Below are 57,671 nucleotides of genomic sequence, written 5' to 3' on the forward strand. Positions count from 1 at the left end.
TGTTCGGGGCACCTTTTTTGGGCCCCCCGGGCTGGCCCTCCCCCCCCCCCCCCCCGGGCCCCCCCCCCCGGGCGCGGGGGGGGGTGTGTTTTTGTGGTGGGCTTCGCCCGCGGCCCCCGGGGCGCCGGCGGCGCCCCCCCCGCCCCCCCCGACTATCCCGCCGGCTGCAGCAGGTCCCAGCCGTTGCCATACAGATCCTCGAACACCGCCACCGTGCCGTAGGCCTCGTGGCGTGGCTCCTCGCGAAAATGCACGCCGGCGGCACGCATGCGCTGCCAGTCGCGCTGGAAATCGTCGGTGTGGAGCAACAGAAAAACGCGGCCGCCGGTCTGGTTGCCGACGCGTGACAGCTGTTCGTCTCCCCTGGCCCTGGCCAGCAGCAGGCGCGTTTCGCTGGAACCAGGCGGCGCCAGCAATACCCAGCGCTTGTCGTTGCCCATCGCGGTGTCTTCGATCAGCTCGAAGCCGAGGATGCGCGTGTACCAGGCGATCGCCTCGTCGTAATCGGCAACCAGCAGTGCCAGTGCACTCAGATACTGCATCATCGCTTGTCCTTCAGTGTCGGCAGCGGGCCGAGTTCGGCCTGCCGTTTTCTCGTCAGCCTGCTGCGCACCGTGGCATAGGCGTCCAGCAGCAGCGCCTGCAGTTCAACCGTGGTGAAGCGCGACGGCTCGGTGACGCAAACCCAGCGCGCCCGCGCAAGATACGCGGCGGGAATGACGCCGGGCTGGTCGGTCAGCTCGAGGAAGCGTTCGTTCGCCACCTTGAAGGCCAGGCGGCCGCCTTCCCGGCCATCCACGTGGGTCATCGCGAACATCTTGTCGGCAACACTGAAGACCAGATTGTCGCCCCACTTGATGTCGCGGGTAACGCCCGGCCAGCCGCCGCAGAGTGCTTCCAGCTGGGTCACCGACATGCCGGTGGGGCGTCTGTTCTTGCTCATGGGATGTTCCCTGGGTGCTGCATTGTGCCGGGCTGGCCGCGTGCCTGTCTTCCCCGCCGGCGGCATTCCGTACCGCAGCACGATTCCAGCGGCATCGCGCCCGCCTCGCCTTGCGCATGCTGAACAGGCCTGCATTCGTCATTGCAAATTCATGTTGCGATGCACACAATACGCAAAAGTATGGAACTGCCATGATCCCTGCCATCGACTTCGCCGCCCCCACCCGCTACGCCGCGTTGCCACCACGCAGCCACGAGCGCTTTGCGCGTCCGTTGCTGGAGCCGTCGTCGCACGGCGAACAGGTGAGCACCCAGGACGGACGGGAGCTGGTGCTGCGCCCGATTGAAGCGGGTGACGTGGCTGCCATGCAGCGCTGCTTCACCCGGCTGTCGCCGGAAGACATCCGGCGCCGCTTCCTGCACGCGATGTCCGAGCTGCCCGCGCCGATGGCGCAGCGGATGTGCCGGATCGACCCCGTGCTCGAAACCGCCTATGTGCTGATGGACGAGTCGACCACACCGGCCGAAATGCGCGGCGTGGGGCGGATCTATGTGGACCAGGCGAGTGACAGCGCGGAGTTCTCGGTGCTGGTGGAACACGACTGGTCCCGCCGCGGCCTGGGTGCGCTGCTGATGCACCGCTTGGTCGACGACTGCCGCCGCCGCGGCCTCGCCGAGCTGTGGGGCTACGTGCTGCTGGAAAACCGCCCGATGCTGCAGCTGTGCCGCGAGCTGGGTTTCAGCCAGCGCATGATGCGGGACGAACCAGGCACGGCGCAGATCACGCTGAAGCTGTAGACCGTCTGCCGCGCACCCTCTGCGCAAATGTCGGTTCCATCAACAGCAAGAGCATCGCGCACTTCGATGCGCTCCTGCGGGCGCCGCCGGCCATCGCGTTACAATTGACGGCTATGTCCAGCCCGATCAAGCACCCGCCCCTGCCCAGCACCCCCAAGCAACGCCGCTACTGGACGCCACCGCACGGCTCCGCGCGGGCGTTGCTGCTTGCCGAAGCGGCACGCTCGCATCAGGGCCTGCTGGTCGCGGTGACCCGCGATACCCAGCGCGCGCAGGCGCTGGAAGCCGAGTTGAGGATCTTCGCCGACGCCTTGCCGGTCCTGCACTTCCCGGACTGGGAGACGTTGCCGTACGACGTGTTCAGCCCGCACCCGGAAATCGTCTCGCAACGCATCGCCACGCTGTACCAGTTGCCGAACATGAAGCGCGGCGTGCTGGTGGTGCCGATGGCGACCCTGATGCAGCGGATCGCACCGCGTTCGCATATCACCGGCTCCGGCCTGATGCTGGCCAGGGGCCAGAAGTTCGACCTGGCCGCCGAGCAGCGCCGGCTGGAAGCGGCGGGCTATCGGCACGTGCCGCAGGTGGCCGAGCCGGGGGATTTCGCGGTGCGCGGCGCCCTGCTCGACGTCTTCCCGATGGGCACGGTCGAGCCGTACCGCATCGAGCTGTTCGACGACGAAGTGGATTCGATCCGCAGCTTCGATCCGGAAACCCAGCGCTCGCAGCAACAGGTCGAAAAGGTCGAGCTGTTGCCGGCACGCGAGTTTCCGCTGACCGAGGAGGCGGCCAGGGATTTCCGCGGCAACCTGCGCGAGCGCTTTCCGATCGACGTGCGCCGCTGCCCGCTGTACCAGGACATGAAGGAAGGGGTGACGCCCGGTGGCATCGAGTATTACCTGCCACTATTTTTCAAACAAACCGCCACCTTGTTCGACTACCTTGCCGACGACGCGCTGTTCGTGCTGGGCGAAGGCTCGGCCGAAGCGGCCGATCAGTTCTGGGCGCAGACTGCCGAACGTTACGACCAGCGCGCGCACGACATCGAACGCCCGGTGCTGCCGCCGGCCGAACTCTACCTGCCGCCGGAACAGCTGCGCGAGCAACTGAACAAGCGGCTGCGCGTGGAGGTGGTCGAGGCCGGCCATGAACACGCCGTCGCCGCCGGCACCCAGCCCGCGCCGGAGCTGCCGCTCAACCGCAAGGGCGAGGAGCCTGGCACGTCGCTCAGGCACTTCCTGTCCAGCTATCCCGGTCGCGTGTTGATTGCCGCGGATTCGGCGGGACGACGCGAGGCACTGATCGAGACGTTGGCTGCGGCAGGATTGAAGCCGCAGGCCATCGAGGGCTGGCAAGCCTTTCTTCCTTCCGCGCAGGCAACCGAAGGCGTCAAGTTCGCCATCACCATTGCCGGTCTCGACCAGGGTTTCGCGCTGACCAAGCCCGCGATCACCGTACTTACCGAGCGCGAGTTGTACGGCGAGCGGGTGCGCAGCGAGCGCGACCGCAAGCGCCGTCGCGGAACCGCGCGCGACCCGGAAAGCATCATCCGCGACCTCACCGAGCTCACCCTCGGCGCCCCGATCGTGCATGTCGATCATGGCGTGGGCCGCTACCAGGGCCTGATCTCCATGGATGTGGGCGGCATGGATGGCGAGTTCCTCACCATCGAATACGCCAAGGGCGACAAGCTGTACGTGCCGGTATCGCAGCTCGGCCTGGTCAGCCGCTATTCCGGCACCGCGCCGGAACTGGCACCACTGCATTCGCTCGGTGGCGACGCCTGGGAACGCGCGCGCAGGAAGGCTGCCGAGAAGGTGCGCGACGTCGCTGCCGAGCTGCTGGCGATCTACGCCCAGCGCGAAGCACGCGGTGGCGAGTCGATGCCGATCGACCGCCAACTGGTGGAGGAATTCGGCAGCAGCTTCCCGTTCGAGGAAACCCCCGACCAGGAGAGCGCGATCGAGGCGGTGCTTGGCGACCTGGCCGCGCCGCGTGCTATGGACCGGGTGATCTGCGGCGACGTCGGCTTCGGCAAGACCGAAGTGGCGTTGCGCGCCGCGTTCGCCACTGCCACCGCCGGCAAGCAGGTCGCCGTGCTGGTGCCGACCACCCTGCTCGCGCAGCAGCACTACCGCAACTTCGCCGACCGCTTCGCCGACTGGCCGGTGCGCGTCGACGTGCTGTCGCGCTTCAAGTCCACCAAGGAAGTGAACGACGCGCTGAAGCGCCTGGCTGACGGCCAGATCGACGTGATCGTGGGTACCCACAAGCTGCTGCAGCCGGACATCAAGTTCAAGAACCTCGGCCTGGTCATCGTCGACGAGGAACAGCGCTTCGGCGTGCGGCAGAAGGAGCAGCTGAAAAAGCTGCGCGCCGAAGTGGATCTGCTGACGATGACCGCCACGCCGATCCCGCGCACGCTGAACATGGCGATGGCCGGCCTGCGCGATCTGTCCTTGATCGCCACGCCGCCGGCGCACCGCAGCGCCGTGCGCACCTTCATCTCGGCGTGGGATCCGGCGACCATCCGCGAAGCGCTGCAACGCGAGTTGTCGCGCGGTGGCCAGGTGTACTTCCTGCACAACGAAGTACAGAGCATCGAACGCACCGTGCGCGAACTCGAAGAGCTGGTACCGGAGGCGCGCATCCGCATCGCGCACGGCCAGATGCCCGAGCGAGAACTGGAAGGCGTGATGGCGGATTTCCATCGCCAGCGCTTCAACGTGCTGGTGTGCACCACGATCATCGAAACCGGCATCGATATTCCGTCGGCGAACACCATCATCATCAACCGCGCCGATCGTTTCGGCCTCGCGCAGCTGCATCAGCTGCGCGGCCGCGTCGGCCGCTCGCATCACCGTGCGTATGCCTATCTCGTGGTGCCCGATCGCAAGTCGATCACCGCCGATGCGCAGAAGCGGCTGGAGGCGCTGGCCTCGCTGGAAGAACTCGGCGCCGGCTTCACCCTGGCCACGCACGACCTGGAAATCCGCGGTGCCGGCGAGCTGCTCGGCGACGAACAGTCCGGCCAGATCCAGGAGATCGGCTTCGGCCTGTACACCGAGCTGCTGGACCGCGCCGTGCGCGCGCTGAAGTCGGGCAAGATCCCCGACTTCGACCTCAGCAGCGAACACGAGACCGAAGTCGAGCTGCACCTGCCCGCGCTGATTCCCGACGACTACCTCGGCGACGTGCATGCGCGCCTGACCCTGTACAAGCGCATCGCCAGTGCACGCAGCGAAGACGACCTGCGCGACCTGCAGGTGGAGATGATCGACAGGTTCGGCCTGCTGCCCGATGCCACCAGGCAATTGTTCGCCGTGGCCGGCCTGAAACTGATGGCCACCCCGCTGGGCATCCGCAAGCTCGACTTCGGCGCCAACGGTGGCCGCATCGTGTTCCGCGAGAAGCCCGAAGTCGATCCGATGGCGATCATCAAGCTGATCCAGCAGCTGCCGCGCGTGTACAAGCTGGATGGCCAGGACAAGCTGAAAGTGATCCTCGACCTGCCCGGCGCCAGCGAGCGCATCCGCAGCGCGCAGGAAGTGCTGATTCTGCTGGGCGCCCGCCGACCAGGCTGAGAGCCGTCACATCGCTGACATCCCGGGTCCGGAGTGGACCCGTTCGATCGAGCGCACGACCGGCCACGCCATCGTTCCGACCGGTCGCAAACCAGGCGCAGCAAGGATCACGCCCGCGCGCCAGCCCACTGGCACGGGCCGTGCTTGACAGAAACTGCAAAGATCGGCAGGTTGGGCCGTTGACCCGCCACCGGGCACGCCAGGCGAACGGCGGTTTGACGCATGCATCTGCGCGCGGCGTGGGGACTGGCTGCCGCCCGTTTGGCCGTGTTCCACGGCGACGGGGGCATCACGCCGCCCGGCGGACTTTGGCAGAGCGGAGAGAGGCAGATGGAGAGGCTGCTCACACTTCTGGCAACGCGGCGCCCGCCGCCGGCATGGCGTGTCTTGTTGTTGTGGTTGCTCTGGCTGGGATTCGGCGTGGCGCATGCGGCGATGCCGCTGAATGGCGCCTGGCGCCAGACGCGCGAAGGTGACACACCGGCCAAGGTCATGGCGGACTATCGCGAAGGCGCACTCAGGAGTTTTGATCCCTCGCTGCTGCAACGATTTCCCCATGACGGCGAAGGCAGCTGGGTAGTCATCGCGCCGCAGCCGCCGTGGGACAACACCGAGCGGGTATTGACCATCTATCCGCCGACCCTGGCCACTGTCACCGTGTTTGCCGAAGACGCTTCACAAGCGCTGGCACTGGACGATTTCAGCGCCACTTTCCACGGTCACGGCCGACTGGCGTGGCAGGTTCCCGCCAGCATGGCGGCGTCCATGCCGATCCTGCTGCGCATCGAGCCCTCGGCGGGCCTGGTCGCCCCGGTGCGCTTCGACATCGAGCCGATGCGCGACTACATGCAGCAGGATGCGCAGTGGCTGGCGTTCGCCAGCGCCTGCTTCGCGGTGATGCTGGCGATGGTGCTGATGGCGATCTGCTTTGCCGGGATGTTGCGTGACGTCACCTATGCCTGGTACGCCGGTTACATCCTCTGCTACTGCCTGATCCAGGGCATCCAGACCGGCTTCGTGTTCCACCCGATGGAGTGGGCGTGGCTGTCCGGCATGGCCGTGCTGGCAGGGTCCGCCGCGGTTGCCTTGTCGGTGGCCTTCGCCTCGCTGTTCATGATGCGCTTTTGCGAACTGCAGCGTTACGCGCCGCTGCTGCGGGTGCCGATCACCGCGCTGGCCGTGGGCATGATCCAGCTGGTACTGATGCGCAGCAGCCAGGTTCCGCTGCTGGTGCACGTCGCGCAGATCCTGCTCAATCCGCTGCTGATGATCGGTGCGGTCCTGCTGCTGATCGCCGCCATCGTCGCGGCCGCACGCGGCTCGCGCCAGGCATGGTTCTTCCTGGCCGGCTGGATACCGCTGCTGTTGCTCACCGCGATGAGCAGTGCCCAGGTCAGCGGCGCCCTGCCCCAGCTCGACTGGCTCAACGACGCCAGCGTGGCCGGTGGCGCATTCGAGGCGGTGGTGTTGTCGCTGGGTCTGGCCGACCGCGCACTGCGGCTGCGTCAGGATCGCGATGTGGTGCGTGTGCTGGCCGACCACGATGCGCTGACCGACGCGCTCAATCGCCGTGCGTGGACCGAGCGCGCGAACGCGCTGTTGGCCAGCGACACGCCACGACCGATCGCCCTGCTGTTCCTGGACCTCGATCATTTCAAGCTGCTGAACGATCACCAGGGCCACAACACCGGCGACCGTGCGCTGGTCGCCGTGGCCAAGGCGCTGAGTGCCGAGTTGCGTCCGGGCGACCTGTTCGGCCGCTACGGCGGCGAGGAATTCGTCGCCTTGCTCGACAACACCCGACCGGAGCAGGCCATGCACGTGGCCACCCGCTTGTGCCGTCGCGTGCACCGACTGGAAATTCCGGTGAGTGCGGAAGCCATGATGGTGCTCAGCATCAGCATCGGCGTCGCCATCCACCAGCACGACGACGATGTGGAATCGCTGGTCGATCGTGCCGATCAGGCGATGTACGACGCCAAGCTCAAGGGTCGCAACCGGGTCTGCATGTACCGCCAGGCTGCGGCCGAGGCGCGGGGCGCCAACGCCGCCTCGACCCGCCGCCTGCATATCGTGGAAAGGCGCGAATCGGACCAGTGAGCCACCCCGCTGCGCCGCGATCAGCGGCGCAGCGAATCAGCTCCGCGCTGCCAACGCCTTCGCCGCCGCGACCACGTCGTGCTCGCCCGGCAAGACCAGCAAGGCCGCACCAGCCAGCGGGGTGAAGGTGTCGGCGCCGACCACGCGATGCAGCGGCGTGGCACCATGGCCACCTTCGACGATGGCAGTGATCACGCCCTCGCCCACGCCGGCGCTCTTGCGCCCTTCGTCCAGCACCAGGATGCGTTTGGCGCTCGATGCCTGGGCCACGATGAAGGCATCGTTGAGCGGCGCCAGCCAGCGCAGATCGATCACGCGCACCTGCCAACCCAGTTCCTGTTCGATCGCGCGTGCCGCACGCAAGGCCATCGGCACGCCGTTGCCGAAGGTGAACACCACCAGGTCATTCGCCGCTTCGTTGTAGACGCGACCATCGCCCAGCGTCATCGCCTGATCGGGCGCCGGATAGTCGAACTGCCACTGGCCGTCACCGGCCTCGTACAGGTCCTTGGTCATGTACAGGGCGATCGGTTCGAGGAAGGCGCACACGCGGCCGTCCACTTTCGCCAGCGCCATCAGCGTGCGCAGCATCATCGCTGCGTCGTCGCCGCGGCTGGGGCAGCCGACGACCAGGCCCGGGATGTCGCGCAGCGCGGTGATCGAGTTGTCGTTGTGGAAATGACCGCCGAAACCCTTCTGGTAGCCCAGCGATGCGACGCGCATCACCATCGGGTTGCGGTATTGATTGTTGGAGAAGAACTGCAGCGAGGCGGCCTCACCGCGGATCTGGTCGCAGGCGTTGTGGAAATACGCCAGATACTGGATCTCCGGCAGCGGCAGCATGCCCATGTTGGCGTAGCCCTGGGCCAGGCCAAGGATCATCGTCTCGTCAAGCAGGGTGTTGAACACGCGGCTGCCCTTGAAGACCTTGTTGAGGCCCTTGGTAACGGTATAGACGCCGCCCTTCTGCGCCACGTCCTCGCCGAACAGCAGCGCCTCGGGATACTTCGCCAGCAGGTCATGCAGGGCCTGGCCGATCTGGATGGCCATGTGCCGCGGCGGCAGGTTCTCCGGCAGCTTTGCCTCGCCGCCGAATACCGCCAGGCGCTTCCCGGCGTAATCGGAACGCGTGGCCTCGGCCTTCACCGCCGCCGGCGTGTATGGCGCCAGCGGCTTCATCACGTCCTCCAGCGAGGTCAGCCGATGGCGCGAATCGGCATCCTCGGCGGCGGCGAAGCAGCGCTTGCGGGTGGCCTCGTACAGGTTCAGCAGCTCGTCCTTCGAATACAGCCCCGACTCCAGCGCGATGCCGGCCGAGCGCAGCAGCGGATCGGAGCACTCGACCGCAAAGAGCTCCTCGATGCTGCGCCACTCGATCTCGAAATCGGTACCGGCATGGCCCATCACGCGGGTGGTCTTCAGATGCAGGAAGGTCGGCCGACGCGTCGTGCGGCAATGCTCCACCGCGCGTTGCACCTGCGCATAGCCTTCGGCCAGATCGAGCCCGTCGGCAAAGAAATAATCGAGGTTGGAACGATGCTGGAAGTTGCTGGCGACCCAGCCGGCCGGCGTCTTCACCGAGATGCCGATGCCGTTGTCCTCGCACACGAACAGCACCGGCGCGGGCAGCTTCTGGTACGCCGTCCATGCCGCGGTGTTGAACGCGGTCTGCGCGCTGGCGTGGTTGCTGGAAGCGTCACCGAACGAGCAGATCGAGATGCTGTCGTCGGGAATCGGCAGCTGGTGCCCGATGCGCCGCGCCTGCTCGATCGCCACCGCGGTGCCCAGCGCCTTGGGCAGGTGCGAGGCGATCGTCGAGGTCTGTGGCAGCACCCACAACGGCTTGCTGCCCCACACCTTGTGGCGGCCGCCGGAAGCCGGGTCGTCCTTGCTGGCGGCAAACGACAGTGCCGAATCCATCACCGGGTCCATCCCGGGAATCTTGCGGAAGCGCTCGGCCATGAAGCCGCCGGAGCGATAGTGCAGGAAGGCCGGGTCGGTGTGCCGGGTCAACCGCGCGACCATCGCGTTGCCTTCATGGCCGGACGAACCGATCGTGTAGAACACCTTGTTCTGCACCCGCAGCACGCGCGCCATCAGGTCAAGGTGGCGCGAGATCAGTTGCGATTCCAGCAGCTCGCGAAAGCCGCGCGCATCCAGCGCGCTACCCGGCAATATCGGCTGATCGTCGCGCGGCGTGGCACGCAGCTGGCCGTTCCACAGCTGCACGAACTCGATGAAGTTCTGGTCGACAACCTCGGCACGGTTGAAACCCTTGTGGCGGGCGCTTATCGCAAACGGAATGGCAGTCATGATGAGTTCGTGTGGGATGGGCAGGCAGCCGCAGTGCGGCCATCAATGGAAAGAGGTGAGCGGCACGCTGAAGGTCGCTGCATTCAATGCGCGCAGCGCGGCAGCCCGGCGCACGTCCTTCTCGCGGCCAAAGCTGTCGCAGAGCCGGATCTGGTCGTGCACGGATGGCACCGGCACGGCCAGGCCATTCATGCCGGCCAGCACCAGTTTTCCCGGCAACACGGCCTGCCAGCGATCATCGGCATGCAGTTCGAGCGCCCCCATGACTTCGACCGGCGCGCCGGAGAAATGAAAACGTGCGAAATGCGAGCGGAATCGGGCGGCGTCTGGCGGAATGAAGGCAGGCTCGCGCCGCGACGCCCAATGGGTCATCAAGGCCTCGGCGTCGGCGCGTGAGGTGAGCACGTCCACATCCGCCGCGCTCACCTCGGCGCCAAGCAGGAGCGCCGCAGCGCTGCCGATCAGACACCATGGATCGGCACAATGCACATGCAGATCGGGCACGATCTCGGCCAGGGTGATGTATAGCGCGGGTGACAGATGGCTCATGCGCGACGCCGGCGCCACTGCTCGCGCGACTGCGCCCATATCTCGGTCGGCGAATCCTCGTAAGGCGCCGGCAGCTTGCCCGGACCGCGGCAAGTCGAGCCGAGCCGCTGCGCCAGCGCCTGCGAGGCGTGGTTGTCCGGATGGATGGAATGGATCATCTCGGCCCAGCCCAGCTGGTCGAAGGTCCAGTCGATCGCCGCGATGCAACCTTCCAGCGCATAACCCTTGCCCCAGGCACTGCGCGCCAGGCCCCAACCGACTTCCGTGCCGGGCCAACCTTCCGGATGCCATGGCCCCAGTCGTCCGATCCAGTCTCCGCTGCTTTTCTCGATCACCGAGAACATCGCGAAACCCTGGATCGACCAGGCGCCTGCCATCGATAGAAAACCACGCCACGCCGCCGCACGCGGCTGTTGCCCACCGATGAAGCGTGCGGCCTCGAGATCGGCCATGTTGGCCGCATAGGCGTCGAAATCCTCCGCCCGGGGCGGGCGCAGGATCAATCGATCGGTTTCGATGCGCAGCGAAGCGGAATCCATGTGCGCGATGCCCCGATTCAGAATGCGTTGATGCCGGTCAGCTCGCGACCGACCACCAGCTCGTGCACGGTCTCGGTGCCTTCATAGGTGATCACCGACTCCAGGTTCAGCGCGTGCCGGATCGCGCCGTGCTCGGTGGTGATGCCGGCGCCGCCGAGAATGTCGCGACACTGGCGCGCGATGTCGATCGCCATGCGGCAGTTGTTCCACTTGGCCAGCGAGACCTGGGTCGGCTGCATCTTGCCGGCGTCCTTCAGGCGACCCAACTGCAGCGACAGCAACTGCGCGGTGGTGATGCGCCGGGCCATGTCAGCCAGCTTCAGCTGCACCGCCTGGTTGGAGGCAAGTGGACGGTTGAACAGGATGCGCTCCCTGGTGTAGTCGAGCACTTCCTTCAGACACGCCTGGGCGGCGCCGATCGGGCCCCAGGTGATGCCGTAGCGCGCCTGGGTGAGGCAGCCCAGCGGACCCTTCAGGCCTTTCACGTTGGGCAGCCGCGCGCTGTCGGGTACGCGCACGTTGTCGAAGAACAGCGCGCTGGTGACCGAGGCGCGCAGGCTCATCTTCTTGTGGATTTCCTGCGCCTTGAAGCCGGCCGTGTCGGTCGGCACCACGAAGCCCTGGATGCCGTCCTCGGTCTGCGCCCACACGATCGCGATATGCGCCAGGTTGCCGTTGGTGATCCACATCTTGGCGCCGTTGATGACCCAGTCGCCGCCATCCTTCTTCGCGTGCGTCTTCATGTTGGCCGGATCGGAGCCGCCGTGCGGTTCGGTCAGGCCGAAGCAGCCGATCACCTCGCCGGCCGACATCCGCGGCAGGTACTGCCGCTTCTGTTCCTCGCTGCCGTAGGCGTAGATCGGGTACATGCACAACGAGCTCTGCACCGAGGCGAAGCTGCGCAGGCCCGAATCGCCGCGCTCCAGTTCCTGGCAGATCAGGCCGTAGCTGACGCCATTCATGCCGGCACCACCGTACTCCTCGGGAATCGTGGCGCCGAGCAGGCCGAGCGCGGCGATTTCCGGGATCAGCTCCTTCGGGAAACGCGCCTGGTCGAAGCAGTCGCCGATGATCGGCAGCACCCGCTCGTCGACGAAGCGGCCGACGGTGTCCTGCACCATGCGCTCTTCGTCGCTGAGCAGCGAGCGGACATCGTAAAGATCAAGCGGGTTCAGACTGACGGCCATGGAAGCTCCGATGATGGGCGCGGAAAACCGCTATTGTAGCCACCCGGAGAGGGCGCTGTGACGCCCTGTCCGCCCCCCGTCCCCGTCGATCATCCGGTAGTCCATGTTCAAAGGCGTCATGCTCGGTTTCGCCGCGTTCGCCGCGTTCGCCCTCAGCGACGCGTTCGTGAAGGCGCTGCATGGTTCGCTGCCGGCCTACGAGGCGGTGTTCTTCGGTGCCACGCTGGGGCTGACCGCGCTGCCGTTCATCAGGAATCCGGATGATCGCTGGCACGAAGTGATACGGGCCCGGCGCCAGGGACTGTGGCTGGTGCGCGCTGCCGCCAGTGCGGTCGGCAGCATCGCGGCGGTGGTCGCGTTCACCGCGCTGCCCATGGCCGAGGCGTTCGCGCTGATCTTCCTGCTGCCGATCTTCGTCACCATCCTGTCGGTACTGGTGCTCAAGGAACACGTCGGCTGGCGCCGCTGGTCGGCGGTGGTCGCCGGCTTCATCGGGGTGCTGGTGGTGCTGCGTCCGGGCTTTCGCGCGCTCGGCATCGGCCATCTGGCGGCGATCGTCTGCGGCCTGTCCGGAGCGGTCTCGATGATCGCGCTGCGCCTGTCCGGTCCGCACGAAAGGCGCATCACGCTGTATGGCGCCGGCATGATCGGCTCGCTGCTGCTCACCGGCGTGTTGATGCTCGCCGATTTCCGCTGGCCGACCCTTGCGCAGATCGGCCTGCTGCTTGGCTACGGCCTGCTCGCGGCGCTCGCTTCCGTGCTGTTGATGCTGGCTACGCAGAAGGCGCCAGCCAACCACGTCGCGCCCACCCAGTACAGCCAGATGCTGTGGGCCGTGGTGCTCGGTTATGTACTGTTCGACGACCGGCTGGACTGGCCGATGGCGGTCGGCATCGCGATCATCCTTGGCGCCGGCCTGTTCACCTTCGTGCGCGAGGACAAGGTCACCCGCTGGTGGCGGCGCATGCGGATGGTGTGATGGCGGCCAGTGCCTGCAACCGCGCCGCGCAATGCGCCAGCTCCACGCGAAGCTCGGCCGGAGTGCGTATCTCGAAATCGAATGGCACCGCGGCGAGCCGGCGTGCGAACCAGGCCAGGTCTTCGGCGCTGGTATGCAGCAGTACACCGTCCTGCGCCGGCTCGAAGACGCCGAACGCGAGCGGGAACGAATCCCTTGCCGTCTGCAGCCCGGTACGCAACAGCACCTCGATCGTGCGGCCACGCGGCATGCCGGCAATGCCCTGCACGAGCTGGTCGAGCGCATCGAAGTCCGGCGGTCGGCTGAAATGTCGATCCAGCACGATGACCTCGCCCACCCGATCCAGCCGGAATGAGCGCAGCCCGTTGCGCAGATGGCACTTGCCCACCGCGTACCAGGCACCCGCTCGATAGACCAGTCCGTAAGCATCAAACTGCCGCTCGGTATGGCTGCCCTGCGCCGAGTCGTAACTCATGCTCACGCGTTGCCGGCCCTGTGCCGCCGTGGTCAGCGCGATCAGCGCCGCATTGCTGCCCGGCGTGGTGGAGGGCGTATGCAGATCGACCTTCACCGTATCGGCGATCGCGCCCACGTGGCGCTTCACACTGTCAGGCATGACACGGGCCAGCTTGGCCTGCACGCTGGCAACCGCGGGCGCCGCCTCGGCCAGACCCAGGCCACGCGCTGCCACCATCCCCACCGACAGCGCCACCGCCTCGTCGTTGGTGAACATCATTGGTGGCAGCTTGAATCCTGCAACCAGCATGTAGGCGCCGTGGCGGCCACGCTCGGTGGTGAGTGGAATACCGAGGTCCTCCAGCATCACCACGTAACGCCGCAACGTGCGCACGTCGACGCCGACCCGCCGCGCCAGCTCGGGGCCGCTCATGCGGCCGTGGCTCTGCAGCAGATCCAGTACCGCCAGCACGCGGGTGGTGGGTTTCGCCATGAAGTCATGGTATCCGTAAATCAGGACCGAATTTGACCTGTATGGCCTTTACCGTAGCCACTGCCAGCCCTCGGCGAACGGGAGAGTCTCATGCGGCATTTCAGGCAACTGATATTTGGCATCGCCATGTGCACGGCATCGGCGGCGGCGTTGTCCGCACATCACAAACCAGCGAGCGAGGCCACCGGCATGGAAAGCGTGCAACACCTGCGGGACTACCAGGTCGTCGAGTTCCGGCGCTACGTCACGACAGACGGCAAGCGGGCGAACTTCGTGAAGTACTTCGATGCGTATTTTCCCGAAGCGTTCGAACAACTCGGCGCCATGGTATTCGGCCAGTTCACCGAGCGAGGCAATCCGAACCGTTTCACCTGGCTGCGCGGATTCAGGGACATCAATGCGCGCCCGATCATCAACGCCGCGTTCTACTACGGACCGCTGTGGAAGGAACATCGGGTCAAGGTCAATGCGATCCTGCCTGACAGCGACAACGTGATGCTGCTGCGCCCGTTGCATCCGGAACAGGGCATCACGGTGCTGCCGGCCGTCGATCCGGTGATCGAAGGGCATGGCGCGCAGGGCGTCGTGGTGGCGCAGATCTTCGCGGTGAAGAAAGGCAGCGAGGATGCCTTTGCGAAGCTGGCCGTGGCCGCCTTCGCTCACTACCGCATCGAAGGTGTACATCCTGCCGGCGTGCTGGTGACGCTGGACGTGCCGAACAACTTTCCGCAGTTGCCGATCCGCCCGGACGGACCATTCCTGGTCTGGCTGGGCGTAGCGCGGGACAACGCCGTCGTCGGCACGGAGCTGGCGCCACGGCTGACCGCTGCCGAGCAGTCGCTGTTCGCCACCGGCCTGCTGCGCGATATGCCCGAACGCATCGTGATGGACCCGACGCCGCGCTCGCGCCTGCGCTGGCTATCGGACCTGGGCACCTCGCCATGAGCCACTACGAGCAACTGTGGCTGTTCTTCGTGCTGGTCTTCGGCATCATCGTGCTGCCGGGGCTCGACATGGCCTTTGTCCTCGGCAGCGCCTTGACCGGCGGCCGCAGCCGCGGCATGGCAGCGGTCGCCGGCATCATCGCTGGCGGGGTGTGTCACGTTCTGATGACCGCCCTGGGCATCAGCGTGTTGGTCCGGCTGATTCCCGGCGCGTTCAACGCCCTGCTGCTGGGCGGTGCGCTCTACATCGCGTGGATCGGCATTTCCCTGATGCGCAGCGAGTCCTCGTTCGGCCTGCAGCCGCAGCGCGAGGTGCGCTCGCGGACGACCACCTTTCGCCAGGGCATGCTTACCAGCCTGCTCAACCCCAAGGCATACCTGTTCATGCTGGCGATATTCCCGCAGTTCCTGCGCCAGGAGTACGGCGTGATCTGGGCGCAGGCCGCCATCATGTGGCTCATCATCGCGCTCACCCAGTTGTGCGTGTACGGCGGCCTGGCCTTGATGGCCGATCGGGCGCGAAACTGGTTGCAGGGCAAGCCTGCCGCGGGGCTCGTGGCCACTCGTTGTGTGGGTCTGCTGTTGATGGCGGCAGCCATGTTCACCGGGCTCGAGGGTTGGCGCGGGATCCATTGACGTGCCGCTTGCAGGGTACGAAGGATCACTCGCATGCCTCGCCGCCCCCGTACCGCCAGATGCTGCCGGCCGTGTTGCCGGGCTGCAGGGTGTTCCACGACCGCCCCGGTGGCTTCACTGCGATCGGCATCGCGATCATCTTTGGCACCGGCTTGTTCACCTTCTTGCGTGGGGAAAAGATCGCGTGCTGGTGGAAGTGCATGCGCATGCCCTGAACGCTGGCCTTCATCTCGCCCGTCCGGGCTTGCGCCATCTTCGCGTTGTTCCGCATCGACCATTTCGGCGACGACGAATTCGCGATCGCGCCGCCCGGCACGGTCGCCGAGACGACCGTGGTGGCCGAGCGTATCCGCCGCGCGGCCGAGCACCCGAGCTGCCCTGCGCGAAAGGTCTGCGCTGCTCGATCAGCCTCGGGCTGGCCGAGACCGGCGATGGCGACATCAGCCTGCGCGAGTGGATCGAATCTGCCGACCGTGCGCTCTACCGCGCCAAGCAGGCTGGGCGCAATCGCACGGCCAGCGACAAGCCCGGGACAGCTCTCCAGCGCCTGCCCAGCGGGCGCGGTCAGCGGTTGCTCACCCCGTGTGGCACGTGCCCGGTCGCCACGTGCCGGCGCGCGGATTCCACATTGGCCGGGGAATCATCGAAGAAGATGTCGGCGCCGAACGCATCCAGGAACGGCCCCTTGTCGCGACCGCCGAGGAACAGCGCTTCGTCGATGCGCACACCCCACTTGCGCAAGGTGAGGATCACCCGCTTGTGCGCAGGCGCGGAACGCGCGGTGACCAGCGCCGTGCGGATCGGCGAGTTCTCGGCCGGAAACGCGGCCTGCAGGCGATGCAGCGCGGTGAGAAAGCCACGGAACGGACCCACCGACAGCGGCTCGGCGGCGTGCTCGGTTTCGCTGCGATGGAATGCGTCCAGCCCTTCCTCACGCGACACGCGCTCACCCTCGTCGCCGAACAGCACGGCATCGCCGTCGAAGGCGATGCGCAGCTGCTCGCTGGCGCGCGGTGGCGCGGTGCTGGGCAGGATCGTTGCCGCCGCCACGCCGGCGGCCAGCGCACGTCCGACGTCTTCCGCATTGGCGGAAAGGAACAGATCGGCCTTGAACGGCGCGATGTAGTCGGAGGTCGGCGCACCGCTGGTGAATGCCGCGCGACTGATCTCCAGGCCGTGGTGCTGGATGGCATTGAAGATGCGCAGCCCGGTATCGCCGGAATTGCGCGACAGCAGGATCACTTCAACCGGCGGCACGTCACCGGCCAGCTTGTTGAGGCCGAGCAGCTTCTGCACCAGCGGAAAGGCTACGCCGGGTTGCAGGATCTCGTTCTCGTGATCGATCTGGAACGAGCGATAGGCGTCCAGCCCGTCGCGCTCGAACAGCGCATGGCTGTCGCCAAGGTCGAACAGCGCGCGTGAGGAAATCGCGACGACAAGGCGGTTGTCGTTGATGGCCGAGGAGTCGTGGACGGTTGGCTGGGTCATGGCGCGAATCTACCGCATTGGGCGAGGAGTGAGTGGAGAGGAGTGAGAAGTGAGAGAGAGCAGGCTCCGGCCTTTCTCTCACTTCTCACTCCTCTTTTCTCACTCCGCTTCTCACTCCGCCGCGAACTGCTCATCGAGAATGCGCTGTTCCAGGTTGTGCTCCGGATCGAACAGCAGCCGCACGCCCTGATCGCCGGACTGGCGGATGGACACGCTGCGCACGTCGCGCACTTCATGGAAATCGGCCGTCGCGCTGACCGGGCGTTTGCCGGGATCGAGCACGCGCAGGATCACCTCGGTGCGGTGCGGCAGGATCGCGCCGCGCCAGCGCCGCGGTCGAAACGGGCTGATCGGGGTCAGCGCCAGCACATTGGCGTCCAGCGGCAGGATCGGGCCATGTGCGGAAAGGTTGTACGCCGTGGAGCCGGCCGGGGTAGCCACCATGATGCCGTCGCAGACCAGGTTCGGCAGTTTCACGGTGTCGTTGAGTTGCACTTCCAGGTGCGCCGCCTGGTTGCTCTGGCGCAGCAGCGAGACCTCGTTGAAAGCCAGCGCATCGTGCTCGTTGCCGGCGGCATCGGTGACCTGCATCTGCAGCGGGAACAGCGACGCGGTATGCGCCCGCGCGATGCGCTCGGGCAGGCCGTCGAGCTTGTGCTTGTTCATCAGGAAGCCGACCCGGCCCAGTTTCATGCCGTACACCGGCACTTCCAGCGCGCGATACGCATGCAGGGTGCGCAGCATGAAGCCATCGCCGCCCAGCGCCACGATCAGCTCGGCCTGTTCGGGCGACACGTCGCCGTAACGCTCCACCAGCTTGCGCCGCGCCTGCTGGGCGACACTGATGTCACTGGCGACGAAGGCAAAGCGCATGGGAACCCCGGGCTGGCGGAAAGAGAGTCAAGAGTACGACAGAGAGGCGGCAGTGCCCTACTCCGTTTCTCCCAGGTCCAACCCGCTCGCCCGCCGAACCCCGAACTTGCCCGCCAACAAAGCCGGAGCGTGCCGGAACACCCTCCCCTGCTTGCAGGGGAGGGAAGCGGTGGAGTCACGCGCGCCGCGAGAAACTCCCGCAGAAACCTCAGCCCACCGGCACCTGCGCCAGTTGCGCCAGACGACGAACCGCCACCGACGCGATCGGGTAGTCCGCATTCTGGGTGAGGATTTCCGCCAGCATGCTGCGGGTGTACTTCAGCGTGGCATCGTCACGCTGCAGCCAGGCCTGCACCGGCGAAGCAGCCTTGCTGTCGCCGGTGAGGTTCAGCACCTGCAGTGCCAGCGCACGGTGTTGGTGGTTGAGTTCATCCAGCAGCGAGCCGCGTGCCTGGGCATGCCAGTGTCCTTCCACCGGCAGTGCCTCGATCTGGTCGCGCAGCCATTCCAGGTCCAGGGCCTGGCCCAGCTCGTAGAACACGCCAGCCACCTTGTCCACCGGCTGACCGCTCTGCTGGGCCACCTCGACCATGTCCAGCGCGGCACGCAGCACCGGCATGCGGGCCAGGCGCAAGGCCAGGTCGGCAGGCAGGCCGAGGCCTTCCCACTTTTCCTGGTTGCAGGAGAAGTCGCCCTGACCGGTCGGCGTGAGCACCTGCGGCAAGGCGTTGCGCAGGGTTGATACCCCGGCCTGGTAGCGTTCCACGTTCGCCGCGATGTCCAGCGAACCACCCGGGCGATTGAGCAGCCAGCGCGTCATGTGCCGCAGCAACGACCAGATCTGCTTGACCGCGTCGATCTGGGTGTCCTCGGCGACCTTGGTGTCGAGCGCCTCGATCTGCGACCACAACGCGCGGGCGTCGAGAATCTCGCGCGCCGCGGTATAGGCCTTGGCGATCGCCGCCGGGCCCTGGCCGGTGTCTTCCTGCATGCGCATCATGAAGGTGGCGCCCATGCGGTTGATCGTCGAGTTGGTCACCGCCGTGGCGATGATCTCGCGCTTGAGGCGATGGCGCTGCATGTGCGCCGCGTACTTTTCATGCAGCGGCAGCGGGAAGTAGCGCACCAGTTCCTTCGACAGGTACGGATCTTCCGGCACGTCCGAATCCAGCAGCTGCTGGAACAGCCGCAGCTTGTCGTACGACAGCAATACCGCCAGCTCCGGTCGGGTCATGCCCAGCCCGCGACTCTTGCGTTCGGTCAGCTCGGCTTCGGACGGCAGGTTCTCGACCTGGCGATCCAGCGTGCCCTCGGCCTCCAGCGTGCGGATGAAATGCGCCAGCGAACCGATGCGGCCGATCGACTGATGTTCCATCAGGGTGATCGCCTGGTTCTGCCGGTAGTTGTCCCACAACACCAGTTCGCCCACCTCGTCGGTCATCGCCGCCAGCTGGGTGTTGCGCGCATCGAAGCTCAACTCGCCACGCTGCACCGCATCGTTCAACAGGATCTTGATGTTCACCTCGTGATCGGAGGTATCCACGCCGGCGGAGTTGTCGATGAAGTCGGTGTTCAGCAGCACACCCTTCTGCGCCGCCTCGATGCGACCCTTCTGGGTGAAACCGAGATTGCCGCCCTCGCCCACGATCTTGCAACGCAACTCCGCGCCGTTGACGCGCAGCGCATTGTTGGCGCGATCGCCCACGTCGGCGTGCGTTTCGGCGGACGACTTCACATAGGTACCGATACCGCCGTTCCACAGCAGGTCGACCGGTGCCCTGAGGATCGCGCTGAGCAGATCGCTCGGCGCCAGCTGCTCGACATCAGGCTTCAGGCCCAGCACCGCGCGCACCTCCGGCGAGATCGGGATCGACTTGGCACTGCGCGGATACACACCGCCACCGGCCGAGATCAGCGACTTGTCGTAATCGTCCCAGCTCGATCGCGGCACGGTGAACATGCGCTGGCGCTCGACAAACGTGCGCGCCGGATCCGGATTCGGATCGAGGAATACATGGCGATGGTCGAACGCGGCGACCAGCCGGATGTGCTCGGACAGCAGCATGCCGTTGCCGAACACGTCGCCGGACATGTCGCCGATGCCGACGCAGGTGAAGTCCTGGGTCTGGCTGTCGCGACCAAGCGAGCGAAAATGCCGCTTCACCGACTCCCACGCGCCCTTGGCCGTGATGCCCATGCCCTTGTGGTCGTAGCCGTGCGAACCGCCGGAAGCGAACGCATCGCCGAGCCAGTAGTCGTGCTCGATCGAGATCGCATTGGCGATGTCGGAGAACGTGGCGGTGCCCTTGTCGGCGGCCACCACCAGGTAGGGGTCGTCCGCGTCGTGGCGTACCACGTCATGCGGATTCACCACCTTGCCTTCGACCAGGTTGTCGGTGATGTCGAGCAGGCCGTTGATGAACAGCTGGTAGCAGGCGATGCCCTCGGCCAGCTGCGCGTCGCGGTCGCCCGGCCCGCCGGTGATTGCCGGTGCCTTCTTGACGAAGAAGCCACCCTTGGAGCCCACCGGCACGATCACCGTGTTCTTCACCATCTGCGCCTTGACCAGGCCCAGCACTTCGGTGCGGAAATCCTCGCGACGGTCGGACCAGCGCAGGCCGCCGCGCGCCACCGCGCCAAAGCGCAGGTGAATGCCTTCCACGCGCGGTGCGCACACCCAGATTTCGCGGTACGGCACCGGCTTGGGCAACTCGGGCACCTTGTGCGAGTCGATCTTGTAGCTTATGTAGTCGCGGTAGCGGCCTTCCCACTGCTGGAAGAAGCTGGTGCGCAAGGTGGCCCGGATCAGGTTGACGAAGCTGCGCAGGATGCGGTCTTCGTCGAGGCTGGCGACATTTTCCAGCAGCACGTGGATCGCATTCTCGACGGCCTCGACCTGCTCGTTCCGCGGCCTGGACAAGGCCGCGTCAAGCCCGGCGATCAGCGCAGGCTGCGCGCTCCGCACGTTGGCCGGAATCAGCGCCTGCATTTCCGTCGCCAGGCTCGCGCCCGCCGCGGTCAGCTCCTCGGCGGACAGCGCTTCGCGACGCGGATCGAACTTGGCCAGGAACAGCTCGACCAGCAAGCCGGCGATCGCCGGATAGCGGTTGAGGGTTTCCTCCATGTACGCCTGCGAGAACGTCGCCCCGGTCTGCAACAGGTACTTGCAGTAGCCGCGCAACATCGACACCTGGCGCCAGCTCAGCTTGGCGCCCAGCACCAGTCGGTTGAAGCCGTCGTTCTCCGCGTTGCCGCGCCAGATCTGCTCGAACGCCTCCTCGAACAGCGCACCGACCTGCTCCACGCTGAAAGTCAGCTTGCCGACCGGCTGCACTTCGAAATCCTGGATCGACCGCGACGACTCGCCGGAGATGTCGTAGACGTGTTCGGTGAGCACGCGCAGGCCGAGGTTCTCCAGCTGCGGCAGCACTTCGGACAGCGCGATGTCGCCGCCGGACCGGTAGACCTTGAAGCGCAGCGTGTCCGGCTCGCCCGGCGGATGGTAGAACGACATGCGCAGCGCGTTGTCGCCCTCCAGCAGGGACAACTGGTGCACGTCCTCGGCAGCCACCGACGGACTCACGTCCTCGACGTAACCGGCGGGAAACGACCGCGTATAGCGATTGGCCAGCACCACGCCCTCGTGTTCGCCGCGCTGCACCACCAGTGCGTCGCGCACTTCGTCGTGCCAGTTGCGCACGATCCCGGCGACGCCCCGCTCCAGTTCGGCGAGGTCATAGTTCGGCTGGTCGCCGATCTTCGGCCGCAGCACGATGTGCAGCCGCGCCAGCGTGGCTTCGCCCATCAGCACCGACGAGTCGATCTGCTCGGCATGCAGCGCCGAGCCCAGCAAGCTCTCGATGCGCTCGCGCACCGAGGTATTGAAACGGTCGCGCGGCACGAACACCATGCAGGTGAAGAAGCGTCCGTAGCGGTCGCGACGCATGAACAACCGCGTATGCGCGCGCTGGCGCAATTCGAGGATGCCCATCGCGGTGGCGAACAGTTCGTCTTCGGTACCTTGCAGCAACTCTTCGCGCGGCAGCGTCTCCAGGATGTGCCGCAGCGACTTGCCGGAGTACGAGTCACGCTTGAGGCCGGACCGCGCCAGCACCGCCTCGACCTTGTGCCGCACCAGCGGCACATCCTGCGGGCGCGCCATGTACGCGTTGGACGAGAACAGGCCGAGGAAGCGCTGCTCGGCCACGGCGCGGCCGTCGGCGCCGAATTGCAGCACGCCGATGTAGTCCATGTAGCCGGAACGATGCACGTGCGAACGCGCATTGGTCTTGGTCAGGATGATCGCGTCGGTGGCGCCGGACTGCGGCAGCTCGCTGGCCGCCAGCGTGCGCAGCGAACGCGGCGCGATCGAACGTTCGGTGGCGCGCAGGATGCCGAGACCGGAGGCATCGTTGGCACGCAGTACACGATCGCCCTCGGCGTCGGCCACCTCGTATTCGCGGTAACCGAGGAAGGTGAAGTTGTCGGCGGCGATCCAGCGCATGAACTCGCTGGCCTCCTGCACCGACGCCGCGTCGATCGGCAACTTGCGCTGCGGCAGTTCGTTCGCGATCGCCAGCGCCTTCTCGCGCATCGCCGACCAGTCGGTGATCGCGGCACGCACGTCATCCAGCGCGGCCTCTACCTGGCCGGTCAACTGCGCCTGCTCGTCGGCATCGGCGACGCGGTCGATTTCGAAATGCATCAGCGACTCGGCCTGGCCGGCTGCATCGCCCAGCCCCAGCAGCTTGCCGGAGGCATTGCGCGTGGCCTTCAACACCGGGTGGATCACCGCGTGGATCTGCAGTCGCGCCGAGACGATCATGCTGACCGTGTCGACCAGGAACGGCATGTCGTCGGTGACGATCTGCAGCAGGCTGCGGCCCGAATGCACATCGGCGGGGCTGAGCACGCGCACGCTGGCACGTCCGCCCTGCCGCTGCTGCATGAACTCCAGCAGGCTGCCGACCAGTGCGGCCCATTGAACCGGCGTGTGCAGATTCGCGTCGCCGCCTCCCACTCGTGCAAAGAAAGCCTCGCAGAATACCTGCGCCTCGCTGAGGCGCTCGGGCGAAAGACCGCCCTTTTTCAGCTCTGCAAGCACTACTGACGGAAGGGAAGGATCGTTCGCCGCATGGGTCGCATTCATGGCATCTACTGTTCAGTGGAGACGATGGTGGGTAACACGGGTAAAAAGCCTTGGAAGGATACGCCGCGCACCGGGTCGAATCCACCCGCACAGCCCCCGGAAAACCATGCTCTGGCGCATGGTTCAAGGCAAATCGTCAGCCTTGGTACAGCTTGTGCGGCAGGCTCGCGCCGCACGCTTGTCGCATCTTCCCGCACGCCTTGCGCCGGCCTCGATGATCACCACGACAGGCAGCCGTGACGCACAGCTTTTCTCCCGACCGGACAGCACGCGAACCTGCGTGTTGTTGTCCACGGTTTGAAACAGCTGTCAATGACTGGATTCCTGCCACGCATAAAATGTAAACTCACCGGTATAGTCTTGGTCGAGAGGCGCTTTGCACGGCGCCTCTTGCTGTGTCGGGGAATTTCAAACGCAGGCAGCGGCAAGCTTGCAAACCTTTGACACAGGACACGTGACGCGAGATGCGGTATCTCGTCCTGTACGACATCGCAGCGCGCGTCGGCACCCCCTTCCCCCTTTAAAGCCAAGTTCTGGAGCTTCCATGAATTCCTCGTCGTTGCGCACGCCGTTGTTGTGCCTGGGCCTGCTGGCGCTGACCGCCTGCGGCAAAGGCAAGGAGCAGGGTCCGCCGCAAATGCCGCCGCCGGAAGTGGGCGTGATCAAGGTACAGCCGCAGAATTCGCCGTTGACCCGCGACCTGGTCGGACGTCTGTCCGCCTTCCGCAGCGCGGACGTGCGCGCCCGCGTGGCCGGCGTGGTGCTCAAGCGCACCTATGACGAAGGCACCGACGTCAAGCAGGGGCAACTGCTGTTCCAGATCGACCCGGCGCCGCTGAAAGCCTCGCTCAGTGCAGCGCAGGCTGCGCTGGCACAGGCGCAGGCCACCTGGACCAACAACAGGATCACCGCGCAGCGCGTGCGTGAACTGGCGCCCAAGGGCTATGTGTCGAAGTCGGACCTGGACAACGCACTGGCCGCCGAACGCAGCGCCGCCGCCGCCGTGCAGGCGGCCCGCGCCAACGTCGAGACCGCGCGCATCAACCTGGGCTACGCCAGCGTGACCTCGCCGATCGACGGTCGCGCCGGCCAGCAGCAGGTCACCGAAGGCGCCCTGGTCGGCAATGGCGAAGCCACCTTGCTGACCACCGTCGACCAGATGGACCCGTTGTACGTGAACTTCACCATGAGCGCGGATGCACTGGAGCAGATGCGCCGCGCGCAAAGCGAGGGCAACGTCACCCTGGCCGACCCGAACAAGGCCAGCGTGCAGATCACCCTGCCCGGCGGCAGCAGCTACGCGCAGCCCGGCGTGCTGGACTTCTCCGACACCACGGTCAATCCAGCCACCGGCTCGGTCAACCTGCGCGCCAAGGTGGCCAACCCGAAGCGCACCCTGTTGCCCGGCATGTACGTGACGCTGAAGGCCAATCTGGGCCAGCAGCACAAGGTGTTCGTGTTGCCGCAGCAGGCGGTGCAGCGCGACACGGTGGGTGCGTACGTGATGACCGTCGGCGCCGACGGCAAGGTCGTGCGCAAGGACGTCACCACCACCAACATGACCGGCGGCAACTGGGTCATCAACGACGGCCTCACGGCCGGCGACCAGGTGATCGTTTCGGGCATCCAGAACGTGAAGGCCGGCGCGCCGGCCAAGGCCAGCCCGTGGCATCCCGCCGCCAGCTCGTCATCGAGCCATCCGCCAGCCGCGCCGAACGGCAAGTAACGGAGTCACGACGATGCCGAGTTTCTTCATTGACCGCCCGATCTTTGCCTGGGTGGTGGCGATCCTGATTTCCCTGGGTGGCGTGCTGGCCATCCTCAACCTGGGCGTGGAGTCGTATCCGACGATCGCGCCGCCCTCGGTGACGGTCAGCGCGACCTACCCCGGCGCCAGTGCCGAGACCACCGAGAAAACCGTCACCCAGGTGATCGAGCAGCAGCTGACCGGCATCGACCATCTGCTGTATTTCAGCTCGTCGTCCAGTGCCAGCGGCCGTGCCAGCATCACGCTGACCTTCGAGAGCGGCACCGACCCGGACATCGCCCAGGTGCAAGTGCAGAACAAGGTGGCGCTGGCCACGCCGCGGCTGCCGTCCGAAGTGACCCAGCAGGGCGTGGTGGTGGCCAAGGCCAACGCCGGCTTCCTGATGGTCGTGGCGCTGACCTCGGACAACAAGAACATCGATCGCGACCGCCTCAACGACATCGTCGGCTCGCAGGTGCTCGATCAGATCTCCCGCGTGCCCGGCGTCGGCAGCACCCAGCAGTTCGGCTCCGAGTACGCCATGCGCATCTGGCTGAACCCGGACAAGCTGCAGGGTTACAAGCTGTCCGCCACGCAGGTGCTGGCGGCAATCAAGGCGCAGAACGTGCAGTTCGCGGCGGGTGCACTCGGTGCCGACCCGGCCCTGCCCGGCCAGGGTTTCAACGCCACCGTGTCGACCGAAGGGCGCTTTACCTCGCCCGAACAGTTTGCCGACATCATCCTGCGCGCCAATGCCGACGGCACCACCGTCAAGCTGGGCGACGTGGCACGCATCAGCTTCGGTCCCGGCGGCTACGGCTTCGACACCCAGTACGACGGCAAGCCGATCGGCGCGTTCGCGATCCAGTTGCTGCCCGGCGCCAACGCGCTCAACGTGGCGACCGCCGTGCGCGGCAAGATGGATGAACTGGCGCCAAGCTTCCCGCAGGGCGTGACCTGGTTCAGCCCGTACGACAGCACCGCCTTCGTCACCATCTCGATCAACGAAGTGGTGCACACGCTGATCGAGGCGATCATCCTGGTGTTCCTGGTGATGCTGCTGTTCCTGCAGAACATCCGCGCCACCATCATCCCCACCCTGGTGATCCCGGTGGCGTTGCTGGGCACCTTCCTCGGCATGCTGGTGCTCGGTTTCAGCATCAACCAGCTGACCCTGTTCGGCATGGTGCTGGCGATCGGCATCGTGGTCGACGATGCGATCGTGGTGATCGAGAACGTCGAGCGCATCATGACCGAGGAAGGTCTGTCGCCGAAGGATGCCACCCGCAAGGCGATGGGCCAGATCACCGGGGCGGTGGTGGCGATCACCGTGGTGCTGGCAGCGGTGTTCGTGCCCTCGTCGCTGCAGCCGGGTGCGTCCGGCATCATCTACAAGCAGTTCGCGCTGACCATCGCCGTGTCGATGGGCTTCTCCGCCTTCCTCGCGCTGTCGTTCACACCGGCGCTGTGCGCCAGCTTCCTGCAGCCCGAACACCACAAGAAGAAGAATGTCGTCTTCCGCAAGTTCAACGACTTCTTCGACTGGACCACCAGCAAATACACCGGCCATATCGGCGGCGCCGTGCGGCATGCACCGCGCTGGATGCTGGTGTTCGTGCTGCTGGCCGTGCTCGGCGGCTTCCTCTACACGCGGCTGCCTGGCAGCTTCCTGCCGGAAGAGGACCAGGGCTACGCGCTGTCGGTGATCCAGTTGCCTCCCGGCGCGACCAAGCAGCGCACCCTGGCGGTAATGACGCAGATGCGCGAGATCCTGATGAAGGATCCGGCCGTGAAAGGCGTGCTTCAGGTCACCGGCTTCAGCTTCATCGGTTCGGGTGAAAACGCGGGCATGGCTTTCATCCGGCTGAAGGACTGGGCCAAGCGCGACGGAACGGCGGCCGACTTCATCCAGCGAGCCAATGGCTCCATGCAGCAGATCCACGACGCGCGGATCTTCGTGGCGAACATTCCGACCGTGCAGGGACTGGGCCAGTTCGGCGGTTTCGACATGTACCTGCAGGATCGCAGCGGTGCGGGTCGTGAAGCCCTGACCCAGGCGCGCAACATGCTGCTGGGCAAGGCCAGCCAGGACACCTCGCTGGTCGGTGTGCGCCCCAACGCGCTGGAGGACTCGCCGCAGTTGCACCTGGATGTGGATCGCGTGCAGGCCCAGTCGATGGGCTTGCAGGTGGGTGACATCTACAACGCGATCGGCCTGATGCTGGCGCCGATCTACGTCAACGACTTCACCTATGGTGGCCGCATCAAGCGGGTGATCATGCAGGCCGATGCGCCTTACCGCATGGGTCCGGAGGCGCTGCAGCACATTTTCACGCCCAGCACGCAGACCACCAGCAACGGCTCGCCGGAAATGATCCCGTTGTCCACCGTGGTGCGCGACAAGTGGGAAGTCTCATCACCCTCGCTGACCCGTTACAACGGCTATTCGGCGGTGGAAATCGTCGGCTCGCCGGCGCCGGGACATGCCTCGGGCGAGGCCATGAACGAGATGGAAAAGATCGTCAACAACGATCTGCCCAAGGGCTTCGGCTTCGACTGGACCGGTCAGTCCTATCAGGAAATCCTGTCGGGCAACGCGGCCACCTTGCTGATGCTGCTGTCGATCGTGATCGTGTTCCTGGCCCTGGCCGCGTTGTATGAAAGCTGGTCGATCCCGGTCTCGGTGATGCTGGTGGTGCCGCTGGGCCTGCTCGGCGCGGTGGTGTTCACCCTGCTGCGCGGCCTTCCCGACGACATCTACTTCAAGATCGGCCTGATCACGGTGATCGGCCTGGCCGCCAAGAACGCGATCCTGATCGTGGAGTTCGCGGTGGCCGAGCAGAAGGCCGGGCGTACCTTGCGCGAAGCTACCATCGACGCCGCCCGACTGCGTCTGCGGCCGATCCTGATGACCTCGCTGGCGTTCATCCTCGGCGTGTTCCCGCTGTTCATTTCCAGCGGCGCCGGCGCCAATGCGCGCCATGCGATCGGCACCGGCGTGATCGGCGGCATGCTGTTCGCCACCTTCCTCGGCGTGTTGCTGATCCCGGTGTTCTACGTGGTGGTGCGCCGCCTGCTGGGCGACAAGCTGGACGGCGATACGCCGGCGGCCACGTCATCCCACAACGGCATGCAGTCGTTCGATTCGGATCCGCGTCGCGGTGTGTAAGGGCGAGGAGTGAGTGGAGAGGAGTGAGGAGTGAGAGAAAGGCTCGCTGCTCATCACTTCACGGCAGGACTGAAACAAAAGGCCCCGGTGCAAGCCGGGGCCTTTTGTTTCCTGTTTCACGCTGATGGAGAGGCTTGAGGTTTGGGCTCCATCTCACTCCTCACTCCTCTCCACTCACTCCTCGCTTTTCAGCGCAGGCCGGTTTCCGCCCGCGCGATCACCATGCGCTGGATCTCGCTGGTGCCTTCGTAGATCTCGGTGATCTTGGCGTCGCGGAAGTAGCGTTCCAGCGGCATTTCCTTCGAGTAGCCCATGCCGCCGTGGATCTGCACCGCCTGGTGGCTGATCCACATCGCCGCTTCCGAGGCGACCAGCTTGGCCACCGCCGCCTCGGTGCCGAAGCGCCCGCCGGTCCTTTCGGCCTCGCCCTTGGCCCACGCGGCACGCAGGGTCAGCAAGGTCGCTGCATCGAGCTTGCACTTCATGTCGGCGATCTTCGACTGGGTCATCTGGAAGGTGCCGATCGGCACGCCGAACGCCTTGCGGTCGCGCGACCATTGCAGGGTGGCCTCGTAGGCGGCCCGGCAAATGCCCACGGCCTGCGAGGCGATGCCGATGCGCCCGGCGTCGAGCACGCCCATCGCGATCGAGAAGCCCTTGCCCTCTTCGCCGAGCAGGTTTTCCTTCGGCAACACGTAGTCGGTGAACTCGATCTCGCACGTGGCCGAGGCGCGAATGCCCAGCTTGGGTTCGGTCTTGCCGGCGTGGAAGCCCGGCAACTGGGTGTCCACGATGAAGGCCGACACGCCCTTGGCGCCGATGCCTGGCGTGCTGATCGCGAACAGCACGATGTAGCGCGCCACCGGGCCGGAGGTGATCCAGCTCTTCTTGCCGTTGATCACCCAGTTGCCATCAGCATTTTTGGTGGCGCGGGTATGCATCGCCGACGCGTCGGAACCCGACTGCGGCTCGGTCAGCGCATACGCGCCGATGGCCTCGCCGGTGGCGATCGCACGCACGTATGTCTGCTTCTGTTCCTCGTTGCCGTGCTTGAGGATGCCGTTGCAGAACAGCGAATTGTTCACCGACATGATGGTCGAGGTGGCCGCATCGGCCGCGGCGACCTCGATCACCGCCAGCGCATAGGCGATCGAATCCATGCCGGCACCGCCGTAGGCCTCGGGTACTTCGATGCCCATCAGGCCGAGCTTGCCCATCTCGCGGATGTTCTCCAGCGGAAACTCGCCCTTGGCATCCAGTTCGGCTGCCACCGGGGCGATGCGCTTTTGTGCAAAGTCGCGCGCGATCGACTGGATCGACAGCTGGTCTTCGGTAAAGCTGAAATCCATGGGGCAGCTCCGGCAGAGGGGAAAGCCGACCATTTTAGCCGGGATGGGCCGAATCAGCGACGAGGCTCGCCCAGGACTGTCGTCCAGCGCAATGCGACCGCCGCCCGGGACGCCGGGCGGATCGTCACCGGACTGGATCCTGCTGGCGGGCCATGGGTCCTTGACGCCCCGTGCGATGCGGCCTAGCCTATGCATCTTTATATCGCGATAAAGGGATGCATGATGGATCTGGCCACCGCCTCCAGCGTGTTGCGGCTGCTCGCCGACCCCACCCGGGTGCGTCTGCTGGCCCTGCTGGAAAACGAGGAACTCACCGTCGCCGAACTGGCTGCGGTGCTGCACCTGGCCCAGCCACGCGTGTCCACCCATCTGGCCAAACTGAAGGAAGCGGGCCTGGTCCGCGATCGCCGCGCCGGGGTCTCCGCCTACTACCGTGCCAACAATGAAGGTGATGAAGCGCAGCACGGTCTGCTCAGCTCGCTGCGCGCCAGCATCGACGACGCCTTGCTGCGCGAGGATGCCGCACGCCTGCCCGGCGTGCTGGCCAACCGCGCCCGCGAGGAAGGCTGGGCCGATACCGTCGCCGGCGACATGGAGCGCCATTATTCGCCCGGCCGCACCTGGGAGACGCTGGCCCGTTCACTGCTGCAATTGCTGGGTACCGGCGACGTGCTGGACATCGCTTCCGGCGATGGCATCACGGCCGAACTGCTGGCGCCGCATGCGCATTCGATCGTCTGCGTCGATTCCAGCGAGCGGGTGGTCGAGGCCGCCGCCAAGCGGCTGCGGGCGTTCCCCAACGTGCGCGTGATCGAGGGCGACATGCATGCGCTGGAACTGGGCGAACAACGCTTCGACCTGGTGCTGATGCTGCATGCGCTGACCTATGCCGAACACCCCGCCAAGGCGGTCGCCGAGGCCGCACGCCTGCTGCGCCCCGGTGGTCGACTGCTGGCGGTGACGCTGGGCCAGCACGACCACGGCAAGGCGGTCGAGCCGTTCGATCACCGCAATCTCGGCTTCAGCAGCGAACAGTTGGATGGCTACGCGCGGGCCGCCAAACTTGACGTATTGAGTTGCACCCGGCTCAGCCGCGAACGCAAGGCGCCGCATTTTGAAGTGATCAGCCTGCTCGCGCGCAAGCCGGACTGAGCAAGCCCGATCAAGCAAGCCGGACAGCGGCCGATCCATTCGTTTCACCAGGAAATCCCATGAGCACCCTGCCCTGGCTCCACCCCGAACGCGTCGCCCTGCTGGAGCAGGCGCTGCGCCAGCGCATCCTGATCCTCGATGGCGGCATGGGCACCATGCTGCAGGCGCACGAGCTGGACGAGGGCGGCTTTCGCGGCGAGCGCTTCGAGCATGGCCATGACGGCCATGCCCACGCGCACGATCATCCCGGCTGCGACCTCAAGGGCAACAACGACCTGCTCACGCTGACCCGACCGGACATCATCCGCGGCGTGCACGACGCCTATCTCGAAGCCGGCGCCGACCTGATCGAAACCAATACCTTCAATTCCACCCGGATCAGCCAGGCCGACTACCAGCTGCAGCAGCTGGCGCACGAGCTGAACCTCGAAGGCGCCCGGCTCGCCCGTGCCGCCTGTGACGCGATGACGGCGAAGACGCCGGAAAAGCCGCGCTTCGTGATCGGCGTGCTGGGCCCCACCAGCCGCACCGCCTCGCTGTCACCGGACGTCAACGACCCGGGTTTCCGCAACGTCACCTTCGAGGAGCTGGCAGAGAACTACACCGAATCCGCCAACGGCCTGATCGAGGGCGGCGCCGACGTGATCATGGTCGAAACGATCTTCGACACGCTGAACGCCAAGGCCGCCCTGTTCGCGCTGAGCGAGTTGTTCCACCAGCGCGGCGCACGGATGCCGGTGATGATCTCCGGCACCATCACCGACCGCTCCGGCCGCACCCTGTCCGGCCAGACTGCCGAGGCGTTCTATTACTCGGTGCGCCACGCGCGACCGCTGTCGGTAGGCTTCAACTGCGCGCTCGGTGCCGATGATCTGCGCCCGCATATCCAGACCCTGGCGAATCTCGCCGAGAGCTACGTCAGCACGCATCCGAACGCCGGCTTGCCGAATGCCTTCGGCGAGTACGACGAGACGCCCGAGCACATGGCCAGCGTGATCGGCGGGTTTGCCCGCGATGGTCTGCTGAACCTGGTTGGCGGCTGCTGCGGCACCACCCCGGCGCATATCAAGGCGATTGCCGAGGCCGTGCGCGATTGCGCGCCACGGGCGTTGCCCGTGCGTGACGCGGAGGCCGCATGAACGCGCCTTTGCTCCTCCCCCTGCTCGCAGGGGGAGGTCGGGAGGGGGTAAAGCTCTTGACCTTCATCTCAAAAGCCAGATCAAAAGCTTTACCCCTCCCCAGCCCTCCCCTGCAAGCAGGGGAGGGGGTAATTGCATGGTGTCGCCACTCATGAACACCCGTCACACCCGCCTGTCCGGCCTCGAACCACTGGTCATCACGCCCGACCTGCTGTTCATCAATGTCGGCGAGCGCACCAATGTCACCGGCTCGGCGCAGTTCAAGAAGCTGATCAAGGAAGACCGCTACGACGAAGCCGTCGAAGTCGCCCGCCAGCAGGTCGAGAACGGCGCGCAGATCATCGACATCAACATGGACGAGGGCCTGATCGACTCCGAGGCGGCGATGACCCGCTTCGTCAACCTGATCTCGTCCGAGCCCGACATCGCCCGCGTGCCGTTCATGATCGACTCGTCCAAGTGGACGGTGATCGAGGCCGGCCTGCGCTGCCTGCAGGGCAAGGGCATCGTCAACTCGATCTCGATGAAGGAAGGCGAAGCGGCGTTCCTTGAGCAGGCGCGCAAGGTGCAGCAGTACGGCGCCGCCGCCGTGGTGATGGCGTTCGACGAGCAGGGCCAGGCCGACACCTGCGAGCGCAAGGTGGAAATCTGTTCGCGCGCCTACGAGTTGCTGACGAAGGAACTCGACTTCCTGCCCGAAGACATCATCTTCGACCCGAACATCTTCGCCATCGCCACCGGCATCGAGGAACACAACAACTATGCGGTGGATTTCATCGAGGCCACCCGCGAACTGAAAAGACGTTTCCCGGATTGCCACATCTCCGGCGGCGTCTCCAACGTGTCGTTCTCGTTCCGCGGCAACAACATCGTGCGCGAGGCGATCCACTCGGTGTTCCTGTACCACGCGATCCGCGCCGGCATGGACATGGGCATCGTCAACGCCGGCGCGCTGACGATCATGGACGACATCGACCCGCCGCTGCGCGAGCGCGTCGAGGACGTGGTGCTCAATCGCCGCGACGATGCCACCGAGCGGCTGCTGGAGATCGCCGACAACTACAAGGGCAAGCGTGGCGAAGCGGTGGTCGAGACGCTGGCCTGGCGTGAGCAGCCCGTGCGCGAGCGGCTCAGCCACGCGCTGGTGCACGGCATCGACCAGTACGTGGTCGAGGACACCGAAGAAGCACGGCAGATGTCATCGCGCCCGCTCGACGTGATCGAAGGCCCGCTGATGGACGGCATGAACGTGGTCGGCGACCTGTTCGGCGCCGGCAAGATGTTCCTGCCGCAGGTGGTGAAATCCGCCCGCGTGATGAAGAAGGCGGTGGCCTACCTGCTGCCGTACATCGAGGCGGAGAAGCTGCGCACCGGCGACATGGGCAAGAACAACGGCAAGATCATCATGGCCACGGTCAAGGGCGACGTGCACGACATCGGCAAGAACATCGTCGGCGTGGTACTTCGCTGCAACAACTTCGAGGTGATCGATCTGGGCGTGATGGTGCCCGCGCAGAAGATCCTGGAAACCGCGATCGCCGAGAACGCCGACATGATCGGCCTGTCCGGCCTGATCACGCCATCGCTGGAGGAGATGAGCCAGGTCGCGCGCGAGATGCAGCGGCAGGATTTCCACATCCCGCTGCTGATCGGCGGTGCCACCACCTCGCGCGCGCATACCGCGCTGAAGATCGAGCCGCACTACAAGGCCGGCACGGTCTGGGTGAAGGACGCCTCGCGGGCCGTCGGCGTGGCGCAATCACTGGTCAGCAAGGACCTGGTCGAGGACTTCCTGGCGAAAGTGCGCGCCGACTACGCCGACGTGCGCGAACGTCATCGCAACCGCGGCCCCGGCAAACAGCTGGTGTCGCTGGAGAAGGCGCGCGCGCAGCGCTTCCGCTGCGACTGGGCCAGTTACGATCCGCCGCAGCCGAACCGGCCTGGCGTTACCGTGCTCGACGACTACGACCTGTCGACCATCCGCCGCTACATCGACTGGACGCCGTTCTTCCAGGCATGGGAACTGGCTGGCCACTACCCAGCCATCCTCACCGACGAAATCGTCGGTAGCCAGGCCAGCGAACTGTTCCGCGACGCGCAGGCGATGATGGACAGGATCGTCGCCGAGAAATGGCTCACCGCGCGCGCCGTGATCGGCCTGTGGCCGGCCGCCAACATCGGCGACGACGTCGAGGTCTATACCGACAGCAGCCGCAGCGCGCGCCTCGCCACCTTGCGCAGCCTGCGCCAGCAGGCCGACAAGCCGTCCGAACGCCCCAACCTGTGCCTCGCCGATTTCATCACGCCGAAGGAGTTCGCCAAGCCGGACTGGATCGGCGGCTTCGCGGTCACCGCCGGCCTCGGCATCGAGCAACACCTGGCGCGTTTCCAGGCCGACTACGACGACTACTCCTCGATCATCCTCAAGGCGCTGGCCGATCGCCTCGCCGAAGCGTTCGCCGAACACATGCACGAACGCGTGCGCAAGGAGTTCTGGGGTTTCGCGCCGCAAGAGATACTCGACAACGACGCGCTGATCGCCGAGAAATACCGTGGCATCCGCCCGGCACCCGGCTATCCGGCCTGCCCCGACCACACTGAAAAAACCACCCTGTTCGCCTTGCTCGACGTCACCAAAAACACCGGCATCGAACTCACCGAAGGCTTCTCGATGTACCCGGCCGCCGCGGTCTCCGGCTGGTACTACTCGCACCCGGACAGCCAGTACTTCGTGGTCGGCCGACTCGGCAAGGAACAGGTCGAGGATTACGCCAGGCGCAAGGGCTGGACCCTTGCCGAAGCCGAGCGCTGGCTCGCCTCCAACCTCGACTACGACCCCGAATAGCCTTGTAGGAGCGCGCACCTCACGCCGTGGCATCACCGGTGATGTCATTCTTGTGATGACGCAGATGCACGATCAGGTTGTAGATCGAGACAAACACCGGGAAGAAGTTCGAGATGATGCCCACCGAGTCGTTCTTGCCCAGGGTGAAGTACGCCAGCAACAACACGCTGCCGCATACCGACAACCACCAGAATGCCAGCGGCATCACCACCCGCTTGTACTTGCGCGTGTAATACAGCTGCACGAACCAGCGGCTGGTGAACAGCAAGGTGCCGGTGAAGCCGACCATTTTCCACGGTGTCAATTCGAACCGCTGCAGCGCGTGGAGGATGGGAGCGAGGTGGGTACTGAGAAAGTCCATGACGGCGCGCTTTGGCTGAAGGCAGGGGCGCAAGTCTAGCAAGCCCGCCCCGGGGCGCCGTGACCACCGACCGCGCCGCCGCGGCGAAAGGCATTGACCCGCTCCGCGACTATCCCTAAAATTGCGCGTTCTCGGCGGGCGATTAGCTCAGCGGTAGAGCACTGCCTTCACACGGCAGGTGTCGCAAGTTCGATCCTTGCATCGCCCACCACATCCGGATTCACGTCTGAAGCCATCCGCAGGGATGGCTTCTTTCGTTTGTGCCCGGGCAAGGCGCGGGGTCACCCAGGGCCACTCGTCTCCATCGGTTCACTCGGCCATCCGGCTGTTTTCAGGCCGCGGCCATCGCCGTCTTGCCCACATGTAAAATGGCGGTTTTTCAAACAACTATGGCGCAAGTTCCTCAACGGCAAGCTCCTCGACGGAGCGCGGTCCGCGGCCCGATCTTCATTCGCCTGCTGGCGAACCTGGCGGACGTTGACGTTGCGCCATCCACGCCATCGCTGGCGGACCGGCTGGGCCAGTGGCTCGACTGGAGCCATGCGATCGCCTTGTCCACTTCGCTTGACGGCGCGCCGCCGGCGGCGGATCCCGCGGCATCCCGCTCCGACAGCGCCGAACAGGACGAATGCGCGCGCATGCGCAGCTCGCTGACCCGTTCCATCACTGGCGACCGTGCACTGGCCGTCGCCGGGCACCACGGGAAGGCGCAGGCGGAGGAAGTTCGCGCGCAGGAAGCGGTGGACTACGCGGTGTTCCGCCAGCACTACGTGTTGCTCCAGCGCTCGATGCAGGCAGCCACCGGCAACCTGCGCGGACGTCTGCGCGATGCGCTGGTGCCGAGGTCGGCCGGGATGGCACGGCTGGCTGCGGTGGACGCCGCGATGGAGGCGGCACTGAGTCCGCGCGAGCAGGCGTTGCTGGCCCGGGTGCCCGGATTGCTCGGGGGACATTTCGAGCGTTTGCAGCAGGCCGGGCAAAAGGGCCTTGCCGATGCAGCGGCCACCAAGGAAGCCGCATCGACATCGCCGCGGACGTGGCTGGACGTGTTTCGCAAGGACATGCAGAGCGTGCTGCTGGCCGAACTGGATGTTCGTTTTCAACCGATCGAAGGCCTGCTTGCAGCGCTTCGCACCCGCTAACTGGGAAGTCATGTTCAGAAATTTTCTCTATCTCGGTGTGTTCCTGGCAGGTCTTGCCGTCGTGTGCTGGATCGGTGCGGGCTATGTCGGTTCCAACCCACCCGGCGTGATCGTCGCGCTGCTGATCGGCGCGTGTTATCTGGCCGGCGGCCTGGAACTGCATCGCTATCGGCAGGCCACGACCACCCTGACGCAAGCGGTGGCGGACCTGGCGGCACCGCCGCCCCGCCTGCCTGACTGGATCGACCAGCTGCATCCGGACCTGCGCAACGCGGTGCGCCTGCGCATCGAAGGGGCGCGCGCGGCCCTGCCCGTGCCGGTGTTGACGCCGTATCTGGTGGGCCTGCTGGTATTGCTCGGCATGCTGGGCACCCTGCTGGGCATGATGGCAACCCTCAGGGGCACCGGCATGGCGCTGGAAAGCGCCGCCGATCTGCAGGCCATTCGTGAATCGCTGGCCGCACCGGTGAAGGGCCTGGGCTTTGCGTTCGGCACCTCGATCGCGGGCGTGGCCAGCTCGGCCATGCTCGGCCTGCTTTCGGCGCTGTGCCGACGCGAGCGGCTGCAGGCGGTGCAACGGCTGGACGCGAAAATCGCCACGACGCTGCGCATCCATTCGCAGAGCCACCAGCGCGAGGAAACCTTCAAGCTGCTGCTGCAGCAGACCGAGTTGATGCCGACCCTGGTCGATCGTCTGCAGGCGATGATGGCGGCCATCGAGCAACAGAACGTGGCCGCGAGCGATCGCCAGCTGGCCGGCCAGGAAGCCTTCCATGCCCGGACCGAAGCCACCTATACGCGGCTCGCCGCTGCGGTGGAGACATCCTTGAAAGAGAGCGTTGCCGAGAGCGCCAGCGCCGTCGGCGCGGCACTGCAACCGGTCATGGCAGCGACGATGGCCGCTCTCGCCCGCGAAACCGCCGCGCTGCACGGCACCGTGACGCAAGCCGTGCAGCGCCAGCTGGACGGCATGTCGAGCGGACTGGAGACGACCACCACGAACCTGGCCGAACGCTGGAACGAGGCGCTGGCGGAGCACCGCCGCTCGAACGACGCATTTGCGCAGGACCTGCGCAACTCGCTGGATCGCTATGCCGACACCTTCGAGCAACGCTCGACCGGCCTGCTGCAGGATGTCTCCAGCCACCTCGACGCCACCGCGCACAGCGCGGCAGAGGCGTGGACCGCCGCGCTGTCGCATCAGGCAGCGCTCAACCGGGATCTGGCGGCCGGCAACCAGCAGGCGTTGACGTCCACCGCGGCAAGCTTCGAGGCACACGCCGCAACGCTGCTGCGCCTCGTGCAGCAGTCGCATGCCGAGGTGCAGGCCAGGCTGGAAGCGCGGGATGCCGAACGGTTGGCCACGTGGAGTGCATCGCTCGGCTCGATGACCGACGCGCTGGGCGCGCAATGGGAGCAGGCCGGCGAGCAAGCCGCCCGCCGGCAGCATGACATCTGCGACACCCTGGCGCGCACCGCGCACGACATCTCGGCACAGACCAGGGCCCACGCCAGCGACACCATCGCCGAAATTTCGCGACTGGTGCAGGCCGCGTCCGAAGCACCCCGGGCGGCGGCCGAGGTGGTCGCCGAACTGCGCCAGAAGCTTTCCGACAGCATGGTCCGCGACAACGCCATGCTGGACGAGCGCAGCCGCCTGATGGCCACGCTCGACACCCTGCTCGATGCGGTGAACCACGCATCCACCGAGCAACGGGCGGCGGTCGATGCCTTGCTGGGCACCTCGGCGGATCTGCTGGAACGGGTCGGCAGCCGCTTCACCGACCACCTCGAAGCGGAAACCGGCAAGCTCGGCGTGGTCGCCGCCCAGGTCAGCGGCAGTGCGCTCGAGGTGGCCAGCCTGGGCGAAGTCTTCGGCGTGGCAGTGAAGACGTTTGGCGAATCGAACGACATGCTGATGGATCGGCTGCAGGGCATCCAGGAAGCGCTGGACAAATCGCTGGCACGCAGTGACGAGCAACTGGCCTACTACGTCGCGCAAGCGAGGGAGGTCATCGAGCTGAGCACGCTGTCACAGCAGCAGATCATCGAGGAAATGCAGCAGCTCGCCGGCCAGCGCGCGGCCACCCTGGCGGGAAGCGCATGAGCGAGGAGATCGATGGCGTCGAGGAATCGACGGCGCCGATCTGGGCCGCCTTCGGCGACCTGATGTCGGTGCTGCTGGGCGTGTTCGTGCTGATCCTGGTGGGCGTAATCGGCATGCAACTGCAACTGTCGAACCGGCTGCAGGAAGAGGTCAGGCAGCGGCAAGCCGAAGCACAGCGTCGGATCACCCTGGAGCAGGCGCTGGCGGTGCCGCTGGCCGCCGGTCGCGTCACCCTGGTCAACGGCCGCATCGGCATACGCGGCAGCGTGTTGTTCGCGCTGAACTCCGATCAGCTGCAACCGGAAGGGCGCGAGTTGCTGAAGAGCCTGGCCGCACCGCTTTCCGCCTACCTCACTTCGCGCGATGAAATCCTTATGGTGAGCGGCTTCACCGACGACCGCCAGGTGCGCGACGGCAACCGCCAATTCGCCGACAACTGGGAGCTGTCCGCCGAGCGTGCATTGACCGTGACCCGCGCGCTGATCGCCGAAGGCTTGCCGGCCTCCTCGATCTTCGCCGCCGCGTTCGGCTCGCAACAGCCGGTAAGCCCGAACGTCGATGACGCGGCACGGGCACGCAACCGGCGCGTGGAAATTTCACCGGTTCCCCGACAGCCCGCGACGGCGACGACGCATGAGTGATGCCGGCGCGCGTACCCGGGGAATACTCGACGCATGGCGCGACCGGCACGCCGATCGCCTGAACCCGGTTCGATTCCATGTCATCGAGACGCTGCAGCAATGCGCCATGGATCACGTCGGCGCGGCGCGCCGCATTCTGGATGAGCGGCTGGACCGACTGATCGATGCGTACGCCAGGGATCTGCAACAGTCGACCTGCCACGCCAACCCTGTCGAAAGCGCGACGACACCCTGCCCGCGTGCGCGCGGCGCGCTCGGCGACCTGGTCGATGAGCTGGCCACGCGCGCCGCGGCGCGCAGCGACAGTCGGGCCACTCGCCATGCTGCCGCGACGCCCGCCAGCTTTCCCGTCTTGCCGGCGCTCGACGAGTTCCGGGGAATCTGGTCGCGGGTGCGCGCGCAAAGCCAGCTGCGCCAATCGCTCGAACAGATTCCCACCGATGCCGGCCCGCTCAACTCCGGCAGCCTCGTCCACCGTTCACTGACGCTCATGCGCGAGCTTTCGCCTGGCTATCTCCAGCATTTTCTGGCCTACGTCGATGCCCTGGCATGGCTGGAGCAGCTGCAGGACGGTGGCGCGCTCGGCGGCCGGGAAGGCCCGCGCGGCACAAGCTCCGGAAAGCGCACCCGCGGCAAGGACCGCAGTCAGGCCGAGTGAAGCCGGCCTTGTTCCGGCAAGCTCCGGCGCACGCCTGTGCCACGCAGGTGGCTCAGCAATCCTCTTGGCCGAGCACGTGCTCGACCAGCAGCGCGAGAAAAACATCGCGCTGGCGACGATAGGACGGATCCAGCGGGCCACCCATCGCCGCCGCGTGCATCGCCTGGTGGCTCATGTTCAGCGCGGCACCCAGACCGGCGCCATGCAGATATTCGCCCGGATCGCAGCTGCCCTCGGCGTGCCTGGCCCAGAACGTCGGCTCGGCCGGCAGTGCAATGAACTGTTCCTCCCAGCGCAATTCGCCGGCCAGCGCCCCGAGGCCGGTTCGCGGCCCGCCTCGGTGCGGCTCGTGCCGATAGCTGTCCAGCCAGCCCGGCAATGCGGTGCGCGGCATCGGCCGGGCCAGTGCATAGCCCTGGCCGAAGTCCGCGCCGAGAATTGCCGCCGCCTCGACCAGGTCGGCCGACTCCAGCCCTTCGACCACCACTTCAAGTTGCAGGTCGTGGCCGATGCGGATCAGCTGACGGATGAAGCGCAAGGTGTTCAGCGGATCCTGCCGTGCCTGCAGCACGATGGCCTGGTCGATCTTGATCCGGTCAAACGGCCACTGGCGCAGGCGGATCAACGAGCTGTAGCCAGCGCCCAGGTCGTCTTCGACCAGACGCACGCCCAGCGCCCTCAGCGACTGCATGCCCGGGCCCTGCAGCACCACATCGTGCTCGGTGCCGATCGGCGACTCGAGGATCTCCAGCAGCAACGCACTGGCCGGGCAACCGCTGCGGGCGAGCTCGGCCGCCATCGCCTCGGCATAGCGCACGTCTTCCAGTGCCGCCGCCGGCACATTCACCGACAGGTCCAATGTTTGCCCGGACTGCCGCAGCCATTCGCGACAGGCCACCGCCTGGCCCACGCCATGACGGAACAGCGCGAGCAGATCGTCGGCACCCAGCGCGGGCAGGAAACGTGCCGGCGCCAGCAGCTCGCCGCTGTCGTCACGCAATCGCGCCAGCGCCTCGAACTCGGCGACATGGCCGTCGGCCAGCCGGACCAGCGGCTGGTAATGCATCTGCAACGCATCGGTCGCGATCATCGCGCGCCAGCGCTCGCGCACGAAGAACGGCAGCAGCTCGGTGCCCTGCCGCGGCGGCGCCAGGCGCGCCAGCGCGAGGTCCAGCACGGTCTTGAGCTGATCAACGAAGGCCTGTTGGTCCTCACCCTGGAAGCCACCGGCATACGGGCTGTACAGGGTGAGCAGGACCGCCGGCGTGGCCGGTACCGGCGACAGCGGAATCGCCACGTTGGAAACCACGCCCAGGCTCAACGCGATGTCGCGCCAGCCGGCCATCAGCGGATCGCTGCCATAGTGGGTGCAGCGCTGGATGCTGGCGCTGCGCCAGGCGCGTCCGCTCGGCCCCTCGCCGTCCGGGCTGCCGGCCTGTACGCGGATCGGCACGGCCTTGCCGGTACCCAGCGCGTGCAGGTATTCGGCGAACGCCGTGCCGGCCACCGCCTCGTAGGTCAACTCGCCCGACGGGTCCGGCCGCCCCACCGCGCAGGCGGCGATTTCCCGGTGCGTTACCAGCGCGTCCACCACGCCCTGGATGAGTTCCAGATAGCCTTCGGCCGACCACGCCAGCGCATTGATCCGGCCCAGCAACGCCACCCGGCGACGCTGCAGCTCGCGCATGCTCTCCAGCTGCCATTGCCGCTCCATGCCCAGGCGCTGCAACAGGATGGCCAGCGCGCGGCGATCGAGCGGACCGGTACCGCCCAGCTGCGCCGCCAGGATGTCCCGCAGCTGCTCGATCGCCTCGAGCAACCAGACCTCCTCCAGCCCGCAGCCGGCATGAAACAGCCCGGTACGGCTGGCCCGCGCACGATGGGCGTCCACATCCAGATCCGATCCCAGCAGAATGTGCAGGTGGCGCAGGACATGACTCTGCAAGGCCTCCAGCTCGTCAGCGGGAAGCACATCGAGCAACCTGGCGATCCCTTCGTGCTGGCGCAAGCCGGCGTGGAATTGCGCCACCACTTCCGGCAACTGCGGCTCCCAGATGTCGCGGCACGCGCGCAGCAGAGCACCGGCATGGTGGCCATAGGGTGCGGCGATGGCGTCCAGCTCACCGGGGTGATCCACCAGGCCATCGGGCAGCGCCATGCCCCACCAGCGCGAGCGGTATCGCTTGCGTGCCTTGACCTGGTACATCGCCTGATCGGCCCGCCGCAGCAATTGCTCGCCGGTGGCGATCGTCTCGCTGGAATACATCGCGATCCCCAGGCTGGCACCGATCGAAAACACGTCGCCGTCGAGCCGCAGCGGTTGGCGCAGGCTGACATCGACGCGTTCGAGCAAGTCATCGAGATCGGACTCGTGCTCCAGGTCGCCGAACACCAGCACGAACTCGTCGCCACCCAGTCGCGCCACGTAATCGCCGGCGCGAAGCACCTGCCGGAAGCGGTTGGCGACCTCCATCAGGATGCGATCGCCCACCGCGTGACCATGCCGGTCGTTGATCGGCTTCAGGTCATCCAGGTCAAGCAGGCCTACCGCCACCTGGCGGCCGTGCAGGCGGGTCTGCATCAATACCGTGTCGAGGTACTGATCCAGCGCGCGCCGATTGGGCAGGCCGGTGAGGTCGTCGTGCAACGCAAGGTAAGTCTGCCGCTGTTGCTCCTGCAGCAAGGCATGGCGTTGCGCATGCTGCCGCAGCGCCAGCCCGGTGGCGTCGGCGATCTCGTCCAGCAGGCGGCACATCTCGTCGTCGAACGCATCGGGCTCGACCGTGGCCACGACAAACACGCCTGCCGCCACCCGCCTGCTGCCCGCCTCATTCGGCTGGGAAAACAGCGGCCAGCAACCCATCGCCCCGGCATGTTCCTGCAACTCGGGGCGCCAGTTGCCAGCCGCCTGCGCGGGATCGAGCGGGCGCCGGCGGATCACCGGAGCGCCCTGCATGAAGGCCAGCGTGGGCGCCAGCACGAGGGCGCCTTCCGGGTGCTGCGGCGGCGTGGGCAAGTCAAGCATGATGTCCGCGATGGGACCGACCAGGGCCACCCGGCGCAGCATGCCGTCGCTGCCATCGGCAGCAAATACGTCGACCGCAGCAGCGCCGGCGATGTCGGCCAGGGCTTGCGCCAGCGTGCGATAGACCGCCTCGGGGTCGGGCTGCTCCAGCAGCGCGCGCTGGATGGTGCGCTGCGCATCGCGGTAACGACTCATCCGCTGGCTGCGCTCGAGCAGCAGATGGTGATCCCAGAAGCGGGCCAGTTCATCGACCAGCCGCTGCGCCCAATCGAGCAACTCCGCGCTCAGGCTCGGGCCGTCGTCACCGGAATAGGCGGCCAGCACCAGTTGGCCGTGATCGCGCGTCCTCGACGCGGCCACGATGCAGGAGCCGAAGCCATAGGGCAGCGCAGCCTCCCGCCACGGCAGGAATTCCGGTGCGTCCACCGGGGTGGCCCGCGCCACTTCCTGTCGCAACACGATACCCACCGGACCGTTACCGGCAGGCTGGCCGGCATCCGCGCTGAGCCGCAGCGCCTTGGCATACCCCGCCGCGGGACCGGCCGCCGCCAAGACCTCCACGGCATCGCTTGCCGGCTCGCGTCGTCCGATCCAGACCAGCGGAAGATTCATCGTCGAGGCGAGGATCCCGGCGATGGTGACCAGCATGCCGAGGCGATCCCGATCGGGGTTGGCATGCAGCAACGCGAGGGTTTCCGCGACGCTCCGATAGAAGCGTTCCCTGAGTGCAGCGCGAGCATGCTCCTGATTGTCCATACGATCGCCCATTCCCCCCCACCCATGAACAATCCATCGCCAGACTACTTCAGCACGGATGCAAACAGGAAATCCACCTCGCCAGCGAACCGCTCTCGCATGAGCGCGCTGGCGGGCGATGCTCTTCTTACTGGATTCGGGATTCGGGAATCGGGATGACCAGACGTTCGTCTGTTGAAAGCCGGGATTCGCAAGAGCACCGTGCGCCAGCGGGCTCCTGCCACCGATTTGAGCGGGCGCGCTTCAGGCCGATGGCGCGGGGGCCGCGCAGCCCAGCGCGCGCCGGGTCATCAGCTCGCGTTCGCGCCGGTTCATGGTCAGCGCCGCCGCCCGTTCGAAGGCGATCCGGGCCTCGCCGTGGCGACCCATCCGCTCAAGCAGATCACCGCGCACCGCCTGCAGCAGGTGATACCGCTGCAGACTTGGCTCATCGGTCAAGGCATCGACCAGTTCCAGACCGGCAGCGGCGCCTGCGGCCATGCCGACGGCCACCGCACGGTTCAACTCGACGATCGGTGACCCCGTCACCGCAGCAAGCCGGGCGTACAACTCGGCGATTTGTGGCCAGTCGGTCTGCGCGGCGTCCGCCGCTCGCGCATGGCAGGCGGCTATCGCCGCCTGCAGCGCGTAATGGCCGTCTGCGCCACCCAGCAAACGGGCCTGCTCCAGGCCGGCAAGTCCGCGGCGTATCTGCAGGTGGTCCCACAACAGGCGATCCTGTTCGAGCAGCAGGATCGGCTCGCCCTGCGCATCCACGCGCGCATCCGCACGCGAGGCCTGGATCTCCATCAGCGCCACCAGCCCGTGCACCTCGGCTTCGCCCGGCATCAGCCCGGCCAGCACCCGGCCCAGCCGCAAGGCATCCTCGCACAGCGCCGGCCGCATCAAGTCATCGCCTGCCGTGGCCGAGTAACCCTCGTTGAAAATCAGGTAGATCACCCCGAGCACCGACGACAAACGCTGCTGCAGCTCATCGCCGCGCGGCACCTCATAAGCCACCGCGGCCTTGGCCAGGCTGCGCTTGGCGCGCACGATGCGCTGCGCGACGGTCGGCTCGGGGATCAGGAAGGCACGGGCAATTTCGTCGGTGCTGAGGCCGCCGAGCAGGCGCAGGGTCAGCGCCACGCGCGCCTCCATCGACAGCAGCGGATGGCAGGCGACGAAGATCAGCCGCAGCAGGTCATCGCCGAACGGATCATCCAGCGCCGCCTCGACCGCGGATTGCGCATGTTCCTGTTCGTGCTCGAGCTCATGCACCAGTTGCGCGTGCTTGCGTTCGAGCAGCTTGCTGCGGCGCAGGCGGTCGATCGCGCGGCGCTTGGCCGTGGTCATCAGCCACGCACCGGGATTCTCCGGCACGCCCGCGCGCGGCCACTGTTCCAGCGCCACCACCAGCGCGTCCTGCGCCAGCTCCTCGGCCAGGCCGACGTCGCGCAGCATGCGGGTAAGGCTGGCAATCAGCCGCGACGACTCGGTTCGCCAGACAGTGTCGATCGCGCGGTGGGTGTCGGCTTGGCTCATTGCCGTCGATCAAAGCATTGCAACGGCGGCAGCGCAACAGTCCGTCCCTGCCGCAACGCCCACTCACCGCCCCACAGGATGGTCCAGACCGTCACCTGCATCGAACGTGACCCGGTAGCTGCCTTGCCTGTGGGATGAAGCGACTGACTGTGACGTCCAGAAACAAGCCGGCCTTCCGCGGCTTGCAACGGAAGGCCGGCGAGGCATCACGATCGAATGGCGCAAGCGGCCAGCCCGGCGGCTGGCACGCACTGCGTCACCAACAGGAGCCCGGCTCAGTGCCGTCGGCGTCGCGCTTGCCGGTCTGGTCCACCGAAAGCATGCCGCACTTGGTGTCATTGGTTGCCTGGATGCCTTGCGGCGTGGCCGTCACGACATAGGCGGAGACGCTCACCGATGCTGCCGGCAGGGCGTACTGGTAGAAGCGGCCGGTCTGCTGGTTGCCGGCGCAATCCAGGTTCGCCGCGACGAGGCTGTTGTCGTTGCCCGCACCGTCGTTGTTGTAGCGAAGGTGGGTGGTGTAGTACCGCTCCATGTAATTCGCGTACTCCGACAGGCAGCCTTCGGCCGCCACCCGCCGGGTCTTGGTGATGTACTTGCTGTAGATCGGCCAGGCGATCGCCGCGAGAATCGCGATGATCACCACCGCGATCATCAACTCCATCAGGGTAAATCCCGCACTGCGTCCCGCGACCCGCCGCCGGCGGATGATGGCCGGCGATCCGTGGGCGGCGGTAGCAACATCCGGGTCGTGCAGCGGCGGCAAGCTGCTTTCATTCGACAAGAGCGATTTCATCATTCCTTCCTTTACTGGGTGATCAGCTCTCGCCAGGAAACACGCTGGATATTGCCGGTCGAGCTCGAGGTCTTGATGCTGCTGGTCGAGCCATTGTCGAAGCTGGTCAGCATGGTGCTGCCGACGAAGATCGGGTTGTTCGGCAGCGAACTGAAACCGATGCCCGCCGCCGGCGTACCGCTTACCGAATCGGACGAATCAATCTTGCCATCGGCATTGCGATCGAAGAAGTTCGCCGTCGGATTGGTTCCGGTGAACGGATCCAGCGCCATGATCCAGCCACTTCCTGACGGGTTGCACGGATCGGTGGCCTTCGGGATGCGCGTGGTGCCAAGCAAGAGATTGCCCTGGAACTGGTTGGGCGTGACCATCCGCTCGCCCTGCTGCACGGCAGCACCCGCCGTACCTGTCGGCGACAGCAGGTCGATGTACCAGCCCGATTTTCCAGTGATCGCGACGCTGTCCGCCGCGGCCTGCGCCAGCGTCGTCACGGTGCGACCGTTGCCCACTTCGGCAGTTATCGAGCGCTTGACCAGATTGTCGGCACGGGTCGAGGCGGAAGTCACCGCCAGCCCGCTGGTGCCGGATTGCACGATCAGTCCATACCAGCTCTGCGTATTCAGGTTGGACAGGTCGGTCGTGGTCAGGTACTGGCCGGTGCCGAAGAACACCCAGGTATTGCCGGTGGCCGGGTCCTTGCCCGCCAGCATGCCTGCAGTGATCGGCTGGGCATTGCCATCCTTGTCCTTGGCGGTGAACAGATTCACGCCGGCGCTGTCTGGCGTCGCGGTGGCATCGGTACCCGTGCTGGTGTTGAGCGCAAATGACCACACATGGCCGTTCGCATCACCGGCATAGGCCAGCGTGCTTACACCATTGCCCGATGGATCCATCCACACCGCCGGGGCAGCCAGACCGCTGGTATCAGTGGTGGCGTGCACGTGCAAGGTGCCGGTGGCGAGATCGAACTGCAGCAGGGCGGACTTGCCCTGGGCGCTGTTGTAGCCGTTGCCGATCAGTACCGACCAGGTGCCATTGGCGGTCTGCGCGATCACCGGCTTGCCGGTCATCTGGCCGATATAGCCACTGTTGCCGTCGGCGGTATTGCCATCGCCTGCCGAGCGCTCCCACAGGAACTTCACGCTGGCCGGGTCGGTGATGTCCAGCGCATAGACCGTCTTGGCCACGCCGCGCCCGGTGGTCCCCACCAGCACGGTTTTCCAACCCGGCGTGCTGCCGATATAGACATCGCTGATGGTCAACTCGCCATCGTTGAAGAAACCGTGGTCCACCGTGCCGCCGTAGTCAACGCTGGCCAGCGCGCTGACGCCTGCGGTGATCACGGCGCCTGGCAGGTAGGCAAAGTTCTCCGCGCCGGTGGCGGCATCGAAGCCATGCAGCATGCCGTCATTGGCGGCGACGTAGATCGTCCCGGCCCGACCGGCCTTGTCGCTGGCGAACTGGGAGAAGGTCGACGAACCCGTGAAAGCCTCGGTATAGAACTGGTTCGCATTCGGCGCGCCGGCATAGACCGGTTGCGAATTGACGATGTCACCGATGGCGATGTCGCGATTGCGGTAGCTGCCCTTGTTGCTCTGCTCCTTCGCGGAATCGCCGCGCAGGTAATTGATCAGATCGGCCTCGGTGGTCGCCGTTCCGGCCACACTGCTCAACGCCGTGTGCTGGGCGGTCGAAAGCGAAGGCAGCGTGCTGCCCGACATCTTGAAATCCACGAACTGACTGCCCGCTGCAGCGGCAGGATTGTAGGTCTTGATATTCCTGCTCGCGGCGGTTGGCAGCTTGGTCGAAGCCGTCCAGTCCGGACTGGTGGCGATGGCTCCAGTGGTCGAATCCACCGCCAGCGCCTTCAGGTCGCCCTTCCATTTGGCTGTCCAGTAGTTCGCCTGATAGGCCACCGTACCGGTCTGCAACTGGGTGGAATTGGCGGCCAGACTGGCGCCGGTGCCTACACGCTCGGCGGCGCGCTTCAGTGCTTCCTTCAAACCGTTGGCAAACGCATCGGGGCTGTTGGCTGAGTAAAAGCCACCGTGACCGTCGACTGCAGCATGAGCCAGGTCGGCGATGTTGTTGATTGAGTCCGCCTTGGGCTTGGGCCACACGAAACCGCTGATGGCCTTGCTGGAATCGCCGTTGGCCCAGGCAAAAACCTGGTCCATCGGAATGGCGGTCTTCTGATCCGCGTAAAGCGGAGAGAAGCCGAGGCCGAGGGTAAAGGTGGACATATGCTGCCAGAACGCCGGATCCTCAGCATTCGGGGGAACTTCATTGTCCATGTCGGACCGAAGATCGGTGGCCCAATACTTCATCGCAAAGTCGGCGAGGGTATCACTGTAACTGGCCGCTACCGTACTGGTTTGCGTGTATTTATAAGTGCATTTGCTGGACGAGAACCTGGTTGCGGCAGTGTAGCTGTAGTTTGATGCGCCTTGGGCTGCGTTGAAGGATGCCTGACAATCAGCAGAACTCAACCCGTTTTTCGAGAAGTTCTGGGTAGAGGTTGTAGTTACCGGAACACCATCCTGATAGGGGGCTGCGGGACTATAGGTATAGGTTTGACTATTGGAGCCGGTAATCTTCGTGCCCGCAGTTCCATCAACGTCGCCGATGCTTGGCGGCAAACTGCCGTTCCAGAAACCGTCTGTGGTGAGGATCGTATAGGACTGCCTGCACGCCAGCTGCTTGCTCGCAGCGGCGGTTGTGTAATCCGGATCCGACTCCATTCCCTTCCAGGGCTGGTCCGTCTGATAATACTGGCCAACGGCATCGAGCGCCGACGGCAGCGGAGTGCCGCTGCCCGGATACTCGTCCTTCAGCCAGTTCCAGAAATTGGTCTTCTGGGTTGCGGCGTACTGATTGCCGAACGGAGCCACCTCGGCGATCGTCTGGCTGTTGAAGGTCGCTGTGTCGGAAGGCAGCCCGCTGTCATTATTGCCGTTGATCGAGCCGAAGCCCACGCGGAAGGTGGTGTCCAGAGTGGAGAACGAATTCATCAGGCCACTCTTGGCCATCAGCATGCGGGTGCGATAATAAGAAAACCAGTTGGCCACGTTCTGCTGGGCAGTCGCGGAGTCGTCACAGACAGCCTTGCTGGCGCTCGGCAGCAAAGCACACGAGTTGGCAACACCAACATAATGCTGGGTATTGGCCGTGCCCGTGGTGTAGGTGAAGTAGTATTTATTCGTATATACTGTACTGGTGCATGTCGAGCCGCTCAGGGAATCACCACTATTGCAGGAGTAGCTGGAGAACGTAGCTGTTGCATCGACTATCTGATTCTTATTTGGACTGAATAACTTCTTGCATTGGGTGGTGTTGTAGGTGCCGTATCCCGACGGACACGTATATGTATAGTTCTTGGTCGCGTCATAGGTCGGATACGTCACGATGGTGAACATCGTGTAATACGGAAAGTTGCGGGCGTAATAGGTATTGCCGCCCGAAAATGTCGTGATGTCGACCTTGCTGGTATCCCGGAATCCATCCTTGAAGGCGCTGGTCAGACTCGGCGACGCGGCATAGCTGGTGCCGTCCGCCTTCGGCGGCGGTGAATACGTCGTGTTCGGGCTGTAGTAGACGCCATTGAGACTCGCGTTGCGCAGCCCGTCGTCGGTGGTGTCTGGCAGATAGCCCCAGTCAGGCATGTAGTCCCAGTCCATCGAGCCGGAGTCATCCAGCATCAACACCACGTTAGGTGGCAGCGAGCGCTGGATGATCAGCGGCGCCTGGTCCACCTTGACCGCAGCCAGGGCCGGCGTGTAGACCGCACCCAGCATCCAGATCGACAAACCGGTGTACAGCAGGCGGCTCAGGAAGCTGCCGGGTTTGCTGCTTGGACGGAATGATGTGTTCATGACGGTAGCGCTCTCGAAGGATGCGTCATGGAAAGGCCCATACGCCGATGTGAAGGTGAAGCGGCAGGTCAGCCCTGCTTGATCATGGATTGCAGCACCACCACGGCGCGGTCGCCGACCTCGGCGGGATTGCCGCTGCGCGCGGTGACGCGGTAATACACCGAGGTGGTGGACGTACCCTGCGCACCGTAGTTATGCGCATTGGCGCTCTGGCCGTAGCCAGTGCTGGTGCTGGGGTCGTACCAGTTGCCCATGTTCTCGATCACGTACTGCGGCTGGCTGACGGCCAGGCTGCTTTTCGCGAACAGGCCCGCACCGGTGCCCGAGGTGACGGTGACGATCTTGGTTTGATCCAGGTTGGGGTCGTCGAACGGGTTGCCCTGGCAATACACGCCACCGGCCTGGCAGTTGCGGGCAATGTCACCCGGGTTGCCTGCCACCCGCGCCTGTGCGGCGCGCATCGCTGCCTCGGCACTCTGGAAGGCGATCTGCCGGTCGAACTGGTTCGACGCCATCCGCTGCTGCATGATCGTCCCGCGTACGGCAGCCAGGCCAACCAGGGTGATCACGATCAGCAGCAACAAGGCCACCACCAGGGCTACGCCATTCTGGTGTCGCAGCGAAGCGGAGGAACTGGATAGACGGACGGAAGTCATGTCATAGCACCCGGTTGCGCACGGTGGTGGTGGCAGTGAAGGATCGCGAGATCGGCTTGGCATCGACACCGGACTTCTTGTCGACGCTTTCCAGGGTCAGGTTCACCCGCACCGCGTCGACCAGCGCCCAGTTGGTAACTGTAGTGGCGTCGCCGAAGGCGGCATTGCCCGACTGGTGGTAGGTCAACGTCATCGCGGTCACATCACGAACCATTTCCTGGGTGGTGGGTGTGGGTACGCCGGCCTTGTTCTCCAGGCTGATGCGATACAGCGAGCGCCCGCCCGCCGGATTGATGCCGACGTACCAGTCGACCGCATTCAGCTTGCTGATCTGCGCGTTGGGGGTGAACACGTAGCTGCTGGTACCCGTGCAGACCGTGGGGAAACTGAGGTCCTTGGTGCAGTTGCCCGGGGAACCGCTGGTGTCGTGGGTGATCGTGCCGCTGGCGAAGTTGCTGACCTGGATCACCGCGGCATGGTCCGGATCGCAGACCATGACCAGGTCACCGGTCAGCAGATCGCTGCTGGACTCGTTGAGGGTGAAGGTGCCGGCCGGCTCGGTATTGAGCTTCACGGTCACGCCGGAGCCCGCCGCACCCAGCAGCATCAGCGAATCAGTGCCCGCCACCCGGGCCTTTTCGGCGGTGCCTATGGCTACGGCCGCGTCCGTCTGGCTATGGTCGTATCCGATCAGCGTGTTGCTCCAATTGGCCCACCAGGCGGTTGCCTTGTTGTTGAGCACGTTGGACACGCGGCCATTGTTGCTGCACCCGGTGAGGCCGGCATCGCGGATGTCGCGCGCCATCATTTCGAAGGCCGTGCGCGAACCGTCCTGCACGTCGCCCAGCGCCTGGTTGGTGCGATAGGTGCGCTGGTTGGCAATGAACACGCTGACCACTCCGCCGATCACGATCAGACCCAGCAGCATGGCCACCATCAGCTCGATCAGGGTGAAGCCGTCCGCGGCACGCTGGCGGCGGGACAGGCGCACATGGGAAGAAGTGAAGCGGCGGCTCATAGCATGGCCCTGGTAATGACTTTCTGGACACTGCTGCCACCGACCCCGGCGCGGCTGTCGTCGAAGCTGATGGTGATGGTGCAATCGGCGCTGCCGCCGGCGGCGGTGCAGTTGATGTCGCCGGTGGTGGTGGCCGCCGCGCCGAGTGACTGGCCAAGCTGGCCGCACCACTGGCTGATCTGGGCCGCTGCCAGCGATCCCGTTCCGGCCGGGCAGGCACTGGCCTTGACCGCCGAGGTACCGGTGCGGTTATAGCTGCCGGCCTGGGCTGCGGCCAGGTCCGCCCGCATGGCATCGAGGATCGAGTAGCTGGAAATCGTCGCCATGCTGCGCGCCATGGCGCTGTTGTTGGTGGACAACGACATCGCCTGCAACGCGGCAATCCCAAGGAAGGCGATGGACAGCACCAGCACGGCGACCAGCACCTCGATCAGGCCGACGCCGGACTGCAATGAACGCCTGTGGGTGGTTGGCGCCCGCACTGGAATGTTTGGCATGAGATCAATCGTCATGTTCACCATCAGGGGCAAGCCCCCGAGGCTTTGGTGGTTTCGAGAATCGAGCCGGCCGTCATCTTGATGATCCGATGGTTGTCGCTGCTCATCTGGCTGGTGCAGATGTCCACCACGTTGCCGTCATAGGGCGCCGTCTGGCCAACTTTTCGCGCCTGTCCTTGAGAGGTGAAGAGCAGCGCGACCATGTTGCCCTTCAGCTGAAGTGGGGCAACCAGACTGGGCGTACCCGCGAGCACCTGACTGGGGGCGCCCCCATTCATCGCCCATACCGCACCGGTTTCGGTGCCACACTGAGTGCCCAAGTCACCGCCGGCACTGGTATTCGCGCCGGACGAATCGCTGCACAGCTGGGTACTGGAGTTGCGCTTGACTGCTTCCATCCGCGCGATGTTGATCGCGCTGACCAGGTCATTGGCGGTGGTGGTGAGCTTGTTCGACAAGGTGATGTTCTTGAAACTCGGCACCGCAATCATCAGCAGCACCACCGCGATGGTCACGGTCACCATCAGCTCGACCAGGGTGAAGCCGCGATCGCCGCGCCGTCCCGGCAGCATGCCGAACGCACGACGGCGCGATGCGTGGGCGCTGGCCTGCGGCGGCGTTGGCGACTGGATCAACGAGAGACCTCGCTGACACGACAAGACTTGCATGGAATTCTCCCTGATACCCCTGAGCGCACTCTAGCCAAGGGGCCCCTGCCCGCCAGCCCCCAGCCGACCAGCGGTATGAATTGCCCGACAAGCGGCCTTTCCTGCTGCAGGAAAGGTGATCGCGTTCACGCTCACCCCAGGCGTGCCCGGAAAAGACAAAGGCCCGCGTCAGCGGGCCTTTGAAGTTCTGGTGCCGGAGATAGGAATCGAACCTACGACCCCATCATTACGAATGACGTGCTCTACCAACTGAGCTACTCCGGCAAAGAGCCGCAGATTTTACGTTGTAGCGGCGTGGCGGCGCAAGCACGGAATGCTGACCGTCGCCAGCAGCCTAGGGCGGGCACGGCCCCCCGGCTTCTCACGATCAAGGGCGGCGGACGGTGCCCGCCCTCCGCTGCACAGCGTTGTAGGAGCGCACCCTGTGCGCGATGCCTTTCGTCACGTTGCGCAAAAGCATCGCGCACTTCGGTGCGCTCCTACAGCAGGCGGTGCCCATCCGGCGTAAAGGGTTAGAAGCTGGTGGAGCTGTTGCCACCGACCACGCGCAGTTCCTTGGGCAGGGCGAAGGTGATGTTTTCCGGCTCGCCGTCCAGCTCACTCACGGCGCCGGCGCCCCACGACTGCAGGCGCGCGATCACGTCGCGCACCAGTTTTTCGGGGGCGGAGGCGCCGGCGGTGAGGCCGATGCGCTTGACGCCATCGAGCCAGCTGCGCTCGATGTGTTCGGCACCGTCGATCAGGAACGAGCGTACGCCCTGCTTCTGCGCCAGCTCGCGCAGGCGGTTGGAGTTGGAACTGTTGACCGAGCCGACCACCAGCATCAGGTCCACCGCGTCGGCCAGCCGGCGCACGGCGTCCTGGCGGTTCTGCGTGGCGTAGCAGATGTCGTCCTTGCGCGGCCCTTCGATGTCGGGAAATTTCACCCGCAAGGCGTCGATGATCGCCTTGGTGTCATCCACCGACAGCGTGGTCTGGGTGACATAGGACAGCTGGTCGGGAAACTTCGGCGCCAGTGTGGCGACGTTTTCCAGCGATTCGACCAGCAGGATCTGGCCACTGTTGGCCGGATTCCACTGCCCCATGGTGCCTTCCACTTCGGGGTGGCCGGCGTGCCCGATCAGCACCACGCTGCGACCGATCCGGCCCAGCCGCGCCACCTCCATGTGCACCTTGGTGACCAGCGGACAGGTGGCGTCGAACACCTTCAGATGGCGCTGGTCGGCCTCTTCGCGCACGGCCTGCGACACGCCGTGCGCGCTGAAGATCACCGTGGCACCGTCGGGCACTTCATGCAGTTCCTCGACGAACACCGCGCCGTCGGCGCGCAGCTTGTCGACCACGTAGCGGTTGTGCACCACTTCATGCCGCACGTAGATCGGCGCGCCGTACGAGTCGAGCGCACGCTCGACAATGGCGATGGCGCGATCGACACCGGCACAGAAGCCGCGGGGGTTGGCGAGCAGGATGTCCAAGCTGACCTCGATTCAGAATCCTGCAGGAGCCCGCCGGCGGGCGATGCTGTCACCGCGTCAGCGAAAGCATCGTCCGCCAGCGGACTCCTGCGAAGGCCTGGATTATCGCACGCTGTCCGCGGGCTTGCCGGCGAACAGGCCGAACGCGATGAGCATGACGGCGCCCACGGTGATGCCGCAATCGGCCAGGTTGAACACCGGGTAGTTCCACTGGCGGAAGTAGACATGGATGAAATCGGTGACCTGCGACGCATGCAACCGATCAATCAGGTTGCCGATCGCGCCACCGATGATCAGTGCCAGCGGCAGGCTGGTGCGCCAGTCGCGCCGTGGTGTACGCGCCAGCCACACCACCAGCACCCCACTGATCACCAGCGCCAGCAACACGAAGAACCAGCGCTGCCAGCCGTCACTACTCGCCAGAAAGCTGAAGGCGGCGCCCTTGTTGAAGGCCAGCGTCCAGTTGAGGAACCCCGGGATCACCGGGTGCGGCACCCCCATCGGCTGCAATGCATGCAGCGCCCACCACTTGCTGAGCTGGTCGAGCGCGATGACGAGGGCGGAGAGCCCGAGCCAGGGGAGTGCGTTGGGTTTCGTGTTCATGTGCGAAGGCTCGAATGGGAATGGCTCCTCCCCCTGCTGCGCAGGGGGAGGTCGGGAGGGGGTGTGCTTTTGATCTTGAAGGTTCAGATCAACAGCGACCCCACCCCAGCCCTCCCCTGCTGCGCAGGGGAGGGAGAAAAGCGGCTCCTCCTGCCACGCAGGGGGAGCGAGAACCGTGGCTCCTCCTCCTGCATGCAGGGGGAGGTCGGGAGGGGGTGCGCTTTTGATCTTGCAAGTTCAGATCAAGAGCGACCCACCCCAGCCCTCCCCTGCTGCGCAGGGGGGGGAGACAAGCATGGTGCGGGTATCAGAACCAGCGGCGATCTTCGCCCGGTCCTTCGACATTGCTGATGCAGCGCCCGCACAGCTCGGGATGCGCGGCGTGGCTGCCCACGTCGTCGCGACGGTGCCAGCAGCGCACGCATTTGGCGGCGCTGCTGACGCTGGCGGAGACCCAGGCTTCGGCGCCTTCCAGTTCCACCTTCACCGCGCCGTCCGAATGCGGAGCGAGCGGCGCCAGGGTGAAGTCGGAGGTGATGAAGAAGAAGCGCAGTTCGTCGGCCGCAGCGGCGTAGCGTGCGTGGAGCGCGGCATCGGCATGCACCACCAGCTTCGCCTCGAGTGCCGCGCCGATCTGCTCGGCCTTGCGCATGCCTTCGAGCACGCGCGAGGCGGCGTCGCGGATCGCCAGCAGGTCGGTCCAGTAACGCCGCTGTTCCGGCGAGTTCTGGGTGGCGACGAGGCCGTCGTACCAGGTTTCGAACAGCACGCTGTCGCCGCGCTCACCGGGCAACTCCTGCCAGATCTCCTCGGCAGTGAAGCTCAGCACCGGTGCCAGCCAGCGCACCAGCGCTTCGGCAATGCGGTACATCGCACTCTGCGCGCTGCGCCGGCCACGGCTGTCGACCGGCATCGTGTAGAGCCGGTCCTTGGTGATGTCCAGATACAGCGCGCCCAGTTCGTTGGTGCAAAAGTTCTGGATGCGCGCGATGACGTCGGGATAGTCGTTGCGCTCGTAGGCCGCGGTCACCGCCTGCTGCACGTCACAGGCCTGCTGCACCGCCCACTGGTCGAGCAGCACGCTGTCTTCCACCGGCAGCAGATGGACCGCCGGATCGAAGCCATCCAGATTGCCGAGCAGGAAACGCGCGGTGTTGCGGATGCGGCGGTAGCTGTCGGAGACGCGCTTCAAGATCTCGTCGGAGACGGTCATCTCGTTGCGGTAGTCGGCCGAAGCCACCCACAAACGCAGCACGTCGGCGCCCAGCGTATCCATTACCTTCTGCGGCGCCACCACGTTGCCCAGCGACTTGGACATCTTGCGACCGTTGGCGTCCACCGCGAACCCGTGCGTCAGCACTTCGTCGTAGGGCGCGCGGCCGTGGATCGCCGCCGAGGTGAGCAAGGAGGACTGGAACCAGCCGCGATGCTGGTCGGAGCCTTCCAGATACATCACCTTGTAGTGCGTGGCGGCGCCCTGCTGCAATTCGGGACGCTGGTCGATCACCGTGTAATGGGTGACGCCGGAATCGAACCAGACGTCCAGCACGTCGGTGACTTTCTCGTAATCCTGCGCCTCGGCGCCGAGCAGATCAGCCGCATCCAGCGTGAACCACGCATCGATACCGCCCTGCTCCACCTTCTGAGCGACCTGCTCCAGCAGTTCGACCGAATGCGGATGTGGTTCCTGCGTGGCCTTGTGCACGAACAGCGCGATCGGCACACCCCAGGTGCGCTGGCGCGAGATGCACCAGTCCGGCCGCCCGGCGACCATGCCGGCGATGCGTTCCTCGCCCCAGCCCGGCACCCAGCGCACGTTCTTGATCGAGGTGAGCGCCGTCTCGCGCAGATCCTGCTGCTCCATCGAGATGAACCACTGCGGCGTGGTGCGGTAGATCACCGGCGTCTTGTGCCGCCAGCAGTTCGGATAGCTGTGCTCGATCTTCGCGAACGCCAGCAGCACGCCGCGCTGGCGCAGCAGCTCGACCAGCGCCTCGTTGGCCTTCCAGATGTGCATGCCGCCCAACGCCAGTCCACCGGCCTCCGGCGTATCGATGCGGTAGGTGCCGCGTGGTTCGATGTAGTTGAGCAGGCCGATGCCGTACTCGCGTGCCACCACGAAATCCTCGACGCCGTGATCGGGCGAGGTGTGCACCGCGCCGGTACCGTCCTCGGCCGACACGTGCTCACCGAGGATCACCGGCACTTCGCGCGGATAGAACGGATGCTGCAGCTTGACGCCTTCCAGCGCACGGCCTTCGGCGTGGCCCAATACGCTCGCCTGTTCCAGTCCGTAACGCTGCGCCGCCTTGTCGGCCAGCGCGCTGGCGACCACCAGCAGCACGCGCTTGCCATCGCGCTGCGGACCTTCGATCAAGGCATATTCCAGTTCCGCGCCCAGCGATACCGCCTGGCTCTCCGGCAGCGTCCACGGCGTGGTGGTCCAGATCGGGATGGCGACGGTCGCGTCGCCGGCATCCACGTCGAACTTTTTCGCCAGCGCCTTCGCGTCGAGCGCGTCGTATGCCACGTCCACGGCGGGCGAGACCTTGTCGCCGTATTCGATCTCCGCCTCGGCCAGCGCCGAGGCGCAGTCGAAACACCAGTACACCGGCTTGGCGCCACGCAGCACGTGGCCGTTGGCAACGATCCGCGCCAGCGCGCGCAGCATGTCGGCCTCGAAACGGAAGTCCATCGAGCGGTAGGGGTGATCCCAGTCGCCCAGCACGCCAAGGCGCTTGAAATCGTTGCGCTGGGTGTCGACCTGCTCGGCGGCATACTCGCGGCACTTCTGCCGGAAGGCGGCCGCATCGAGCTTGTCGCCCGGCTTGCCGAACTTTTTCTCCACCGCGATCTCGATCGGCAGGCCATGGCAATCCCAGCCCGGCACGTACGGAGCGCGCTGACCGGCCAGCAGCTTGGACTTGACCACGATGTCCTTGAGGATCTTGTTCACCGCGTGGCCGATGTGGATCGGCCCGTTGGCGTACGGCGGGCCGTCGTGCAGCACGAACACGCTGTCGCGGTGCGCAGTCTTCCGCTGGATCTGCGCATAACGGCCCACCCGCTCCCACTCCGCCAGCCAGCCCGGCTCGCGCTTCGGCAAATCGCCGCGCATCGGGAAGGCCGTCTGCGGCAGGTTGATGGTGCTCTTGTAATCGTGGGTCATTGCGTGGGTGCCGTGATGGAAGCGTTGCCGTCCGCCAGCTGCGCGGACAAAGAGTTCAAAGTTAAACGATACGTGCGCGCGCCGGAAGCTGTCTCACGCCTCGACCAGCCGCGGATTCATGCCCAGCAGCTCGCGCGCCCGGCGCGAATCCAGCGCCATCTGCGCCTTCAGCGGCTCCAGCCCGTCGAACTTCTGCTCGTCGCGCAGCTTGGCCACGAATTCCACCGCCATGCGCTGGCCGTAAAGGTCGCCGTCGAAGTCGAACAGGTGCACTT

40 protein-coding genes and 2 tRNA genes (1 of these 42 running past the window's edge) are annotated in these 57,671 nt (G+C 65.7%); 16 read left to right on the forward strand and 26 right to left on the reverse strand.

Features of this window, described 5'->3' with window-relative positions; genetic code table 11:
* Window positions 1-152: 152 nt before the first annotated feature.
* Together ACQGNJ_RS11100 and ACQGNJ_RS11105 are read right to left on the reverse strand one after the other, a co-directional pair.
* On the reverse strand, window positions 153-545 hold the full coding sequence (locus ACQGNJ_RS11100) for a VOC family protein (RefSeq protein ID WP_426689308.1): 393 nt from the start codon (window positions 543-545) through the stop codon (window positions 153-155).
* Window positions 542-943: an MmcQ/YjbR family DNA-binding protein gene (locus ACQGNJ_RS11105; protein WP_426689309.1), complete on the reverse strand. Its 402-nt coding sequence runs from the start codon at window positions 941-943 to the stop codon at window positions 542-544. The genes ACQGNJ_RS11100 and ACQGNJ_RS11105 overlap by 4 nt, the downstream gene beginning before the upstream one ends.
* A gap of 191 nt (window positions 944-1,134) precedes the next feature.
* On the opposite strand from ACQGNJ_RS11105, the gene ACQGNJ_RS11110 reads away from it, so the two are divergent.
* The 3 genes from ACQGNJ_RS11110 (at window position 1,135) to ACQGNJ_RS11120 (ending at window position 7,424) form a co-directional block, all read left to right on the forward strand.
* Window positions 1,135-1,740 (forward strand): GNAT family N-acetyltransferase, encoded by a 606-nt coding sequence (locus ACQGNJ_RS11110; RefSeq protein ID WP_426689310.1) that lies wholly within the window; start codon window positions 1,135-1,137, stop codon window positions 1,738-1,740.
* Between the two features lie 113 nt (window positions 1,741-1,853).
* Window positions 1,854-5,324, forward strand: coding sequence for a transcription-repair coupling factor (mfd, locus tag ACQGNJ_RS11115; protein WP_426689311.1), 3,471 nt, complete (start codon window positions 1,854-1,856; stop codon window positions 5,322-5,324).
* Between the two features lie 330 nt (window positions 5,325-5,654).
* Entirely contained in the window at window positions 5,655-7,424 is a 1,770-nt protein-coding gene (locus ACQGNJ_RS11120) for a GGDEF domain-containing protein (RefSeq protein WP_426689312.1), read from the forward strand.
* Between the two features lie 36 nt (window positions 7,425-7,460).
* Here the strand turns inward: ACQGNJ_RS11120 and ACQGNJ_RS11125 are convergent, their stop codons facing one another.
* The 4 genes from ACQGNJ_RS11125 to ACQGNJ_RS11140 are packed head-to-tail and all read right to left on the reverse strand — an operon-like array spanning window position 7,461 to window position 12,012.
* A complete protein-coding gene (locus ACQGNJ_RS11125; RefSeq protein ID WP_426689313.1) occupies window positions 7,461-9,737 on the reverse strand; it encodes a thiamine pyrophosphate-dependent enzyme in 2,277 nt (758 codons plus the stop codon).
* Window positions 9,738-9,779: 42 nt separating this feature from the next.
* Entirely contained in the window at window positions 9,780-10,286 is a 507-nt protein-coding gene (locus tag ACQGNJ_RS11130; RefSeq protein WP_426689314.1) for a nucleotidyltransferase family protein, read from the reverse strand.
* A complete protein-coding gene (locus tag ACQGNJ_RS11135) occupies window positions 10,283-10,825 on the reverse strand; it encodes a GNAT family N-acetyltransferase (RefSeq protein WP_426689315.1) in 543 nt (180 codons plus the stop codon). The genes ACQGNJ_RS11130 and ACQGNJ_RS11135 overlap by 4 nt, the downstream gene beginning before the upstream one ends.
* A gap of 17 nt (window positions 10,826-10,842) precedes the next feature.
* Window positions 10,843-12,012, reverse strand: coding sequence for an acyl-CoA dehydrogenase family protein (locus ACQGNJ_RS11140; protein ID WP_426689316.1), 1,170 nt, complete (start codon window positions 12,010-12,012; stop codon window positions 10,843-10,845).
* A gap of 103 nt (window positions 12,013-12,115) precedes the next feature.
* Here ACQGNJ_RS11140 and ACQGNJ_RS11145 point away from each other — a divergent pair, with 103 nt between their 5' ends.
* Window positions 12,116-12,991 carry a DMT family transporter gene (locus ACQGNJ_RS11145; protein ID WP_426689317.1) on the forward strand — a complete coding sequence of 292 codons (876 nt, stop codon included), beginning with the start codon at window positions 12,116-12,118 and terminating at the stop codon, window positions 12,989-12,991.
* On the opposite strand, the gene ACQGNJ_RS11150 is transcribed toward ACQGNJ_RS11145, so the two are convergent.
* Window positions 12,957-13,940, reverse strand: coding sequence for a helix-turn-helix transcriptional regulator (locus ACQGNJ_RS11150; RefSeq protein ID WP_426689318.1), 984 nt, complete (start codon window positions 13,938-13,940; stop codon window positions 12,957-12,959). The genes ACQGNJ_RS11145 and ACQGNJ_RS11150 overlap by 35 nt on opposite strands.
* Before the next feature lie 189 nt (window positions 13,941-14,129).
* On the opposite strand from ACQGNJ_RS11150, the gene ACQGNJ_RS11155 reads away from it, so the two are divergent.
* Together ACQGNJ_RS11155 and ACQGNJ_RS11160 are read left to right on the forward strand one after the other, a co-directional pair.
* Window positions 14,130-14,885, forward strand: coding sequence for an NIPSNAP family protein (locus ACQGNJ_RS11155; RefSeq protein WP_426689319.1), 756 nt, complete (start codon window positions 14,130-14,132; stop codon window positions 14,883-14,885).
* Window positions 14,882-15,520, forward strand: a complete 639-nt coding sequence (locus ACQGNJ_RS11160) for a LysE family translocator (protein ID WP_426689320.1) — start codon at window positions 14,882-14,884, stop codon at window positions 15,518-15,520. The genes ACQGNJ_RS11155 and ACQGNJ_RS11160 overlap by 4 nt, the downstream gene beginning before the upstream one ends.
* Before the next feature lie 25 nt (window positions 15,521-15,545).
* Here ACQGNJ_RS11160 and ACQGNJ_RS11165 read toward each other — a convergent pair whose 3' ends face one another.
* The 4 genes from ACQGNJ_RS11165 to ACQGNJ_RS11180 form a co-directional block, all read right to left on the reverse strand.
* Entirely contained in the window at window positions 15,546-15,791 is a 246-nt protein-coding gene (locus ACQGNJ_RS11165; RefSeq protein ID WP_426689321.1) for a hypothetical protein, read from the reverse strand.
* Window positions 15,792-16,084: 293 nt separating this feature from the next.
* Window positions 16,085-17,008, reverse strand: coding sequence for a 5'-nucleotidase (locus tag ACQGNJ_RS11170; protein ID WP_426689322.1), 924 nt, complete (start codon window positions 17,006-17,008; stop codon window positions 16,085-16,087).
* A gap of 111 nt (window positions 17,009-17,119) precedes the next feature.
* Window positions 17,120-17,881 carry an NAD kinase gene (locus ACQGNJ_RS11175; RefSeq protein ID WP_426689323.1) on the reverse strand — a complete coding sequence of 254 codons (762 nt, stop codon included), beginning with the start codon at window positions 17,879-17,881 and terminating at the stop codon, window positions 17,120-17,122.
* Window positions 17,882-18,089: 208 nt separating this feature from the next.
* Window positions 18,090-23,030: an NAD-glutamate dehydrogenase gene (locus tag ACQGNJ_RS11180; RefSeq protein WP_426689324.1), complete on the reverse strand. Its 4,941-nt coding sequence runs from the start codon at window positions 23,028-23,030 to the stop codon at window positions 18,090-18,092.
* Window positions 23,031-23,574: 544 nt separating this feature from the next.
* Between ACQGNJ_RS11180 and ACQGNJ_RS11185 the strand changes: the two genes are divergently transcribed.
* A complete protein-coding gene (locus tag ACQGNJ_RS11185; RefSeq protein WP_426689325.1) occupies window positions 23,575-24,756 on the forward strand; it encodes an efflux RND transporter periplasmic adaptor subunit in 1,182 nt (393 codons plus the stop codon).
* Window positions 24,757-24,769: 13 nt separating this feature from the next.
* Window positions 24,770-27,946 (forward strand): multidrug efflux RND transporter permease subunit, encoded by a 3,177-nt coding sequence (locus ACQGNJ_RS11190; protein ID WP_426689326.1) that lies wholly within the window; start codon window positions 24,770-24,772, stop codon window positions 27,944-27,946.
* A 188-nt stretch (window positions 27,947-28,134) separates the two neighbouring features.
* On the opposite strand, the gene ACQGNJ_RS11195 is transcribed toward ACQGNJ_RS11190, so the two are convergent.
* The gene (locus ACQGNJ_RS11195; RefSeq protein WP_426689327.1) at window positions 28,135-29,328 is read right to left on the reverse strand and encodes an acyl-CoA dehydrogenase family protein; all 1,194 of its coding nucleotides are present in this window, start codon (window positions 29,326-29,328) and stop codon (window positions 28,135-28,137) included.
* Between the two features lie 189 nt (window positions 29,329-29,517).
* On the opposite strand from ACQGNJ_RS11195, the gene ACQGNJ_RS11200 reads away from it, so the two are divergent.
* The 3 genes from ACQGNJ_RS11200 (at window position 29,518) to metH (ending at window position 34,431) form a co-directional block, all read left to right on the forward strand.
* Window positions 29,518-30,447, forward strand: coding sequence for an ArsR/SmtB family transcription factor (locus tag ACQGNJ_RS11200; protein WP_426689328.1), 930 nt, complete (start codon window positions 29,518-29,520; stop codon window positions 30,445-30,447).
* Window positions 30,448-30,506: 59 nt separating this feature from the next.
* Window positions 30,507-31,586 carry a homocysteine S-methyltransferase family protein gene (locus tag ACQGNJ_RS11205; RefSeq protein WP_426689329.1) on the forward strand — a complete coding sequence of 360 codons (1,080 nt, stop codon included), beginning with the start codon at window positions 30,507-30,509 and terminating at the stop codon, window positions 31,584-31,586.
* Window positions 31,587-31,737: 151 nt separating this feature from the next.
* Window positions 31,738-34,431, forward strand: a complete 2,694-nt coding sequence (gene metH / locus ACQGNJ_RS11210) for a methionine synthase (RefSeq protein WP_426689330.1) — start codon at window positions 31,738-31,740, stop codon at window positions 34,429-34,431.
* 19 nt (window positions 34,432-34,450) lie between these two features.
* Here metH and ACQGNJ_RS11215 read toward each other — a convergent pair whose 3' ends face one another.
* Window positions 34,451-34,792 (reverse strand): lipid-A-disaccharide synthase N-terminal domain-containing protein, encoded by a 342-nt coding sequence (locus tag ACQGNJ_RS11215; protein ID WP_426689331.1) that lies wholly within the window; start codon window positions 34,790-34,792, stop codon window positions 34,451-34,453.
* 136 nt (window positions 34,793-34,928) lie between these two features.
* Between ACQGNJ_RS11215 and ACQGNJ_RS11220 the strand changes: the two genes are divergently transcribed.
* From ACQGNJ_RS11220 to ACQGNJ_RS11240, 5 genes are all read left to right on the forward strand, one after another.
* Window positions 34,929-35,003: transfer RNA gene (locus ACQGNJ_RS11220), tRNA-Val, on the forward strand.
* A 178-nt stretch (window positions 35,004-35,181) separates the two neighbouring features.
* Complete coding sequence (locus tag ACQGNJ_RS11225; protein ID WP_426689332.1) at window positions 35,182-35,934, forward strand: DUF3348 domain-containing protein; 753 nt, start codon at window positions 35,182-35,184, stop codon at window positions 35,932-35,934.
* Between the two features lie 10 nt (window positions 35,935-35,944).
* Window positions 35,945-38,041 carry a DUF802 domain-containing protein gene (locus ACQGNJ_RS11230; protein WP_426689333.1) on the forward strand — a complete coding sequence of 699 codons (2,097 nt, stop codon included), beginning with the start codon at window positions 35,945-35,947 and terminating at the stop codon, window positions 38,039-38,041.
* On the forward strand, window positions 38,038-38,682 hold the full coding sequence (locus ACQGNJ_RS11235) for an OmpA family protein (protein ID WP_426689334.1): 645 nt from the start codon (window positions 38,038-38,040) through the stop codon (window positions 38,680-38,682). The genes ACQGNJ_RS11230 and ACQGNJ_RS11235 overlap by 4 nt, the downstream gene beginning before the upstream one ends.
* Window positions 38,675-39,340: a DUF2894 domain-containing protein gene (locus tag ACQGNJ_RS11240; protein WP_426689335.1), complete on the forward strand. Its 666-nt coding sequence runs from the start codon at window positions 38,675-38,677 to the stop codon at window positions 39,338-39,340. The genes ACQGNJ_RS11235 and ACQGNJ_RS11240 overlap by 8 nt, the downstream gene beginning before the upstream one ends.
* Before the next feature lie 52 nt (window positions 39,341-39,392).
* Here ACQGNJ_RS11240 and ACQGNJ_RS11245 read toward each other — a convergent pair whose 3' ends face one another.
* The 13 genes from ACQGNJ_RS11245 to ACQGNJ_RS11305 all read right to left on the reverse strand — a co-directional run.
* The gene (locus ACQGNJ_RS11245) at window positions 39,393-43,133 is read right to left on the reverse strand and encodes an EAL domain-containing protein (RefSeq protein ID WP_426689336.1); all 3,741 of its coding nucleotides are present in this window, start codon (window positions 43,131-43,133) and stop codon (window positions 39,393-39,395) included.
* Window positions 43,134-43,364: 231 nt separating this feature from the next.
* Window positions 43,365-44,642, reverse strand: a complete 1,278-nt coding sequence (locus ACQGNJ_RS11250; RefSeq protein WP_426689337.1) for an RNA polymerase sigma factor — start codon at window positions 44,640-44,642, stop codon at window positions 43,365-43,367.
* Window positions 44,643-44,898: 256 nt separating this feature from the next.
* A complete protein-coding gene (locus tag ACQGNJ_RS11255; protein WP_426689338.1) occupies window positions 44,899-45,408 on the reverse strand; it encodes a type IV pilin protein in 510 nt (169 codons plus the stop codon).
* Window positions 45,409-45,449: 41 nt separating this feature from the next.
* Entirely contained in the window at window positions 45,450-49,310 is a 3,861-nt protein-coding gene (locus tag ACQGNJ_RS11260; RefSeq protein ID WP_426689339.1) for a pilus assembly protein, read from the reverse strand.
* Between the two features lie 68 nt (window positions 49,311-49,378).
* Window positions 49,379-49,966 (reverse strand): pilus assembly PilX family protein, encoded by a 588-nt coding sequence (locus ACQGNJ_RS11265; protein WP_426689340.1) that lies wholly within the window; start codon window positions 49,964-49,966, stop codon window positions 49,379-49,381.
* Window position 49,967: 1 nt separating this feature from the next.
* Window positions 49,968-50,984 (reverse strand): prepilin-type N-terminal cleavage/methylation domain-containing protein, encoded by a 1,017-nt coding sequence (locus tag ACQGNJ_RS11270; RefSeq protein WP_426689341.1) that lies wholly within the window; start codon window positions 50,982-50,984, stop codon window positions 49,968-49,970.
* A complete protein-coding gene (pilV, locus tag ACQGNJ_RS11275; protein WP_426689342.1) occupies window positions 50,981-51,481 on the reverse strand; it encodes a type IV pilus modification protein PilV in 501 nt (166 codons plus the stop codon). The genes ACQGNJ_RS11270 and pilV overlap by 4 nt, the downstream gene beginning before the upstream one ends.
* 23 nt (window positions 51,482-51,504) lie before the next feature.
* Entirely contained in the window at window positions 51,505-52,149 is a 645-nt protein-coding gene (locus ACQGNJ_RS11280; protein WP_426689343.1) for a GspH/FimT family pseudopilin, read from the reverse strand.
* Window positions 52,150-52,337: 188 nt separating this feature from the next.
* Window positions 52,338-52,413 (reverse strand) — tRNA-Thr (locus tag ACQGNJ_RS11285).
* A 248-nt stretch (window positions 52,414-52,661) separates the two neighbouring features.
* Complete coding sequence (gene ispH, locus ACQGNJ_RS11290) at window positions 52,662-53,624, reverse strand: 4-hydroxy-3-methylbut-2-enyl diphosphate reductase (protein WP_426689344.1); 963 nt, start codon at window positions 53,622-53,624, stop codon at window positions 52,662-52,664.
* Window positions 53,625-53,726: 102 nt separating this feature from the next.
* Complete coding sequence (gene lspA, locus ACQGNJ_RS11295) at window positions 53,727-54,227, reverse strand: signal peptidase II (RefSeq protein ID WP_426689345.1); 501 nt, start codon at window positions 54,225-54,227, stop codon at window positions 53,727-53,729.
* A 307-nt stretch (window positions 54,228-54,534) separates the two neighbouring features.
* Complete coding sequence (gene ileS / locus ACQGNJ_RS11300) at window positions 54,535-57,396, reverse strand: isoleucine--tRNA ligase (RefSeq protein ID WP_426689346.1); 2,862 nt, start codon at window positions 57,394-57,396, stop codon at window positions 54,535-54,537.
* A 93-nt stretch (window positions 57,397-57,489) separates the two neighbouring features.
* A protein-coding gene (locus tag ACQGNJ_RS11305) for a bifunctional riboflavin kinase/FAD synthetase (RefSeq protein ID WP_426689347.1) crosses the window boundary here: on the reverse strand, window positions 57,490-57,671 show its 3' portion. The gene runs 772 nt beyond the window's last position; the window shows 182 of its 954 coding nt (coding positions 773-954); its start codon lies off the right edge, out of view; its stop codon occupies window positions 57,490-57,492.

The sequence above is a fragment of the Rhodanobacter ginsengiterrae genome, from assembly GCF_050026815.1.
Classification (GTDB): Bacteria; Pseudomonadota; Gammaproteobacteria; order Xanthomonadales; family Rhodanobacteraceae; genus Rhodanobacter; species Rhodanobacter ginsengiterrae.

Coding starts and splice junctions, on each gene's coding strand:
- ACQGNJ_RS11100 (WP_426689308.1), bottom strand. CDS start 545: ATGATGCAGTATCTGAGTGCACTGGCACTGCTGGTTGCCGATTACGAC.
- ACQGNJ_RS11105 (WP_426689309.1), bottom strand. CDS start 943: ATGAGCAAGAACAGACGCCCCACCGGCATGTCGGTGACCCAGCTGGAA.
- ACQGNJ_RS11110 (WP_426689310.1), top strand. CDS start 1,135: ATGATCCCTGCCATCGACTTCGCCGCCCCCACCCGCTACGCCGCGTTG.
- mfd (WP_426689311.1), top strand. CDS start 1,854: ATGTCCAGCCCGATCAAGCACCCGCCCCTGCCCAGCACCCCCAAGCAA.
- ACQGNJ_RS11120 (WP_426689312.1), top strand. CDS start 5,655: ATGGAGAGGCTGCTCACACTTCTGGCAACGCGGCGCCCGCCGCCGGCA.
- ACQGNJ_RS11125 (WP_426689313.1), bottom strand. CDS start 9,737: ATGACTGCCATTCCGTTTGCGATAAGCGCCCGCCACAAGGGTTTCAAC.
- ACQGNJ_RS11130 (WP_426689314.1), bottom strand. CDS start 10,286: ATGAGCCATCTGTCACCCGCGCTATACATCACCCTGGCCGAGATCGTG.
- ACQGNJ_RS11135 (WP_426689315.1), bottom strand. CDS start 10,825: ATGGATTCCGCTTCGCTGCGCATCGAAACCGATCGATTGATCCTGCGC.
- ACQGNJ_RS11140 (WP_426689316.1), bottom strand. CDS start 12,012: ATGGCCGTCAGTCTGAACCCGCTTGATCTTTACGATGTCCGCTCGCTG.
- ACQGNJ_RS11145 (WP_426689317.1), top strand. CDS start 12,116: ATGTTCAAAGGCGTCATGCTCGGTTTCGCCGCGTTCGCCGCGTTCGCC.
- ACQGNJ_RS11150 (WP_426689318.1), bottom strand. CDS start 13,940: ATGGCGAAACCCACCACCCGCGTGCTGGCGGTACTGGATCTGCTGCAG.
- ACQGNJ_RS11155 (WP_426689319.1), top strand. CDS start 14,130: ATGGAAAGCGTGCAACACCTGCGGGACTACCAGGTCGTCGAGTTCCGG.
- ACQGNJ_RS11160 (WP_426689320.1), top strand. CDS start 14,882: ATGAGCCACTACGAGCAACTGTGGCTGTTCTTCGTGCTGGTCTTCGGC.
- ACQGNJ_RS11165 (WP_426689321.1), bottom strand. CDS start 15,791: ATGCGGAACAACGCGAAGATGGCGCAAGCCCGGACGGGCGAGATGAAG.
- ACQGNJ_RS11170 (WP_426689322.1), bottom strand. CDS start 17,008: ATGACCCAGCCAACCGTCCACGACTCCTCGGCCATCAACGACAACCGC.
- ACQGNJ_RS11175 (WP_426689323.1), bottom strand. CDS start 17,881: ATGCGCTTTGCCTTCGTCGCCAGTGACATCAGTGTCGCCCAGCAGGCG.
- ACQGNJ_RS11180 (WP_426689324.1), bottom strand. CDS start 23,030: ATGAATGCGACCCATGCGGCGAACGATCCTTCCCTTCCGTCAGTAGTG.
- ACQGNJ_RS11185 (WP_426689325.1), top strand. CDS start 23,575: ATGAATTCCTCGTCGTTGCGCACGCCGTTGTTGTGCCTGGGCCTGCTG.
- ACQGNJ_RS11190 (WP_426689326.1), top strand. CDS start 24,770: ATGCCGAGTTTCTTCATTGACCGCCCGATCTTTGCCTGGGTGGTGGCG.
- ACQGNJ_RS11195 (WP_426689327.1), bottom strand. CDS start 29,328: ATGGTCGGCTTTCCCCTCTGCCGGAGCTGCCCCATGGATTTCAGCTTT.
- ACQGNJ_RS11200 (WP_426689328.1), top strand. CDS start 29,518: ATGGATCTGGCCACCGCCTCCAGCGTGTTGCGGCTGCTCGCCGACCCC.
- ACQGNJ_RS11205 (WP_426689329.1), top strand. CDS start 30,507: ATGAGCACCCTGCCCTGGCTCCACCCCGAACGCGTCGCCCTGCTGGAG.
- metH (WP_426689330.1), top strand. CDS start 31,738: ATGAACACCCGTCACACCCGCCTGTCCGGCCTCGAACCACTGGTCATC.
- ACQGNJ_RS11215 (WP_426689331.1), bottom strand. CDS start 34,792: ATGGACTTTCTCAGTACCCACCTCGCTCCCATCCTCCACGCGCTGCAG.
- ACQGNJ_RS11225 (WP_426689332.1), top strand. CDS start 35,182: ATGGCGCAAGTTCCTCAACGGCAAGCTCCTCGACGGAGCGCGGTCCGC.
- ACQGNJ_RS11230 (WP_426689333.1), top strand. CDS start 35,945: ATGTTCAGAAATTTTCTCTATCTCGGTGTGTTCCTGGCAGGTCTTGCC.
- ACQGNJ_RS11235 (WP_426689334.1), top strand. CDS start 38,038: ATGAGCGAGGAGATCGATGGCGTCGAGGAATCGACGGCGCCGATCTGG.
- ACQGNJ_RS11240 (WP_426689335.1), top strand. CDS start 38,675: ATGAGTGATGCCGGCGCGCGTACCCGGGGAATACTCGACGCATGGCGC.
- ACQGNJ_RS11245 (WP_426689336.1), bottom strand. CDS start 43,133: ATGGGCGATCGTATGGACAATCAGGAGCATGCTCGCGCTGCACTCAGG.
- ACQGNJ_RS11250 (WP_426689337.1), bottom strand. CDS start 44,642: ATGAGCCAAGCCGACACCCACCGCGCGATCGACACTGTCTGGCGAACC.
- ACQGNJ_RS11260 (WP_426689339.1), bottom strand. CDS start 49,310: ATGAACACATCATTCCGTCCAAGCAGCAAACCCGGCAGCTTCCTGAGC.
- ACQGNJ_RS11265 (WP_426689340.1), bottom strand. CDS start 49,966: ATGACTTCCGTCCGTCTATCCAGTTCCTCCGCTTCGCTGCGACACCAG.
- ACQGNJ_RS11270 (WP_426689341.1), bottom strand. CDS start 50,984: ATGAGCCGCCGCTTCACTTCTTCCCATGTGCGCCTGTCCCGCCGCCAG.
- pilV (WP_426689342.1), bottom strand. CDS start 51,481: ATGCCAAACATTCCAGTGCGGGCGCCAACCACCCACAGGCGTTCATTG.
- ACQGNJ_RS11280 (WP_426689343.1), bottom strand. CDS start 52,149: ATGCAAGTCTTGTCGTGTCAGCGAGGTCTCTCGTTGATCCAGTCGCCA.
- lspA (WP_426689345.1), bottom strand. CDS start 54,227: ATGAACACGAAACCCAACGCACTCCCCTGGCTCGGGCTCTCCGCCCTC.
- ileS (WP_426689346.1), bottom strand. CDS start 57,396: ATGACCCACGATTACAAGAGCACCATCAACCTGCCGCAGACGGCCTTC.